Genomic DNA, 55,320 nt, shown 5'->3' on the forward strand with positions numbered 1-55,320 from the left:
ACGTCGAGCAGGTACGAAAGTAGGTCTTAGTGATCCGGTGGTTCTGTATGGAAGGGCCATCGCTCAACGGATAAAAGGTACTCCGGGGATAACAGGCTGATACCGCCCAAGAGTTCATATCGACGGCGGTGTTTGGCACCTCGATGTCGGCTCATCACATCCTGGGGCTGAAGCCGGTCCCAAGGGTATGGCTGTTCGCCATTTAAAGTGGTACGCGAGCTGGGTTTAGAACGTCGTGAGACAGTTCGGTCCCTATCTGCCGTGGACGTTTGAGATTTGAGAGGGGCTGCTCCTAGTACGAGAGGACCGGAGTGGACGAACCTCTGGTGTTCCGGTTGTCACGCCAGTGGCATTGCCGGGTAGCTATGTTCGGAATAGATAACCGCTGAAAGCATCTAAGCGGGAAACTAGCCTCAAGATGAGATCTCACTGGGACCTTGAGTCCCCTGAAGGGCCGTCGAAGACTACGACGTTGATAGGTTGGGTGTGTAAGCGCTGTGAGGCGTTGAGCTAACCAATACTAATTGCCCGTGAGGCTTGACCATATAACACCCAAGCAATTTGAGTCGAAAGGCCAGATTGCGGTGTGTGAAGACGCAATGAACCGAAAGTTCGCACAACACACAAACTATCGCATACCCAATTTGCTGAAGCGTCGAAAGACGGTTCGGTACCCGAATTTCTTGACGACCATAGAGCATTGGAACCACCTGATCCCATCCCGAACTCAGAAGTGAAACGATGCATCGCCGATGGTAGTGTGGGGTTTCCCCATGTGAGAGTAGGTCATCGTCAAGATTAAATTCCGAAACCCCTATCTGCGTACGCAGGTAGGGGTTTTGTTTTGTCCGCAGAAAAAGTCTACTTCGCTGGCAACACAAAATTGCACAGTTATTTTCGAGTCAGGACACTAGAATAGGTCCAACATTTTTGGAGCCAGAGCCTTTATGCCAGATCCGGTTGACGCCCCAGGGCTGTCAGATTTACCACTGGACGGTTTGGTGGCGTGTCATGAGTGCGACTTGCTGATGCGCAAGCCTGAACTCGCCCCTGGTGAGAAGGCCATTTGTCCACGCTGCGGTTATGAGCTGTATGCCCATCGGCACAATGTCGTGCAGCGCAGTCTCGCCTTGGTCATTGCCGCACTGTTGTTGTATATCCCTGCGAACTTTTTACCCATCATGCAGCTCCATCTACTCGGACAGTCATCGAATGACACTGTCTGGAGTGGTGTTGTCGGCCTGTTCGATACCGGTATGCAGGGCGTAGCAGCAGTGGTATTTCTCTGCAGCATGGGGATTCCGCTGCTCAAGCTGCTCTGCCAATTGGTGGTATTGCTGAGTATCCGATTCGATATCGGACGCAGCTACGGTTTGCTGCTCTACCGCATTTATCACCATCTACGGGACTGGGGGATGCTCGAGGTTTACCTCATGGGCGTGTTGGTCGCGATCGTCAAATTGGCCGATATGGCGGCGATTACCGTAGGTCTTGGTCTGGCGTGCTTTATCAGTTTGTTGTTGGTTCAGATCTGGCTGGAAGTGGTGATGTCACCGCACCAGATCTGGCAGGCTTTATCAGGAGAAGATGCCCATGCGGGCGATTGATGCGGGCATTCTGGTTTGTGCCGAATGCCACGAGTTGAACAAGCAGGAAGCCGGTACCGACGAGCAGGTCTGCACCCGTTGTGGTGCTTTGGTTCATGCCCGCCGACCGAATAGCCTGATGCGTACCTGGGCGCTGCTGGTCACGGCTGCGATTATTTATATCCCGGCCAATGTGCTGCCGATCATGACTGTCAGTTCCCTGGGGCAGGGAGATCCGAGCACCATCATGTCCGGCGTGATCCAGCTGGTTCAGCACGGCATGATTCCAATCGCGGCTGTGGTTTTTATTGCCAGTATTCTGGTACCTACGTTCAAACTGGTGGGCATCGGGCTGCTACTGTTTTCGGTGCAGCGCCGCCAGCCACTCTCCGCTCGCCAACGTATCTGGATGTACCGCTTTATCGAGTTCATTGGCCGCTGGTCGATGCTCGATATTTTTGTGATCGCTATCCTGGTGGCGGTTGTGAATTTTGGACGGCTTGCCAGCGTCGAAGCCAATCTTGGCGCCATCGCCTTCGCCAGTGTGGTGATTCTGACGATGCTTGCCGCAGTAACTTTCGATCCCCGACTGATTTGGGATAACACGGAGTCGGACGACGACCATGACTGATTTGCCTACAGCGAAAACTCGACCGGCCTCTAACTGGTCTGCCATTTGGGTGTTGCCCCTGATCGCCTTGCTCATTGGCGGCTGGCTCGCCTGGCGTGCCTATAGCGAGACAGGCATCGAGATCCATGTGCGCTTCGAAAGCGGCGAAGGTATTCAGGCCAACAAGACCGAAGTCGTTTACAAAGGCATGTCGGTCGGTAAGGTGAAAGCCCTCACACTCGATGACGAAGGCGGCTCAAAAGGCGTGATCGCTACCATCGAGATGAATAAGGATGTGGAGCAATACCTCAAGACCAGCACGCGTTTCTGGCTGGTCAAACCGAGCGTAACCCTGGCTGGCATCACGGGCCTGGAGACGCTGGTCTCGGGTAACTATGTGGCCGTCAGCCCGGGAGAGGGCGAACCGACCCGCAAGTTCAAGGCCTTGGCCGAAGAGCCGCCAATGTCGGACGCCAAACCCGGTTTGCACCTGACCATCAAGGCTGATCGTCTGGGTTCGCTGAATCGCGGTAGCCCAGTGTTCTACAAGCAGATCCAGGTCGGTCAGATTAAAAGCTACTTGCTGTCCGCGGACCAGAACACCGTTGAACTCAAAGTTTTCATCGAGCCGACCTACGCCAGTCTGGTACGCAAACACACGCGTTTCTGGAATGCCAGCGGTATCAGTATCGACGCCAACCTCTCTGGTGTGAAAGTGCGTAGCGAGTCCCTCGCCAGCATCGTCGCCGGTGGTATTGCGTTTGCCACGCCGGAAAACCGCAAGGACAGCCCGCCCACCGATCCAAGCCTGCCGTTCCGTCTCTACGAAGACTTCGATGCAGCCGCCGCTGGCATCCGGGTCAAGGTCAAACTCAGCGATTTCGAGGGCCTGCAGGCCGGTCGTACGCCAGTGATGTACAAAGGCATCCAGGTCGGCAATCTGAAAGCGCTCAAGATTGACCCAGACCTGTCCAGTGCGACCGCCGAGCTGACGCTCGACCCACTGGCCGAGGATTACCTGGTCACCGGCACGCAGTTCTGGGTGGTCAAACCGTCGATTTCGCTCGCCGGTATCACCGGTCTGGAAGCGTTGGTCAAAGGTAACTACATCGCCGTTCGCCCTGGCGACAAGGGCGGCGCACCGCAACGCGAGTTCGAAGCCCGGGCCAAGGCACCGCCACTGGATCTGCGTTCGCCGGGCCTGCACCTGGTGCTGTTCACCGAAAATCTTGGTTCACTGGAAGTCGGTAGTCCAATTCTCTACAAGCAGGTCAAGGTGGGATCGGTGCAGAGCTACCAGTTCTCCCGCACCAAAAAGCAGTTGGTGATTGGTGTGCACATAGAGAAGGAATACGAAGGGCTGGTCAACGCCTCGACGCGCTTCTGGAATGCCAGCGGCATTACGCTGACGGGGGGGCTGACCGGCGGCATTCAAGTCAAAAGTGAGTCGTTGCAAAGTCTGATGGCTGGCGGTATTGCTTTCGAAACCCCGGAAGCCAAAGCGCCGTTGCAGAAGCGCATTCCGCGTTTCCGTCTGTTCGCCAGCCATGAAGAGGCAAGCCAGAAAGGCGCCGTGGTGACGATCAGGGTTGATCGCGCCGATGGTCTGCGCACGGGCACCCCGGTTCGGTTTAAAGGCCTGGACGTCGGCAAGATCGAAGACGTCGACCTCAGTGATGACCTGCAATCGGTGCTGCTGACCGCGCGGATCACTGAGGTGCCGGAGCGTATCGCTCGGGTGGGCAGCCAGTTCTGGGTGGTCAAGCCTGAATTGGGTCTGATCAAGACGTCCAACCTTGAGACACTGGTGACAGGGCAGTACGTCGAAGTGCAACCGGCGCCGAAGAACCTCGGTCCGCAAAAGGACTTCATAGCACTGATCAATCCCCCGGAAACCGCCAAGGAAGAGGCCGGTTTGAGCCTGGTATTGAGTGCTGCTCGTCGAGGTTCGCTGAAGACTGGTGTGCCCGTCACCTATCGCGAAATCACGGTGGGCAAGGTGACTGGCTATGAACTGGGCCAGACGGCGGATCGAGTGTTGGTACATATTCTGATCGAGCCGAAGTATGCGCCGTTGGTACGCAGTGGCACGCGGTTCTGGAACACCAGTGGTTTTGGTTTTGACTACGGCTTGTTCAAAGGAGCAACCATACGCACCGAGTCTCTGGAGACGCTGATCCAGGGTGGTATCGCCTTTGCTACACCGGATGGCGAGCGCATGGGTGTCCCGGCGCGGCCCGAGCAAACGTTCCCGCTGTTCGACAAGTTTGAAGATGAATGGCTGACGTGGGCACCGAAGATTTCTATCGGTAAGTAACCTGAGGTTAATGTGGCGTTTACTAGGACGCCTTCGCTGGCACGTCGGGTCGCCGCACCGCTGATCCGACTTGCCAGCGAAGATTGTCTACCAGACGCCGATGTCTCCGGTGGCTTATCATTAGCCCCCTAACGACGCCCACCCAAGGTTCCCCCGGCATGCTGGCTATTTTCCTCGCAACCCTGAACATCACCGCGCCGGTGTTTGCCATGCTGTTACTGGGGGTGCTGCTCAAGCGCATCGACTGGATCAACGACAACTTCATCCATACCGCGTCGGCCCTGGTGTTCAATGTCACCATGCCGGCCTTGCTGTTTCTGGGCATCTTGCATGCCGACCTGCACGCTGCGTTGCAACCGGCGCTGCTGATCTACTTCTCGGTCGCGACCCTGGTGTGCTTTGCGATTGCCTGGGGTTGGGCGATCTGGAAATGCCCGCGGGAAGATCGTGGCATCTACACCCAAGGTGCGTTTCGCGGCAATAACGGGGTAATCGGCCTGGCCCTGGCGGCGAGCATGTACGGTGACTATGGCATTTCCCTCGGGGCGATTCTCGCGGCGCTGGTGATCCTGTTCTACAACACGCTCTCGACCATTGTGCTGGCGGTCTACAGCCCGGTCATCAAATCTGATCCGTGGAGCATCTGCAAAAGCGTGATGGTCAATCCGCTGGTTATCAGCGTGTTTGCGGCCGCGCCATTTGCCTGGTTCCAGATCGGCTTGCCGGGGTGGCTGGAGAGGTCCGGGCAATATTTGGCGCAGACCACCTTGCCATTGGCATTGATCTGCATCGGTGGCACGTTGTCGTTGGCGGCAATGCGCAAAAGCGGGTCGATGGCACTGAGTTCAAGCTTGGTGAAGATGATCGGCCTGCCGGTCCTGGCGACGCTGGGTGCCTGGCTCTGGGGCTTTCGTGGGGCGGAGTTGGGGATTCTGTTTCTGTACTTCGGTAGCCCAACCGCCGCGGCCAGTTTCGTCATGGCCCGGCAGGCCAATGGCAATCATGAACTGGCGGCGGCGATCATTGTGATTACTACGCTGATGGCGGCGGTTACCACCAACATCGGGATCTTTTTGTTGCAGTGGGGTGGGTGGATCTAGCCTCGTGATTTGCGGTGTTCTTCAGATCCATTCGCGGGCAAGCCCCGCTCCTACAGGATTTTCGCCGAACGCAATATATGCGAACGACATAAAACCTGTAGGAGCGAGGCTTGCCCGCGAAGGCGATAGATCTGCCTACTCCGGCTTCTGATAGGTAGCGATCACTTCCTGCGCCGCCCGAAACGCCTCGATCGCCGCTGGCACGCCGGCGTATACCGCGCAATGCAGCAGCGCTTCGCGAATCTCTTCCACGGTGCAGCCATTGTTCAGCGCACCGCGCACATGGCCTTTCAATTCTTGCGGGCACTTCAACGCGGTCAGCGCGGCGAGGGTGATCAGGCTGCGGGTTTTCAGCGGCAAACCTTGTCGATTCCACACGCCGCCCCAAGCGTGCTCATTGACGAAGTCCTGCAGCGGCTGGGTGAATTCGGTGGCGTTGCCCAAGGCGCGGTCGACGAACGCGTCGCCCATCACTTGGCGGCGGATTTCAACCCCAGGCTTTTTATCAGTGCTCATGGCAATTCCCTCTTGTGGTGTTGGCGACGCCAGGCGCGCAGCGAGGTGAACAGCAAAAATGCCACCAGTGCCGGCAGAACGAAAAACAGCATCAGGTGTTCAAGCTTGCCGGCCAGCGGCATGCCTGTGGTGAACGACACCACGTGCAGCCCATAGGCCAGGTACAAGCCCAAAAACAGCAGACCTTCGGCACGGGTCACCCGGTAGCCGGAATAGAACACCGGCAGGCACAGCACCGCGACTCCGAGCATCACCGGCAAATCGAAGTCCAGCGCGTTGGGCGAGACCGACAGCGGTGACGGCGCGATCAACGCGGTCAGCCCAAGTACGCCCAAGAGGTTGAACAGGTTGCTGCCGATCACGTTGCCCACCGCGATGTCCCGCTGACCGCGCAGCGCGGCGATCAACGAAGTGGCCAGTTCCGGCAGGGAGGTGCTGACGGCGACAATGGTCAGGCCGATGATCCGCTCCGACAACCCTAGGTCGGTCGCGACCGCCACTGCGGCACTAAGCAGTAGATGCCCGGCGAATACCAGCATTGCCAGCCCGGCGACAATCATCAGCAGACTGCTGAACCACGGTGCCTGCGGCGCTTCATGAGGCGCCGATGGCGGGCGTGTCGAGTGCCGCGACTGGCGCAGTAGCAAGCCCAGATACAGCGCCAGCGCGGTCAGCAGTATCACGCCATCGGCCCGGGTCAGTTCTTCATTCCACGCCAGTACGAACACCAGCAGACTGGCGCCGATCATCAGTGGAATATCCAGGCGCACCAATTGCCGTGAAACCCGCAACGGAATAATCAGTGCCGAGAGCCCGAGTGTGACGAGGATGTTGAAGATGCTGCTGCCGATCACGCTGCCAACGGCGATGTCGGCGTTTTGCGCCAGGGTGGCTTGCAGGCTGATCGCCATCTGCGGCGCGCTGCTGCCGAGGGCCACGATGGTCAGGCCGATGATCAGTGACCGTACATGCAGACGCGCGGCCAGGCGTACGGCGGCGCGCACCATCAGTTCGGCGCCGGCGATCAGTAAAAACAGACCGCTGAGCAATTCAATCACGCTGATCAGGGGTAAATCGGCCAGTCCGAAAATAGTCAGCGCTCCGTCTATCAGTCGTCGAGGGCTTGCACGCGAACCTTCGCGGTGCCACTGCGCAGCATACCCAACTGTTCGGCCGCTTCACGGGACACGTCGATCAGACGCCCACTGGAATACGGTCCACGGTCGTTGATGCGCACCACGCAGGACCTGTCATTATTCAGGTTGGTAATCTTCACCCGGGTGCCGAATGGCAACTGGCGATGGGCGGCGGTCAGGCCATGCTGGTTGAAGCGCTCACCGCTGGCGGTGCGTTTGCCATGATGCTTGGCGCCGTAATACGAAGCCGTGCCGGTCTTGTCGTAGCCGTGTGGATCGATGGTATCCGTACTGGCGCAACCGGCCAGCAGGGAGAGCAGGGCGCAGGCGCTGAGCAGACGTTTCATAAAAGGTATCCCTGAAACAAATGTGGGAGCGAGCTTATGTGGCGAGGGGGCTTGCCCCCGTTGGACTGCGCAGCAGTCCCAATAACTGAGCACTCGGTTTGTCAGATGCAACCCGAATCCAGATATTGGGGCCGCTTCGCGACCCAGCGGGGGCAAGCCCCCTCGCCACAAAAGCCCGCTCCCACAGGGAATGGAGCCAGGCTTGAGATCTGGCTCCATTCTCATCAGCCTTCGAGCTTGCTTTTGAGCAGTTCGTTGACCTGTTGCGGGTTGGCCTTGCCTTTGGAGGCTTTCATGGCCTGGCCGACGAAGAAGCCGAACATTTTGCCGCGCTTGGCTTCGTCTGCCGCGCGGTACTGTTCGACCTGTTCAGCGTTGGCCGCCAGCATCTCGTCCAGAACCGCCGAGATCGCGCCGGTATCGGTCACTTGCTTGAGGCCGCGCTTGTCGATGATCTCGTCCGCGCTGCCCTCGCCGTTGGCCATGGCTTCAAACACCACTTTGGCAATCTTGCCGGAGATGGTGTTGTCCTTGATGCGCAGCAGCATGCCGCCCAGTTGCTCGGCCGAAACCGGCGACTGGTCAATGTCCAGGCCTTGCTTGTTCAACAGGCTGCCCAGTTCAACCATGACCCAGTTGGCCGCCAGTTTGGCGTCGCCACTGATGCTCACGACTTTCTCGAAGTAATCGGCTTGCTCACGGCTAGTGGCCAGGACGCTGGCGTCATACACCGACAGCCCGAACTGCGCCTGGAAGCGCTCGCGTTTCTGCGGTGGCAGCTCCGGCAGGGTGGCGCGTACGTCATTGAGGAACGAGTCCTCGATGACCACCGGCAGCAGGTCCGGATCGGGGAAGTAACGGTAGTCGTTGGCTTCCTCTTTGCTACGCATCGGACGGGTTTCGTCCTTGTTCGGATCGTACAGGCGAGTCTGCTGGATCACCTTGCCGCCGTCTTCGATCAGCTCGATCTGGCGCTGTACTTCGCTGTTGATCGCCTTCTCGATGAAGCGGAACGAGTTAACGTTCTTGATCTCGCAGCGCGTACCGAACTCGGCCTGGCCTTTCGGACGGATCGATACGTTGCAGTCGCAACGCAGCGAGCCTTCGGCCATGTTGCCGTCGCAGATGCCCAGGTAGCGTACCAGCGCGTGGATCGCCTTGACGTAAGCCACGGCCTCCTTGGCGCTGCGCATGTCCGGTTCGGAAACGATTTCCAGCAACGGCGTGCCGGCACGGTTCAGGTCGATGCCGGTGGCACCGTTGAACTCTTCGTGCAGGCTTTTACCGGCGTCTTCTTCCAGGTGCGCGCGGGTGATACCGACGCGTTTGACGGTGCCGTCTTCTAGAGCGATGTCCAGGTGGCCCTTGCCGACGATCGGCAATTCCATCTGGCTGATCTGGTAGCCCTTGGGCAGGTCCGGGTAGAAGTAGTTTTTACGGGCGAACACGTTGTGCTGACCGATCTCGGCATCGATGGCCAGGCCGAACATCACCGCCATGCGCACCGCTTCCTGGTTCAGCACCGGCAGTACGCCGGGCATGCCGAGGTCAACCAGGCTGGCCTGGGTATTCGGCTCGGAACCGAAGGTGGTGGAACTACCGGAAAAGATTTTCGACCGGGTAGTGAGCTGGGTATGAATCTCCAGCCCGATCACGACTTCCCATTGCATGTGTTTCTCCTCAGAAGCCGGTTGGGGTACGGGTGTGCCAGTCAGTGTTTAGCTGATACTGATGGGCAACGTTCAACAGGCGACCTTCCTGGAAATACGGGGCGAGCAGTTGCACGCCGACCGGCAGGCCATCGACAAAACCTGCCGGCATGGACAGGCCCGGCAGGCCGGCGAGGTTGGCGGTGATGGTGTAGACATCTTCCAGGTACTCAGAGACCGGGTCGTTGTTTTTGGCGCCGAGCTTCCAGGCCGGGTTCGGCGTGGTGGGGCCGAGGATGATGTCGACCTCATTGAAGGCTGCCATGAAGTCGTTCTTGATCAGGCGACGAATCTTCTGGGCCTTCAGGTAGTAGGCGTCGTAGTAACCGGCCGACAGCGCATAGGCGCCGACCATGATCCGGCGCTGCACTTCCGGGCCGAAACCTTCGCCACGGGAACGCTTGTACAGGTCTTCCAGGTTTTTCGGGTCTGCGCAGCGATAGCCGAAACGCACACCGTCGAAACGCGACAGGTTGGAGGACGCTTCTGCCGGAGCGATCACGTAGTACGCAGGAATCGCGTGCTGCATGTTCGGCAGGCTGATTTCCTTGACCACGGCGCCGAGCTTTTTCAGCTCTTCGACGCTGGCCATGACCAGGTCGGCGATGCGTGGGTCGAGACCGGCGCTGAAGTATTCCTTCGGCACGCCGATGCGCAGGCCTTGCAGCGAACCGTTGAGGCCGGCGCTGTAATCAGGCACGGGCTCGTCGATGCTGGTGGAGTCCTGCGGGTCGAAACCGGCCATGCCTTGCAGCAGGATCGCGCAGTCTTCGGCGGTACGAGCGAGCGGGCCTCCCTGATCGAGGCTGGACGCGTAAGCGATCATGCCCCAGCGCGAAACACGACCGTACGTCGGTTTCAGGCCGGTGAGGTTGGTAAAGGCTGCCGGTTGTCGGATCGAACCGCCAGTGTCGGTTGCCGTCGCCGCTGGCAACAGACGAGCGGCTACCGCAGCCGCCGAACCACCGGACGAACCACCTGGAACGCATTCCTTGTTCCACGGGTTCTTCACCGCGCCGTAGTAGCTCGACTCGTTGGCCGACCCCATGGCGAATTCGTCCATGTTGGTCTTGCCCAGGGTCACGGTCCCGGCAGCCGCCAGTTTGGCGACCACGGTGGCGTCGTACGGCGCCTTGAAGTTGTCGAGCATCTTCGAGCCGCAGCTGGTACGGATGCCCTGGGTGCAGAACAGGTCTTTGTGAGCGATCGGCGCGCCAAGCAGGGCGCCGCTCTCACCGTTGGCCCGACGAGCGTCAGCGGCTTTCGCCTGCTGCAGCGCCAGGTCTTCGGTGAGGCTGATGAAACTGTTGAGCTGCGGGTCGAGCTGGGCAATGCGCGCCAGCAGGACTTTGGTCAGCTCTTCGGAAGAAAACTTTTTATCGGCGAGTCCGCGGGCGATCTCGGCCAGAGTCAATTGATGCATTGCAGGCTCTTTCCCTTTAGTCGATGACTTTCGGAACCAGGTACAGGCCGTTTTCGACCGCTGGTGCGATGGACTGATAGGCCTCGCGATGATTGGTCTCGGTCACGACGTCTGCACGCAGACGCTGGCTGGCCTCCAGTGGGTGGGCCAGCGGCTCGATACCGTCGGTATTGACCGCTTGCATTTCGTCGACCAGCCCGAGAATGCTGTTCAGGGCCGAAGTGATGTGTGGAAGATCGGCATCATTGAGGCCAAGGCAGGCCAGATGAGCGATTTTTTCCACGTCGGAGCGTTCAAGCGCCATGGGATTCTCCAGTGGAAAACAAAACGGACCGCGTCCGTGTGTTAGATTGTCGGAACACTACCGCATATCTACGGTCTCAAGGCCGCGATTGTGGTGCTTGGTGCACAGAAAAGCGGCCAATTTAACATATTGGCGCCTTGCCCAAAATCCCTGTCGTTGTTAGAGTTTGCCGCACTTTTTTACCCACGCGTTGCCTAGGGTCCCTTTCCCATGTTCAAGAAACTGCGTGGCATGTTTTCCAGCGATCTTTCCATTGACCTGGGCACTGCCAACACCCTTATTTACGTGCGCGAGCGCGGTATCGTCCTGAATGAGCCATCGGTTGTGGCTATTCGGACACACGGTAACCAGAAAAGTGTCGTTGCTGTCGGCACCGAGGCCAAGCGCATGCTCGGTCGTACGCCGGGCAATATTGCAGCCATTCGTCCGATGAAGGACGGCGTGATCGCCGACTTCAGCGTTTGCGAAAAAATGCTGCAGTACTTTATCAACAAGGTTCACGAAAACAGCTTTTTGCAGCCTAGCCCTCGTGTGCTGATCTGTGTTCCATGCAAATCCACCCAGGTTGAGCGCCGTGCCATCCGTGAGTCGGCCCTCGGTGCCGGCGCCCGTGAAGTGTTCCTGATCGAAGAGCCAATGGCTGCTGCGATCGGTGCCGGCCTGCCGGTTGAAGAAGCCCGTGGTTCGATGGTGGTCGATATCGGTGGCGGTACTACTGAAATCGCGCTGATCTCCCTCAACGGTGTGGTCTATGCCGAATCCGTACGGGTTGGCGGCGACCGTTTCGACGAAGCGATCATCACCTACGTGCGTCGCAACTACGGCAGCCTGATCGGCGAGTCCACCGCCGAGCGCATCAAACAGGAAATCGGTACAGCCTACCCGGGCGGCGAAGTTCGTGAAGTCGACGTTCGTGGCCGTAACCTGGCCGAAGGCGTTCCACGTGCGTTCACCCTGAACTCCAACGAGGTGCTGGAAGCTCTGCAAGAGTCGCTGGCCACCATCGTTCAGGCAGTGAAAAGTGCGCTGGAGCAATCGCCTCCGGAACTGGCTTCCGATATCGCCGAACGTGGTCTGGTACTGACCGGTGGTGGCGCCTTGCTGCGCGACCTCGACAAGTTGTTGGCCCAGGAAACCGGTCTGCCGGTGATCGTTGCCGAAGACCCGCTGACCTGCGTTGCTCGCGGCGGTGGCCGTGCATTGGAAATGATGGATAAACACACCATGGACTTGCTGTCGAGCGAGTGATCTCGCCCGATGCATCTATGCTGGTGAGCCCGCAGGCAGCACTTTGCAGTGCTGCCTGTTGGTGTTTATCTTCTGTCAGTCTGCATCCAGGCCGGTTTGATGCCGTATGAATAAAGAGAACATTTGCCTGGGAGGAGCGGCTTATTAAACCGCTTTTCACCAAAGGCCCCTCACTGGGCGTGCGCTTGTTGGTGCTGGTCGTGCTATCGGTCGCGCTGATGGTGGTCGATGCCCGCTTCACACTGCTCAAGCCAGTGCGTAGCCAAATGTCGCTGGTGCTGATGCAGTCTTACTGGATCACCGACCTGCCGCAGCGGCTATGGCAAGGTGTGGCCAGCCAATTCGGCAGCCGGACCGAGCTGGTCGCCGAGAACGAAAAACTCAAAACCGAAAACCTGCTGCTGCAGGGGCGCATGCAAAAGCTTGCTGCCCTCACCGAGCAGAACGTTCGGCTGCGCGAGTTGCTCAACTCTTCCGCACTGGTCAACGAGAAGGTCGAAGTGGCGGAGTTGATCGGCATGGACCCCAACCCCTTCACCCATCGCATCATCATCAATAAAGGTGAGCGTGACGGTGTGATCCTCGGTCAGCCGGTACTCGATGCCCGCGGCCTGATGGGCCAGGTGGTCGAGTTGATGCCGTACACCTCTCGCGTACTGTTGCTGACCGACACCACCCACAGCATTCCGGTGCAGGTGAACCGTAACGGTCTGCGGGCGATTGCCAGCGGCACCGGCAACCCGGAGCGCCTTGAGCTGCGTCATGTGGCCGATACCGCCGATATTAAAGAAGGCGATCTGCTGGTCAGCTCCGGCCTCGGTCAGCGTTTCCCGGCGGGTTACCCGGTGGCGACGGTCAAGGAAGTCATCCACGATTCCGGTCAACCGTTTGCCATCGTGCGTGCGGTGCCGACTGCCGCGCTGAACCGCAGCCGTTATCTGCTGTTGGTGTTCAGTGATGGTCGCACCGCCGAGGAGCGCGCCAACGAAGCCGCCCAGGCTCAAGAGGCTCTGGATCGGCAGGGTGGCGGGCCGATCATTCCTGCAACCGTGCCGAAACCGGCCGCGTCGGTGATACCGGCTGCCGTTACAACTCCGGCTACTCCGGCGGCTGAGCCTGCTGCCGCGACCCCGGTCAAGCCTGCCGCGTCCCATCCTGCTGCCGCCAAGCCACCCGCGACGGCACCTACGGCCACCAAACCCAAACCCGCGGCCGTGAAGCCTGCTGCCAAACCGCCTGTCGCCGCGCCGGCCACCACTGGGGGAACAGAATAATGGGCGGTGCAACTTCTTCCCGGAACGGCTGGATGGTCTGGCTGACTTTCGCCATCGGCATGTTGCTCAGCGTTTCACCGCTGCCGCAATTCATGGAGATCCTGCGTCCTTTGTGGCTGGCCTTGCTGTTGGCCTTCTGGGCGTTGGCCATGCCGCAGAAAGTCGGCATGGTGACCGCCTGGTGCCTGGGGTTGGCCGAAGACGTGTTGTATGGCACGTTGCTGGGCCAGAACGCGTTGATCCTCACACTCATTACGTTCCTGGTGCTGTCGCTGCAACAGCGCCTGCGCATGTTCCCGATGTGGCAACAGAGCCTGGTGATTCTGGTGATCTTCGGCCTCGCCCAACTGGTTCAGTTGTGGCTGAGCGCCCTGACCGGTAATCGTCAGCCGACCCTGGCGCTGGTATTGCCGGCGCTGGTCAGTGCGTTGCTCTGGCCTTGGATCAGCTTCGGTTTGCGCGGTTTGCGTCGACGCTACAAAATCAATTAATTCGGTCAGGCATGTGCTCGCACCTGGTGCTCTGTCTCGCCAATAAGGAACAGTATTCGTGAGACAGGGCACCAGACAGGGAGATGTCTTGATGAAACAGCTGTACCTCGCCTCAGGCTCGCCGCGTCGGCGTGAACTGCTCACGCAGATCGGCGTGCCGTTCACCGCCATCAGCGCGGACATCGATGAAACCCCTTTCCCTGAAGAATCCCCATTGGCTTATGTCGAGCGCCTGGCGCGCGGCAAGGCCGAGGCCGGGCACAGGACGGTCGTGTCCGACGCAGATTTTTGCGTGCTGGGCGCCGACACCGCCGTGGTGCTGGACGGGAAAATTCTCGGTAAGCCGGTGGACGAAGCCGACGCATGCGCCATGCTTATGCTGTTGTCCGGTTGCGAGCATGAAGTGCTGACGGCGATTGCGGTGCACGATGGTGAACGTTGCGAGTCTCTGGTGGTACGCAGTCTGGTGCGCTTTCGCACCATTGACCGCGACGAAGCAGCGGCCTACTGGGCCAGCGGCGAACCCCGGGACAAGGCGGGCGGCTACGGGATTCAAGGATTGGGCGCGGTGTTCGTTGCCGGGCTCAATGGCAGTTACTCGGCGGTGGTCGGATTGCCGCTGTGCGAAACCGCAGAACTACTCGGCCATTTCGGCATACCCTGTTGGCAAACCCTTAACGCGCGCTGAGCGTCGTACTGACAAGATGCGGCCATTATCGTGAACATGCCTGAACGAGACCCTGCCATGAGTGAAGAGATTCTGATCAACATCACGCCGATGGAATCGCGTGTGGCGGTGGTCGAAAACGGTGTCCTGCAAGAGGTCCATGTCGAGCGCACACAAAAGCGCGGCATCGTCGGCAACATCTATAAAGGCAAGGTGGTGCGGGTATTACCGGGCATGCAGGCGGCTTTCGTCGATATCGGTCTGGACCGCGCCGCCTTCATTCACGCCTCGGAAATTTCCCTGCGCGAAGGCCCGGCGGTAGAGAGCATCAGCGCCCTGGTTCACGAGGGGCAGAGCCTGGTGGTGCAAGTCACCAAGGACCCGATCGGCTCCAAAGGCGCGCGCCTGACCACGCAACTGTCAATTCCGTCGCGCTATCTGGTGTACATGCCGCGCACCGCCCACGTCGGTATTTCCCTGAAGATCGAAGACGAAGCCGAGCGCGAACGCCTCAAGCAAGTGGTCACCGACTGCGTGGAGAAAGAAGGTATCAAGGAAGCTGGCGGTTTCATTCTGCGTACCGCTGCCGAAGGGGCCGGGGCCGATGAAATCCTCATGGACATCCGCTACCTGCGCAGGCTCTGGGACCAGATCAACGCCCAGATCAAAACCATCAACGCGCCAAGCGTGATCTACGAAGACCTCGGCCTGGCGTTGCGGACCTTGCGCGACCTGGTGAGCCCGAAGATCGAAAAGATCCGCATCGACTCCCGGGAAACCTTTCAGAAAACCACGCAGTTCGTCGCCGAACTGATGCCGGAAATCGCCGACCGTCTGGAGCATTATCCGGGCGAACGGCCGATTTTTGACCTGTATGGCGTCGAAGACGAGATCCAGAAAGCTCTGGAGCGCAAGGTGCCGCTCAAATCCGGTGGCTATCTGGTGGTCGACCCGGCGGAAGCCATGAGCACCATCGACGTCAACACTGGAGCCTTCGTCGGTCATCGCAATCTCGAAGAAACCATCTTCAAGACCAACCTCGAAGCCGCCACCGCCATTGCCCGTCAGCTGCGTCTGCGCAACCTGGGCGGGATCATCATCATCGACTTCATCGACATGGAGGATGAAGAGCATCAGCGTCAGGTGTTGCGCACCCTCGAGAAGCAACTGGAACGCGATCACGCCAAGACCAACATCATCGGCATCACCGAGCTGGGCCTGGTGCAGATGACTCGCAAGCGCACCCGCGAAAGTCTCGAGCAAGTGCTGTGCGAACCGTGCAGCAGTTGCCAGGGGCGCGGCAAGCTCAAGACTCCGGAAACTGTGTGCTACGAGATTTTCCGCGAAATCCTGCGTGAGGCCCGCGCCTATCAGGCCGAAGGCTATCGCGTGCTGGCGAACCAGAAAGTGGTCGACCGCTTGCTCGATGAAGAGTCGGGCAACGTCGCCGAGCTCGAAGGGTTTATCGGGCGCACCATTCGATTTCAGGTAGAAACCATGTATTCCCAGGAACAATACGACGTGGTGCTGCTCTGAAGCGTTGTATTTCAATTCCATTAGAACGGCTGGCCTCAGCTTTTTGCAGTATTTTTGCCACGGGAGCCAACTGACATGGACCGTCTGACACGCATTTTGGCCGCACTGACCCGCTGGGGTCTGGGCCTGTGTGCGTTGGTTTTGGTGTTGATGGCGTTGTTCGTCAGCCTCGGCCGGGAGTTGACGCCGCTGGTGGCCGAATACCGTGCCGACGTCGAAACCAAAGCCAGCGCCGTCTTGGGCATGCCCTTGCATATCGGTGTACTGGAAGGTCGCTGGAGTGGCCTCGCCCCGGTTCTGCTGGCCCATGACGTGATGGTCGGTGAGGGCTCCAATGCCCTGCGCCTGGATCAGGTGCGTGCGGTGCCGGATCTGTGGGCCAGCCTGCTGGCGCGCGAAATACGCATCGCACATCTGGAGCTCAACGGCCTGAAGATCAGCCTCAAGGAGAGCGCGGACGGTCATTGGGCGCTGGAGGGGTTGGCGGTGCAGCAGGATCAGCCGCTGGATCCGGAGCAACTGCTCAATCGCATGCAGATAGTCCAGCAACTGTCGGTGCTCGACAGTCAGGTGACCTTGCAACCGCTGGATCAGCCGCCGCTGACCCTGACCTATGTTGGCCTTAGTTTGCGAACCGGCGTGTCGCGTCAGCGGCTCGATGCTCGCTTGACCCTGCCTGATGGCCAGCCGGTTGCGATCAGCCTGCGCACCCGTATCCGCGCCAGTCAGTGGGCGGATGGCGAGGTCGATGCTTATCTGAGCCTGCCGCAAAGCGATTGGTCGAAATGGTTACCCGAGCGCCTGACCCAACAATGGAATTTCTCCGAGATAAAGGCCGGTGGCGAGCTCTGGGTGAACTGGCACGAGGGCGCGCTGCAAAGTGCCGCGATCCGTTTGAACGCGCCTCAACTCAAGGGTGCCTACGCCGAGCGCAAGCCGATCCAGATCAACAATCTGGCGCTTAACGGCTATTTCCAGCGCAGCTCCACAGGCGTCCTGGTCACCTTGGATTCCCTGGCGATGAGCCTGGGAGAAACCCGCTGGGAATCGAAACTGCAATTTCAACAAACCATGGCGACCGACGAGGTGCCAGAGCTCTTGCATCTGCAAGCCGACCGCATCGACCTCACGCCGCTCACCCCGTTGCTGAACGCCTTGGGGCCGCTTCCGGAAGGTGTCGCCACGGCCGTCGAGCGGCTCAAGGTCACCGGGGTCTTGCGCAACGTGCTGATCGACCTGCGTCCCGCGGCTACCGATGACAGCAAATTCAGCTTTGCCGCCAATCTGGAAAAGGTCGGCTTCGACGCTTATCACGGTGCACCGGCAGCGCGAAATGTCAGCGGCAGCATCAGCGGCGACCTCGGGCAGGGCGAGTTGCGCATGGACAGCAAGGATTTCTCCTTGCACCTGGACCCGATTTTCGCCAAGCCATGGCAATACATTCAGGCCAACGCGCGGTTGACCTGGAAACTCGACAAAAAAGGTTTCACCCTGATTGCGCCGTACCTGAAGGTGCTGGGCGAAGAGGGCAAGATTGCCGGCGACTTCCTGATCCGCCTGCATTTCGATCACACCCAGGAAGACTACATGGACCTGCGCGTCGGCCTGGTCGACGGCGACGGTCGCTACACCGCCAAGTACCTGCCGGCCGTGTTGAGCCCGGCGCTGGACGAATGGCTGCGTACGGCGATTCTCAAAGGCGCGGTGGATGAAGGTTTCTTCCAGTACCAGGGGGCGCTGAATCATGGCGCCCCCGAGACGGCTCGCAGCATCAGCCTGTTTTTCAAGGTTCACGATGCCGAGCTGGCGTTTCAGCCGGGTTGGCCGCATGTCAGCAAGGTCAGCGGCGATGTGTTCATCGAAGACAGCGGCGTGCGGATTCTCGCGAGCAAGGGGCAATTGCTCGACACCCAGGTCAACGACGTCTACGTCAATATTCCTCATGTGCCTGCCGGACAGAGCCCCCACCTATTCCTCGATGGCGGGTTCGCCGGTGGGTTGGGCGATGGCCTGAAGATTCTGCAGGAAGCACCGATCGGCACCGCCGACACCTTCGCCGGCTGGGAGGGCGAGGGCGATCTGCAAGGCAAGCTCAACCTGGATATCCCGCTGGTCAAAGGCGAGCGACCGAAAATCCTCGTCGATTTCAAGACCGACAAGGCCCGTTTGAAGCTGCGCGAGCCCACCTTGGAACTGACACAACTGAAGGGCGATTTCCGTTTCGACAATACCAAGGGTTTGAGCGGGCAAAAGATCACGGCGCGAGCATTCGACAAGCCCGTGACCGCGCAGATTTTTGCCGATGGCAGTGCGGGCAAGCTCAACACTCGGGTCACCGCATCGGGTCAGGTCGAGGTCAAGAAACTCACCGAATGGCTGAACGTCACTCAGCCGTTGCCGGTGTCCGGTACGGTCCCTTATCAGCTGCAACTGAACCTTGATGGTGCCGACAGCCAATTGATAGTCAGCTCCAATCTCAAAGGCGTGAAGGTGGATTTGCCGGCGCCGTTCGGCATGGCGGCGGATGTCGGGCGTGACACCGTATTCCGCATGACCCTGCAAGGACCGGAACGGCGTTACTGGGTCAACTACGGTGAATTGGCGAACTTCACGTTTGCGGCACCGACCGGCAATTTCGTCGACGGTCGCGGCGAGTTGTTTCTCGGCGGTGGTGATGCCGTGCTGCCCGGCAACAAAGGCCTGCGTGTGCGCGGCGTATTGTCCGAACTGGATGTTGCTCCCTGGCAGGATCTCGTAAGCAAGTATGCGGGCCAGGACCCAGGCGGCAGTGCCAAGCAATTGCTCAGTGGCGCGGACTTCAAGGTCGGTAAGCTCATTGCTTTTGGCACCACCCTCGACCAGGCGTCGGTGCAGTTGACGCGTAAACCGTCTGCGTGGGCGCTGCAACTCGACAGTCAGCAGGCTAAGGGCACCGTCGGTATCCCTGATGCGAAAGCCGCACCGATTGCGGTCAATCTGCAATACGTACGTTTGCCGGCCCCAGACCCGACGGTGCTGGCCGACGAGAATTCGCCGGATCCGCTGGCCACCGTGGACCCGACGAAAATCCCGGCACTGGATATCACCATCAATCAACTGTTCCAGGGCCAGGATCTGGTGGGCGCCTGGCTATTGAGAGTTCGCCCGACCGGCAAGGGCATTGCCCTCAACTCCCTGGACATGGGCCTCAAGGGCATCTTCCTGCAGGGCAGCGGCGGTTGGGAAGGCACGCCCGGCAATTCCAGCAGTTGGTACAAGGGCCGGGTCAGTGGCAAGAACCTCGCCGACGTACTCAAGGGCTGGGGCTTTGCGCCGAGCGTCACCAGTGAAGAGTTTCACATGGATGTCGACGGTCGCTGGCCTGGCTCACCGGCGTGGCTGGCCACCAAGCGCTTCTCCGGCAGCCTTGATGCGTCGCTCAATAAAGGTCAGTTTGTTGAAGTCGAGGGCAGCGCCCAGGCTCTACGGGTATTTGGCCTGCTCAACTTCAACTCCATTGGCCGCCGCTTGCGCCTGGACTTTTCCGACCTGTTCGGCAAAGGCTTGAGCTATGACCGGGTCAAAGGTCTGCTGGTCGCGAGCAATGGGGTCTACGTGACCCGTGAGCCGATCCTGCTGACCGGCCCGTCGAGCAACCTGGAACTCAACGGCACCCTGGACCTGGTGGCTGATCAGGTTGATGCCAAGCTGTTGGTGACCTTGCCGGTGACCAACAATCTGCCGATTGCCGCGCTGATCGTCGGTGCGCCAGCCGTCGGTGGGGCGCTGTTCCTGATCGATAAGCTGATCGGTGACCGTGTGGCGCGCTTTGCCAGCGTCAGATACACGGTCAAAGGTCCGTGGAAAGAGCCGAAAATCACCTTCGACAAGCCTTTTTGAAAAGCCACTTTCCAAGCCTATGGAGTAGCATGGCTTTAAGGTCGAATGCGCCGACGCTAATCCCTGTAGGAGCGAGGCTTGCCCGCGAACCGACGCACCGCAGTGCATCAGGAAAGACGCCTTCGCGGGCAAGTCGGACCGCCGCACCGCTCGCTCCTACAGTCATGTGTTGTTTTGAGTAAGGAAATGGCCATGTCTGTAGCAGTCATTCAAATGGTCAGCCAGAGCGACGTGCTGGCCAATCTGGCCCAGGCCCGTCGTCTGCTTGAGCAAGCGGCGTCCGGTGGCGCGCAGCTGGCCGTGCTTCCGGAAAACTTCGCTGCCATGGGCCGTCGCGACATTGCCGACATCGGCCGCGCCGAAGCCTTGGGTGAAGGCCCGATCCTGCCGTGGTTGAAACAGACCGCCCGCGACCTCAAGTTATGGATAGTGGCCGGCACGTTGCCGTTGCCGCCGGCGGATCAACCGACGGCCAAAGCACATGCGTGCTCGTTGTTGGTCGATGATCAGGGCGAGACCGTGGCGCGGTACGACAAGCTGCATCTGTTCGACGTGGACGTAGCGGACACTCGCGGGCGCTATCGCGAATCCGATGACTATGCTTATGGCAGTGGTGTGGTGGTTGCCGATACGCCGGTCGGTCGAGTCGGCCTGACGGTGTGTTACGACTTGCGATTTCCGGAGCTGTACAGCGAATTGCGTGCTGCTGGCGCGGAGTTGATTACCGCTCCGTCAGCCTTTACCGCAGTGACCGGCGCGGCCCATTGGGACGTGCTGATTCGCGCGCGGGCCATCGAGACTCAGTGTTATGTGCTCGCGGCCGCCCAGGGTGGAACACATCCGGGGCCGCGAGAGACCTTTGGTCATGCCGCCATCGTCGATCCATGGGGACGGGTGCTGGCACAACAGGATCAGGGCGAGGCCGTGCTGCTGGCCGAACGCGACAGCAGCGAACAGGCGTCTATCAGGGCGCGGATGCCGGTGTCCACTCACCGGCGCTTTTTCTCGCAGGGCGCCCAGCGACCTGCATCAGAACGACGAATTTAAGGCGTAAAGCATATGAGCGAGTTGTTGTCCTCTGTCAGTGAACACCTCCTGGCGCCCGGCGGCGTAACGATCGAGAGCCTGCAAGGTGTGCTCGGTGATCTGGCCGGCCCGGGCATCGATGCCGCCGACCTGTATTTCCAGGGGCAGATTTCCGAGTCCTGGGCGCTGGAAGACGGGATCGTCAAGGAAGGCAGCTTCAACCTCGACCAGGGTGTCGGCGTGCGTGCGCAATCGGGTGAAAAAACCGGTTTTGCCTATAGCAATGCGATCACCCTCGAAGCGCTGGGCGCGGCGGCCCGTGCGGCCCGTTCGATCTCCCGGGCCGGGCAGAATGGCACCGTGCAGGCGTTCACCACTCAGGATGTCGCCCAATTGTACGGGCCGGACAACCCGCTGGAAGTGATGAGCCGCGCCGAGAAAGTCGAGTTGCTCAAGCGCATCGATGTGGCGACCCGCGCCCTCGACCCGCGTATCCAGCAAGTCACCGTGAGCATGGCCGGGGTCTGGGAGCGGATTCTGATCGCCTCCACCGATGGCGGCCTGGCGGCGGATGTGCGGCCGCTAGTGCGTTTCAACGTCAGCGTGATCGTCGAGCAGAACGGTCGCCGCGAGCGCGGCGGTCATGGCGGTGGCGGTCGTACCGATTACCGCTATTTCCTCAGCGAAGACCGCGCCATGGGCTATGCCCGCGAAGCGTTGCGCCAGGCGCTGGTGAACCTGGAAGCGATCCCGGCCCCGGCCGGTACGTTGCCGGTGGTGTTGGGGTCGGGTTGGTCCGGTGTGTTGCTGCACGAAGCGGTCGGTCACGGTCTGGAAGGCGATTTCAACCGCAAGGGCAGTTCGGCCTACAGCGGGCGCATGGGCGAGATGGTTGCATCGAAGCTCTGCACCATCGTCGATGATGGCACCCTCGCCGGGCGCCGTGGTTCGCTGAGCGTCGATGACGAAGGCACGCCGACCGAGTGCACCACACTGATCGAAAACGGTGTGCTCAAAGGTTACATGCAGGACAAGCTCAACGCGCGCCTGATGGGTGTGGCCCGCACCGGCAACGGTCGTCGTGAATCTTACGCGCACCTGCCGATGCCGCGCATGACCAACACTTACATGCTCGGTGGCGAAAGCGACCCGGCGGAAATCATCGCCTCGGTGAAAAAAGGCATCTACTGCGCCAACCTCGGCGGCGGTCAGGTGGACATCACCAGTGGCAAGTTCGTGTTCTCCACCAGCGAGGCGTACTTGATCGAAGACGGCAAGATTACTGCCCCGGTCAAAGGCGCGACGTTGATCGGCAACGGGCCGGAAGCCATGAGCCGGGTGTCGATGGTTGGTAACGATCTGGCGCTGGACAGCGGTGTGGGAACGTGTGGCAAGGATGGGCAGTCGGTGCCGGTGGGTGTCGGCCAGCCAACCTTGAAAATAGATGCGATCACTGTGGGTGGCACAGGATCGTAAGGGTCTCTTGAAAAAGTGAAGCTTCGGGTGAGTTGCGAGGCAACTCACCCGATTCGGGACTTAACGCAAACCGCGTTGAGTCTCATCCAGCTCACGGATGTACTTGAAGATTTTACGGCTCGAAGCCGGTGGCTTGTTGGTCGCCAGTTCGTGCTGGGCCTGACGGATCAGGGAGCGCAATTGTTGACGATCGGCCTCCGGGTAATCGACGACGAATTTCTCCAGGACGGCGTCGTCGCCTGCGATCAAGCGATCGCGCCAGCGTTCCAGGCCGTGGAAACGTTCGTTGTACTGCCGGGTGGAGGCATCGAGTTGATCGAGCAGAGTGAGAATGGCGTCAGTGTCCTGATCGCGCATCAGCTTGCCGATGAACTGAAGGTGCCGTTTACGCGCGATGTTCGCGGTGTGCTTGGGCGCATCGGCCAGAGCCCGGCGCAAAGCGTCGGTCAACGGCAGTTTTGCCAGCAGGTCAGGCTTGAGTGTTGTAAGGCGCTCGCCGAGGCCAACCAGAGCATGCAGCTCGCGTTTGACCTGGGATTTGCTTTTTTCTCCCGTATCGAGGGAGTCGTCGTAAGAATCAACCATGGTGGCCGTCCGCAAAGAAACGCCGCCATGATAACCAGTCGGGGGCCGCTTGTCCGGCCCGGTCGCTCGATGACCGTTACCGAAAGCAGAATTTGAGTGGAGAACAGCATGAGTGCAGTTGAAAGCGTCGGCCCACAAGCGTTGCCGGCACTGCAAGAGCAAGTCGAGCAGATCATTGCTGAAGCCAAGCGCCAGGGCGCCAGTGCCTGTGAAGTGGCGGTGTCGCTGGAGCAGGGCCTGTCGACCACGGTGCGTCAGCGGGAAGTCGAAACCGTTGAGTTCAACCGCGACCAGGGCTTTGGCATCACCTTGTATGTAGGGCAGCGCAAAGGCTCGGCCAGCACCTCGGCCAGCGGTTCGGAAGCGATTCGCGAAACCGTCGCTGCTGCGCTGGCAATCGCCAAACACACGTCGGAAGATGAAGCCGCAGGCCTGGCGGATGCCGCGCTGATGGCCAAGGAACTGCAGGACTTCGACCTGTTCCACCCATGGAGCATCACCCCGGAGCGAGCGATCGAGCAGGCCCTGGCCTGTGAAGCGGCGGCGTTTGCCGCCGACAGCCGGATCAAGAATGCCGACGGTACCACCCTCAGCACTCACCAGGGTTGCCGTGTGTACGGCAACAGCCACGGTTTTGTCGGCGGTTATGCCTCGACCCGTCACAGCCTCAGCTGTGTGATGATCGCCGAGGCCGATGGCCAGATGCAGCGCGATTACTGGTACGACGTGAACCGGCAGGGCAATTTGTTAGCCAGCCCGGAGAGCATCGGCCAGCGTGCCGCGCAACGGGCAGCGAGTCGCTTGGGCGCGCGCCCGGTGCCGACCTGCGAAGTGCCGGTGCTGTTTTCTGCGGAACTGGCCGGCGGTTTGTTTGGAAGTTTCCTCTCGGCGATTTCCGGTGGCAGTCTGTATCGCAAATCGTCGTTCCTCGAAGGCACGCTGGGGCAAAAACTGTTCCCGGAATGGCTGACCATCGATGAACGTCCGCACTTGATGCGCGCCTTGGGCAGCTCTGCCTTCGACGGCGATGGCCTGGCGACCTACGCCAAGCCGTTCGTGGAAAACGGCGAGCTGGTGTCCTACGTGCTTGGCACCTATTCCGGCCGTAAGCTGGGCATGCCGAGCACCGCCAATGCCGGCGGGGTGCACAACCTGTTCGTCACCCATGGCGACGAAGATCAGGCGGCCTTGTTGCGCCGCATGGGTCGTGGCCTGCTGGTCACTGAATTGATGGGGCAGGGCCTGAACATGGTCACTGGCGATTACTCCCGTGGCGCGGCGGGTTTCTGGGTCGAGAACGGTGAAATCCAGTTCGCGGTCCAGGAAGTGACCATTGCCGGCAACATGCGTGACATGTTCAAGCAGATCCTTGCGGTGGGTAATGACCTGGAATTACGCAGCAACATTCGCACCGGTTCGGTGTTGATCGAGCGGATGACGGTGGCGGGCAGCTAAGCTGCGACTGCTGCACAAAAAAACGCGCCACCCAATCGGGTGGCGCGTTTTTTTTGGATCAAGATATCGCAGCTTTTGTCAGCGCCTACGCGTCTGTGGCCGCGACCGAATGCTGCAATCCATTGATCTTTATTCGCCTTCGTCGAAGTAGTTATTGATCAGCGCCACCAGTGCAGCCATTGCTTCCTGCTCTTGTTCACCTTCGGTTTTCAGGTGGATTTTGGTGCCCTTGCCCGCAGCCAGCATCATCATGGCCATGATACTTTTGCCATCGACCATAGTCTCTGGAGTGCGGCCAGCCCTGATCTGGCACGGGAACTGCCCGGCCACCCCGACGAACTTTGCAGATGCGCGGGCATGCAGGCCCAGCTTGTTGATGATTTCGATTTCCAGAGCAGGCATCGCGATGTGAATCCTTTAGCTGAGGTCGCGGTGGCGAACCTGGACGTTCTTCAGGGATTGTTGCAGGACCTGACCCAGACGTTCGGTCAAGTAGACAGAGCGGTGATGTCCGCCGGTGCAGCCAATGGCAATGGTGACATAGGCGCGGTTGCTGGCGGCAAAGCGGGGCAACCACTTGAGCAGGTAGGAGGAAATGTCCTGGAACATCTCTTCGACATCCGGCTGTGCCGCCAGGTACTCGGCCACCGGTTGATCGAGCCCGGACTGTGCCCGCAGCTCCGGTTTCCAGTAAGGGTTGGGCAGGCAACGCACGTCGAACACCAGATCGGCGTCCACCGGCATGCCACGCTTGAACCCGAAAGACTCCACCAGAAACGCAGTACCGGGCTCCGGCTGATTCAGCAGGCGCAGCTTGATGGTATCGCGCAGCTGATACAGGTTCAGACTGGTGGTGTTGACCTTGAGGTCGGCCAGATCGGCGATCGGCCCCAGCAGATTGGTTTCGTCCTCTATCGCCTCCGCCAGCGAGCGATTGGCGCTACTCAGGGGGTGACGACGGCGGGTTTCCGAAAAACGTTTGAGCAGGGTCTCTTCATCGGCGTCCAGATACAGCACATCGCACTGGATATGCCGGCTGCGGACTTCTTCCAGCAATTCGGGAAACCGTGACAGGTGGCTCGGCAAGTTGCGTGCATCGATGGACACGGCCACCAGCGGTTGTGCCAGTTCGGTATGAATCAGCGCGCGTTCGGCCAGTTCTGGCAACAGGCCGGCAGGCAGGTTGTCGATGCAGTAGTAGCCGTTGTCCTCGAGAACATCGAGGGCAGTGCTTTTACCTGAGCCGGAGCGGCCGCTGACGATGATCAGGCGCATGATTAGTGACCGTTTTGCTCGTTCAGGACAACCTGATACAAGGCTTCGTTGCTCGGGGCGCTACGCAGTTTTTCGCGCACTTCCTTGCGGTCAAGCATGCTGGCGATCTGGCGCAGCAACTCCAGGTGCGCATCGGTGGCGGCTTCCGGGACCAGCAGGACAAACAGCAGGTCAACCGGGGCACCGTCGATGGCGTCGAAATCGATGGGTGCGTCCAAGTGCATCAAGGCGCTGATGGGCGACTCACAGCCCTTGAGGCGGCAGTGGGGGATGGCGATACCGTTGCCAAAACCGGTGGAACCGAGTTTTTCACGGGCGACCAGACTCTCGAAGACATCCTGCATGGCCAGACCCGGCACTTCGCGATGGATAAGGTTGGCAATTTGCTCGAGGGCTTTCTTTTTACTGCCGCCCGGCACGTTCACGAGGGAACGGCCGGGGGTCAGGATGCTTTCAAGTCGGATCATGGGTTGGGAGTGTTAACGACCGGTCGCGCCCTGGAGGAGGCTCTGGGTCTTTTCCTTATGCTTTTTGAGTTGTTTATCCAGCTTGTCGGTCAGTGCGTCGATCGCTGCGTACATATCGGTATGTTCCGCGTTAGCGACCACTTCATTGCCGGGAATATGCAGTGTGGCTTCGATTTTCTGCTTGAGCTTCTCGACCGTCATCGTGACTTGCACGTTGGTGATCTTGTCGAAATGCCTCTCTAATCGTTCGAGTTTTTCGCCGATGTAGGTGCGAAGAGGTTCGGTCACTTCCAGTTGGTGTCCACTGATGTTGACTTGCATACAGCTTCTCCTTCGTTGCCAGTGCATAAAGCGGTAGATCAGATGATCTACCACTGGAACGCTGTGGCGTGGCTCTACATCAACCGCTTGCGTTCGCTCGAAGGCGCGATCCCGAGGGATTCGCGGTACTTGGCGACGGTGCGGCGAGCCACCTGAATGCCTTGTGCCTCCAGTAAACCAGCGATCTTGCTGTCACTCAACGGCTTTTTCTGATTTTCCGCGGCAACCAGTTTTTTGATGATCGCGCGGATCGCCGTGGACGAGCATTCACCGCCTTCGGAGGTGCTGACGTGGCTGGAAAAAAAGTATTTCAGTTCATAGATGCCCCGTGGGGTATGCATGAATTTCTGCGTGGTCACCCGTGAAATAGTCGATTCATGCATGCCTACCGCCTCAGCGATGTCGTGCAGTACCAACGGCTTCATGGCCTCGTCGCCGTACTCCAGGAAGCCGCGCTGATGCTCGACGATCTGGGTGGCCACTTTCATAAGGGTTTCGTTGCGGCTTTGCAGGCTCTTGATGAACCAGCGAGCTTCCTGCAGCTGATTACGCATGAAGGTGTTATCAGCGCTGGTATCGGCGCGGCGTACGAAGCCGGCGTATTGGGCGTTGACCCGCAGGCGTGGCACCGACTCCTGGTTCAGCTCCACCAGCCAGCGCTCGTTGTCCTTGCGCACGATCACGTCGGGAACAACGTATTCGGCTTCGGTGGACTCGATTTGCGAGCCCGGGCGCGGGTTGAGGCTCTGGACCAGTTCGATCACCTGGCGCAGTTCATCTTCCTTGAGCTTCATGCGGCGCATCAGCTGGCTGTAGTCGCGGCTGCCGAGCAGGTCGATGTAGTCGGTGACCAGGCGCTTGGCCTCGGCCAGCCAAGGGGTCTTGGCGGGCAGTTGGCGCAGTTGCAGCAGCAGGCATTCACCGAGGTTGCGAGCGCCGATACCGGCGGGCTCGAATTGCTGGATGCGATGCAGGACGGCTTCGATTTCGTCCAGTTCGATGTCCAGTTCCGGATCGAAGGCCTCAAGGATTTCCTCGAGGGTTTCGTCCAGATAGCCCTGATTGTTGATGCAGTCGATCAGGGTCACGGCGATCAGGCGATCGGTGTCGGACATCGGTGCCAGGTTCAGTTGCCAGAGCAAATGGCTTTGCAGGCTTTCACCGGCCGAAGTACGGGTGGTGAAATCCCACTCGTCGTCATCATTGCTCGGCAGGCTGCTGGCACTGGTCTGGTAGACGTCTTCCCAGGCGGTATCGACAGGCAATTCGTTGGGAATGCGTTCGTTCCAGTCGCCTTCCTCAAGGTTATCCACCGTCGGAGCGGTTTCCTGGTAGGAGGGTTCCTGAATGTCGGCGTTGGGTTGCTGTTCGGCTTTGTCGGCCAAGGGGTCGGCGTTATCGAAGTCGTCGCCTTCTTCCTGGCGTTCGAGCATCGGATTGGACTCCAGGGCCTCCTGGATTTCCTGTTGCAGGTCCAGGGTCGACAATTGGAGCAGGCGGATGGCCTGTTGCAGCTGCGGTGTCATCGTCAGCTGCTGGCCCATTCTCAAGACTAGCGATGGTTTCATGGCAGGGGCTTAACACCTTATTCGCCGGCGCACATGCGCCATCCACTACAGGGCGCCGAAGCGCCAAACATAAGCAAATTATATGCCTGAAACTGAAGTGTTTGCCTAGAGCGCTGTAACAATAAAAAACTATTGATTTTTTATTGAAAAAGAGCGCTCAGGCGACTGGCCAGGCAGTTCAGCGCTTACAGGCGGAACTCGTGGCCCAGATACACTTCCTTGACCAGTTCGTTGGCCAGGATGGTGGCAGAGTCACCTTCAGCGATCAGCTGGCCATCATTGACGATGTAGGCGGTTTCGCAGATGTCCAGGGTTTCACGGACGTTGTGGTCAGTGATCAGCACGCCAATGCCTTTGGCCTTGAGGTGATGGATGATCTGCTTGATGTCGCCCACCGAGATCGGGTCCACGCCGGCGAAGGGTTCGTCGAGGAGGATGAATTTCGGGTTGGTGGCCAGTGCCCGGGCAATTTCCACGCGACGGCGTTCGCCACCGGACAGGCTCATGCCAAGGCTGTCACGGATGTGGTGGATGTGAAATTCCTGCAGCAGGCTTTCCAGCTCTTTGCGGCGACCTGCCTTGTCGAGCTCCTTGCGGGTCTCGAGGATGGCCATGATGTTGTCGGTCACCGACAGCTTGCGGAAGATCGACGCTTCTTGTGGAAGATAGCCGATACCGGCCTTCGCACGACCGTGCATCGGCTGGTGGCTGACATCCAGGTCATCGATCAGTACGCGGCCCTGATCGGCCTGCACCAGACCGACGATCATGTAGAAACAGGTGGTCTTGCCGGCGCCGTTGGGACCAAGCAGGCCGACGATCTGACCGCTGTCGATGGACAAGCTGACGTCACGCACGACCTGGCGGCTCTTGTAGCTCTTGGCCAGATGCTGAGCTTTCAGAGTTGCCATTACTGGGCCTTTTGCTCGTCGGTTTTCTTTTTCGGCTGGATCACCATGTCGATGCGCGGACGCGTCTCGGTGACTTTGTTGCCCGTGGCGCGACCGGCGCTCGCAAGCTTCTTGACCGTGTCGTAGACGATTTTCTCGCCCTGGGTGGTGTTATTGTCCTTGTCGACAACTTTTGCCTTGTCGATCAGCACTACGCGGTTTTGGGCTGCGTGGTACTGGATGGTCACGCCCCAGCCCTGAACGGGCTTGGTGTCACCAGCGGTCTGCAGTTGCTCGAAGTAGGCCAGGTTGCCCACCGAAGTCACCACGTCGATGTCGCCTGCAGGCGTGCGGGTGATGGTCACGGTGTTGCCCTTAACGATCATCGAGCCCTGGGTGATGATCACGTCACCTTTATAGGTGGCAATGCCATTCTTGTCGTCCAGCTGGGCGTCGTCGGCCTGAATGCGGATAGGCTGCGCTTGATCGGTCGGCAGAGCCCAGGCGCTCACGCTTCCCAGTGCTGCGCTCAGACTGAGCAAAATAGGGAGAGTTTTAACGAGCCTCATACTGTCCTCTTACGTTCGATAGCAGGTGTATCCTGCTTTCTTTCAAGTACGCTTTCATTCCGTTGCCTGTCGATACACCGCCAGCGCCGTCGATTCTAACGGGTTGATCGGTCTGCGCATATTGCTGCTGCGGGAACACTGTCATACGGGTGGTGGTAATCAGGGTTTTACGGTTTTTTTCGTCGAAACGGGTGATGCGTACCGAGTCAATCAGCTCGACCTGGGTGCCGTCCGGGTTGACTTCGCCGCGCTCGCTCTGGACGTGCCAGGGGAACTCGGTACCGCGAAACATGTTCAGGTCAGGATTGGACAGCAACGTCACTTCGGTCGCTTTCAGGTGTTCGACCTTGTCGGACGTCATTTCGTACTGCAATTTGCCGTCCGGCAGGTACTGCACGCTGTGGGCGTTGGTGGCGTAATAGTCGATCATGGCTTCATCGACTTGCGCCACTGGCTTGTCGAGGAAGCGTTCCGGGCTGATGTTCCAGTAGCCGACCGCAGCGAATAGCGCCGCGATGCAACCGAATATCAGGATGTTGCGAATCTTTTTGCTCAGCATGTTGGGCTCACAGGTACGCGGCGTTGGCCGCATCGAGGCGGCCCTGGGCGCGCAGGATCAATTCGCAGAATTCGCGCGCGGCACCCTCGCCGCCACGGGCCTGGGTGATGCCGTGGGCGTGTTCGCGCACGAAACTGGCGGCGTTGGCCACCGCCATGCCCAGGCCGACGCGGCGAATCACCGGCAGGTCCGGCAGGTCGTCGCCGAGGTAGGCCACGTGTTCATAGCTTAGGTTGAGTTGGGCAAGGAGCTCGTCGAGCACCACCAGTTTGTCTTCGCGACCCTGGTACAGGTGTGGAATGCCGAGGTTCTTCGCCCGCCGTTCGACCACCGGAGTCTTGCGGCCGCTGATGATAGCGGTCTGCACGCCGGCTGCCATCAACATCTTGATGCCCTGACCGTCGAGGGTATTGAAGGTCTTGAATTCGCTGCCGTCTTCGAGGAAATACAGGCGCCCGTCGGTCAGCACGCCGTCGACGTCGAATACCGCCAGTTTGATCTGTTTGCCGCGTTGCAGTAGATCCGTGCTCATTACATGACTCCCGCGCGCAGCAAATCGTGCATGTTCAAGGCGCCGACCGGACGGTCTTCGCTGTCGACCACGACCAGCGCGTTGATCTTGTGGTCTTCCATGATTTTCAGCGCCTCGGCGGCAAGCATCTCGGCACGTGCGGTCTTGCCGTGGGCGGTCATGACCTGGTCGATGGTGACGCTGTGGATGTCGATGCTGCGGTCCAGGGTGCGACGCAGATCGCCGTCGGTGAAGATCCCGGCAAGTTTGCCGTCGGCTTCCAGAACCACGGTCATGCCCAGGCCCTTGCGGGTCATTTCCATCAATGCGTCCTTGAGCAGGGTGCCGCGCTGAACCTGCGGCAGCTCTTGCCCGGCGTGCATGACGTTTTCCACTTTCAGCAGCAGGCGTCGGCCAAGCGCGCCGCCGGGGTGGGAAAAGGCGAAATCTTCAGCGGTAAAACCGCGGGCTTCCAGCAGCGCCACCGCCAGGGCATCGCCCATCACCAGGGCGGCGGTGGTCGAAGAGGTTGGCGCCAGGTTCAACGGGCAGGCTTCGTGCTCGACGTGAACGTTGAGGTTGACCTCGGCAGCCTTGGCCAGCGCTGAATCGGGATTGCCGGTGACGCTGATCAATTTGATGCCCAGGCGCTTGATCAGTGGCAGCAGGGTGACGATTTCATTGGTGGAGCCGGAGTTCGACAGTGCCAGGATGATGTCGTCGCGCGTGATCATGCCCATGTCGCCGTGGCTGGCTTCGGCTGGATGCACGAAGAATGACGTGGTGCCGGTACTGGCCAAGGTGGCGGCAATCTTGTTGCCGATATGCCCCGATTTGCCCATGCCGACCACGACTACGCGGCCTTTGCTCGCCAGAATCATCTCGCAAGCGCGTACGAAATCTGCGTCGATATGGGGCAGCAAGCCTTGTACGGCTTCCAGTTCGAGGCGGATGGTGCGTTGTGCAGATTGAATCAGGTTGCTGGATTGGCTCATGTCAGAAATCGTATAGCCTGATGAAAAGGCGGCGATTATAACGGTAATGATCAAAACCCTCACGCAAGTTCGTCGTGCTTTGTCATTCCTTATTACTGAAACCCTCTAAATAGATGATTTCAGGTGGTCATGTTGCTGAACGTGCCCGGCTTGGGCCTTGGGCGCTTGGCCTTTGCAGTGATATAGTTCGCCGCCAGTTCGGCCTGCCCGGGAAGGTATGTGCTTTCGTCAGAAAGCCAGGCGTCCGAGTGAGAGGCTGCATCGCAAGGAGTTTAGATGAGTGCCGATAACGCCTACGCGGTCGAGCTGAAGGGACTGACCTTCAAGCGCGGTGCGCGCAGCATTTTCAATAACGTCGATATCCGCATCCCACGCGGCAAGGTCACCGGCATCATGGGGCCTTCCGGGTGTGGCAAGACCACGCTGTTGCGGCTGATGGGTGCGCAATTGCGCCCCTCCAGCGGCGAAGTCTGGGTCAACGGCCAGAACCTGCCAACATTGTCGCGCAGCGATTTGTTCGATGCGCGCAAGCAGATGGGTGTGCTGTTTCAGAGCGGCGCACTGTTTACCGATCTCGATGTGTTCGAGAACGTCGCCTTTCCGTTGCGCGTTCATACCGCGCTGCCGGAAGAAATGATTCGCGACATTGTCCTGCTCAAATTGCAGGCCGTGGGCTTGCGTGGTGCCATCGACCTGATGCCCGACGAATTGTCCGGTGGGATGAAGCGTCGAGTCGCGCTGGCCCGGGCGATTGCCCTCGATCCGCAAATTCTCATGTATGACGAGCCCTTTGTCGGCCAGGACCCGATCGCCATGGGGGTGTTGGTGCGTCTGATCCGTCTGCTCAACGATGCGCTGGGTATCACCAGTATCGTGGTCTCCCATGATCTGGCCGAGACCGCGAGCATTGCGGACTACATCTTTGTCGTCGGCGAAGGTCAGGTGTTGGGGCAGGGGACTCCCGAGGAATTGATGAATTCGCAGGAACCACGGATACGCCAGTTCATGACTGGCGAACCCGACGGCCCGGTCGCATACCACTTTCCAGCGACGGATTACCGCGCAGATCTTCTGGGGAAGCGCTGATGCGCAAGATTTCACTGATAGAAAGAGTGCGCCGTTTCGGCCACGCCGGCATCGATGTGCTGGCGGTGTTCGGGCGTTCGGCGTTGTTCCTGTTTCATGCCTTGCTCGGTCGTGGCGGCATCGGCGGCGGTTTTGGCCTGCTGGTCAAGCAGTTGCATTCGGTGGGCGTGATGTCACTGGTGATCATCGTGGTCTCCGGGGTGTTCATCGGCATGGTGCTGGCGCTGCAGGGCTTCAACATTCTGTCCAGCTACGGTTCGGAGCAGGCGGTCGGGCAGATGGTTGCGCTGACGCTGCTGCGTGAGCTGGGGCCAGTGGTCACGGCCTTGCTGTTCGCCGGGCGCGCGGGTTCGGCGCTGACCGCCGAAATCGGCAACATGAAGTCCACCGAACAGCTGTCCAGCCTGGAAATGATCGGGGTCGACCCGCTCAAGTACATTATTGCCCCGCGCCTGTGGGCCGGCTTCATTTCCCTGCCGGTGCTGGCGATGATTTTCAGCGTGGTGGGCATCTGGGGCGGTTCGTGGGTGGCCGTCGACTGGTTGGGTGTCTATGAAGGCTCCTACTGGTCGAACATGCAAAACAGCGTGACGTTTGTCGACGATGTGCTCAACGGCATTATCAAAAGCATCGTTTTTGCCTTCGTCGTGACCTGGATCGCCGTATTCCAAGGCTATGACTGCGAGCCCACTTCCGAGGGGATCAGTCGTGCCACTACCAAGACCGTGGTGTATGCCTCTTTGGCGGTACTCGGCCTGGACTTTATTCTGACCGCCTTGATGTTTGGAGATTTCTGATGCAAAACCGCACCCTGGAAATCGGTGTCGGCCTTTTCTTGCTGGCTGGCATCCTGGCTTTGCTGTTGCTTGCGTTGCGGGTCAGTGGTCTGTCCCCGAGCCCGAGCACCGATACTTATAAACTTTATGCTTATTTCGATAATATCGCCGGTTTGACGGTCAGGGCTAAAGTGACCATGGCCGGTGTAACCATCGGCAAGGTCACGGCGATCGATCTGGATCGCGACAGCTTCACCGGTCGGGTGACCATGCAACTGGAAAAGCGCGTAGATAACCTGCCGACTGACTCCACTGCATCTATCCTGACGGCTGGCCTGTTGGGCGAGAAGTACATCGGTATCAGCGTGGGTGGGGAACAAACCCTGCTCAAGGAGGGTGGGACCATCCATGACACCCAGTCGTCGCTGGTGCTCGAGGACCTGATCGGTAAATTCCTGCTCAATACCGTTAGCAAAGACGCTAAATGAGGAGCTTTTAAATGATCTCTATCTTACGACGTGGCCTGTTGGTATTGCTCGCGGCCCTGCCGTTGATGGCTAACGCCGTGGCGGCGCAGTCGGCGCACGATCTGGTTCAGGACACCACGACCCGGATGCTCGCCGACCTGTCGGCCAATAAAGAGAAGTACAAGCAGGATCCACAAGACTTTTATACGGCGTTGAACACCATCGTCGGACCTGTGGTGGATGCCGAGGGCATTTCCAAAAGCATCATGACGGTCAAATACTCGCGCAAAGCAACGCCCGAACAAATGAAGACGTTTGAAGAAAACTTCAAAAAGGGCCTGTTCCAGTTTTATGGCAACGCCTTGCTCGAATACAACAACCAGGGCATCACCGTCGAGCCTGCCAAGGATGAATCCGGAGACCGTACCAGCGTGGGCATGACGGTCAAAGGCAGCAGCGGCGCGATCTATCCGGTGTCTTACACACTCGAAAAGATCAACGGTGAATGGAAGCTGCGTAACGTCATTATCAATGGAATCAACATTGGCAAGCTGTTCCGCGATCAGTTCGCTGATGCGATGCAGCGCAATGGCAACGACCTGGACAAGACCATCAATAGTTGGGCCGGGGAAGTCGCCAAAGCCAAGGAAAACACCGAAAAAGCTGTCGAGAAGAAAGTCCAATGAGTGAGTCGGCCATTCGCATGAGCGAAACCGGCGAGCTGCTGCTCAGCGGCGTGCTGGATTACCGGACGGGCCCGGACCTGCGCAAGCAGGGTCAGGCGCTGATCAAATCCAGCAAAGCGGCTGCACTGGTAATCGATTGCTCCGCGGTGGAGAAGTCCAGCAGCGTCGGTTTGTCGTTGCTGCTGTGTTTCATGCGCGATGCCCAGGCGGCCGGCAAGGCCCTGAGCATTCGTGCGATGCCCGACGATATGCGCGAAATCGCTCAGGTCAGTGAGTTGACCGAGCTGTTGGCGCACCCCTGAACCGCATCTATAAAGAAGCCCCCCGTCAGAGTCCTGCTTCGCGGGGTTCGCAGGCGCGGGGCTTTTTTGTATGATGTCCGACCCGCGCGCACAGGGCGCCGATTGAGGTTGAGCATGCAGGCCGTAGAAGTGAAGAGCTTCCTTGAAGGAAAGCTGCCAAACACGAAGGTGGAAGTTGAAGGCGAAGGCTGCAACTTCCAGCTGAACGTGATTAGCGATGAACTGGCGGCGTTAAGCCCGGTGAAGCGTCAGCAGCAGGTCTATGCCCATTTGAACCCATGGATTGTCGATGGCAGCATCCATGCGGTCACTATGAAATTTTTCAGCAGCGCGGCCTGGGCCGAGCGCACCTGAGCCCAAGGGCGTCGAGATTCTTATGGATAAATTGATTATTACCGGTGGCGCTCGTCTTGATGGCGAGATCCGCATTTCCGGGGCAAAGAACTCTGCCCTGCCGATCCTGGCTGCCACCTTGCTGTGCGATGGCCCGGTGACTGTGGCCAACTTGCCGCACCTGCACGACATCACCACCATGATCGAGCTGTTCGGTCGCATGGGCATTGAGCCTGTGATCGATGAGAAACTCAGCGTCGAAATCGACCCACGCACCATCAAGACCCTGATCGCGCCGTATGAACTGGTTAAAACCATGCGCGCCTCGATCCTGGTACTGGGCCCGATGGTTGCCCGTTTCGGTGAAGCTGAAGTCGCACTGCCTGGCGGTTGCGCCATCGGTTCGCGTCCGGTCGACCTGCACATCCGCGGCCTCGAAGCCATGGGCGCGGTCATCGACGTCGAAGGCGGCTACATCAAAGCCAAGGCCCCTGAAGGCGGCCTGCGCGGTGCGCACTTCTTCTTCGACACCGTCAGCGTGACCGGTACCGAGAACATCATGATGGCGGCCGCTCTGGCCAAGGGCCGTAGCGTTCTGGCCAACGCCGCTCGCGAACCTGAAGTCGTCGACCTGGCGAACTTCCTGAACGCCATGGGCGCGAAGGTTTCCGGTGCCGGTACCGACACCATCACCATCGATGGCGTTGAGCGTCTGCACACCACCACTTACAAAGTGATGCCTGACCGTATCGAGACTGGCACCTACTTGGTGGCGGCAGCGGTCACCGGCGGGCGTGTGAAGGTCAAGGACACCGATCCGACCATCCTTGAAGCCGTTCTGGAAAAGCTCCGCGAGTCGGGTGCTGAAATCACCTGCGGCGAAGACTGGATCGAGCTGAACATGCACGGCAAGCGGCCGAAAGCCGTCAACGTGCGGACCGCTCCATACCCGGCGTTCCCGACCGACATGCAAGCGCAGTTCATCTCCCTCAACGCCATTGCCGAAGGCACTGGTGCCGTGATCGAGACGATCTTCGAAAACCGCTTCATGCACGTTTACGAACTGCACCGCATGGGCGCGCACATCCAGGTCGAAGGCAACACCGCCATCGTCACTGGCATCGAAAAGCTCAAGGGCGCGCCAGTCATGGCCACCGACCTGCGTGCTTCGGCCAGCCTGGTGATCTCGGCGCTGATCGCCGAAGGCGATACCCTGATCGACCGCATCTACCACATCGACCGTGGTTATGAGTGCATCGAAGAGAAGCTGCAGATGCTCGGCGCCAAGATCCGCCGCGTTCCGGGCTAGTTTCTGCTGCATGGGCGCAGGGACGCGTCCGTTGATTTCGTTCAAATCGGGGCTGTTAGCCTTGATGTATGTCCGGCGCCGTTTGCGACCGGGCATGAGTACCTTGATAAGGACTGACGTTTCCCATGTTGACTATCGCACTGTCCAAGGGCCGCATCCTTGACGACACTTTGCCGCTTCTGGCTGAAGCGGGCATCGTGCCGACCGAGAATCCGGACAAGAGCCGCAAGCTGATCATCCCCACGACCCAGGCCGATGTGCGCTTGCTGATCGTGCGTGCCACCGATGTGCCGACCTATGTCGAGCATGGTGCCGCCGACCTGGGCGTCGCCGGTAAAGACGTGCTGATGGAATACGGTGGCCAGGGGCTGTACGAACCACTGGACCTGCAAATCGCCCAGTGCAAACTGATGACGGCCGGTAAGGTCGGCGCGATCGAGCCCAAGGGCCGGCTGCGCATCGCCACCAAGTTCGTCAACGTTGCCAAGCGCTACTACGCCGAACAGGGTCGTCAGGTCGACATCATCAAGCTCTACGGCTCGATGGAACTGGCGCCGCTGATCGGTCTGGCCGACAAGATCATCGACGTGGTCGACACCGGTAATACGCTGCGGGCCAATGGCCTGGAGCCACAGGATTTCATCGCTGCCATCAGCTCGCGTCTGATCGTCAACAAAGCCTCGATGAAAATGCAGCATGCCCGTATCCAGGCGTTGATCGACACCCTGCGCAAGGCAGTGGAGTCTCGACACCGCGGCTGATTCACCTGCGCGACCTTGAGTCGCGCCGTCTATCCGCCTCATAGCCAGAATTCTCAGGTGCCCAAGCGGATCGAATGTTAGCTTCGGGCGCCTGAGTTTTTGCCAATCCTATGAGGCTCTCGCTATGACCGCACCGACTGCAATTCGCCGACTCAACGCTGCTGATCCGGATTTCGCACATCATCTGGATCATCTGCTGAGCTGGGAAAGTGTGTCTGATGACTCGGTTAATCAGCGAGTGCTGGACATCATCAAGGCCGTGCGTGAGCGGGGCGATGCGGCGGTGGTCGAGTTCACCCAGAAGTTCGACGGCCTGCAAGTGGCGTCCATGGCGGACTTGATCCTGCCGCGCGAACGCCTGGAACTGGCATTGACCCGCATCACCGTGCCTCAGCGCGAAGCCCTGGAAAAAGCCGCGACCCGTGTGCGCAGCTACCACGAAAAGCAGAAACAGGACTCCTGGAGCTACACCGAAGCCGATGGCACGGTGCTGGGCCAGAAGGTCACGCCACTGGATCGCGCCGGCCTGTATGTACCGGGCGGCAAGGCGTCCTACCCGTCCTCGGTGCTGATGAACGCGATTCCGGCCAAGGTGGCAGGCGTGACCGAAGTGGTCATGGTCGTGCCGACCCCGCGCGGTGAAGTGAACGAGCTGGTGCTGGCCGCGGCTTGCATCGCCGGCGTCGACCGGGTGTTCACCATCGGCGGCGCCCAAGCGGTTGCGGCGCTGGCTTATGGCACTGAAAGCGTGCCGAAGGTCGACAAAGTGGTCGGTCCGGGCAATATCTATGTCGCCACCGCCAAGCGCCACGTGTTTGGCCAGGTCGGTATCGACATGATCGCCGGCCCGTCGGAGATTCTGGTGGTGTGTGACGGCCAGACCGATCCGGACTGGATCGCCATGGACCTGTTCTCCCAGGCCGAGCACGACGAAGACGCCCAGGCGATTCTGGTCAGCCCGGACGCTGAGTTCCTCGACAAGGTGGCCGCCAGCATCGCCAAACTGCTGCCAACCATGGAACGCGCCGAGATCATCGAAACCTCGATCAATGGCCGTGGTGCGCTGATCAAGGTTCGCGACATGGAACAGGCCATCGAAGTGGCCAACCGCATTGCCCCGGAGCACCTGGAGCTGTCGGTCGCCGATCCGCAGGCCTGGTTGCCGCAGATCCGCCATGCCGGCGCGATCTTCATGGGCCGCCACACTTCCGAAGCCCTGGGCGACTATTGCGCAGGTCCCAACCACGTATTGCCGACCTCCGGCACTGCGCGCTTCTCCTCGCCGTTGGGTGTTTACGACTTCCAGAAACGTTCGTCGATCATCTTCTGCTCCGAGCAGGGTGCCTCCGAACTGGGCAAGACCGCCTCCGTACTGGCCCGTGGCGAATCGCTGAGCGCTCACGCCCGCAGTGCTGAATACCGCATTCTTGATGACAAGCAGGGGAACTGAACATGAGTAAATTCTGGAGCCCGTTCGTCAAGAATCTGGTGCCTTATGTGCCGGGCGAGCAGCCGAAGCTGGCGAAACTGGTGAAGCTCAACACCAACGAAAACCCATACGGTCCATCGCCAAAAGCCCTGAAGGCAATGCAGACCGAACTGAATGACAACCTGCGTCTGTACCCGGACCCGAACAGCGACGTGCTCAAGCAAGCCGTTGCCAAGTATTACGGCGTGCAGGGCAATCAGGTGTTCCTCGGCAACGGTTCCGATGAAGTCCTGGCGCACATTTTTCACGGTTTGCTGCAACACGATAAGCCGCTGCTGTTCCCGGACATCAGTTACAGCTTCTACCCGGTTTACTGCGGGTTGTACGGGATTGCGTTTGACGCTGTGCCGCTGGACGAGCAGTTCCAGATCAACCCGGCGGACTACGCCAAGCCGAACGGCGGGATCATCTTCCCGAACCCGAACGCACCGACCGGTTGCCTGCTGGCGCTGGACGCCGTGGAGCAAATCCTCAAGGCCAGTCCGGATTCGGTGGTCGTGGTGGATGAGGCTTACATCGACTTCGGTGGCGAAACGGCGATCGCTCTGGTGGACCGTTATCCGAATCTGTTGGTGACGCAGACCCTGTCCAAGTCCCGTTCCCTGGCCGGTCTGCGGGTAGGTCTGGCCGTGGGGCACCCGGACCTGATCGAGGCGCTGGAGCGGATCAAGAACAGCTTCAACTCCTACCCGCTTGATCGCCTGGCGATTGTGGGGGCTGCGGCGGCGTTCGAAGATCGCGAGTATTTCGACAAGACTTGCCGGTTGGTCATCGAGAGTCGCGAGAAGGTGGTCGCGCAACTGGAGGCGAAGGGGTTTGAAGTGTTGCCGTCGGCGGCGAACTTCATTTTCGCCCGTCACCCGAAGCACGATGCGGCAGGGCTGGCGGCGAAGTTGCGCGAACAGGGCGTGATCGTTCGGCACTTCAAGCAAGAGCGGATTGCCCAGTTCCTGCGGATTTCCATCGGCGCGCCGGAGCAGAATCAGGCACTGATCGACAGCCTCGGCGACCTCTAGAACACGCCTCGGTCCTGTGGGAGCGTGGCTTGCCCGCGATGAACGATGACGCGGTGTACCTGATACACCGCGGCGTTCCCATCGCGGGCAAGCCACGCTCCCACAGGGTTTTGGGTGTTGGCGACTACTCTTCTTCTTTTTCCTGGATCGGTGCCGGCGGCGGACGCAGGCCTATTTCTGCCGTGAGCTTGAGCTCTTTGCCGTTGCGCATCACCTGAATCGTGACCTTGTCGGTCGGCTTGATGCGTGCCACCTGGTTCATTGACTTGCGACCATCGCCAGCCGGTTCACCATCGATGCTGAGGATCACGTCGCCCAGTTGCAGGCCGGCCTTCTGCGCCGGGCCGTCACGGAAAATTCCCGCGACCACAATTCCCGGACGTCCCGACAGGCCAAACGATTCCGCCAGTTCCTGACTTAGCGGTTGCACTTCGATGCCGAGCCAGCCGCGAATCACCTGGCCGTGTTCGATGATCGACTTCATCACTTCCATCGCCAGTTTGACCGGGATCGCGAAGCCGATGCCTTGCGAGCCGCCGGACTTGGAGAAGATCGCCGTGTTGATGCCGGTCAGGTTGCCGTTGGCGTCCACCAGCGCGCCGCCGGAGTTGCCGGGGTTGATTGCGGCGTCGGTCTGGATGAAGTCTTCGTAGTTGTTCAGGCCCAACTGATTGCGCCCGGTGGCACTGATGATGCCCATGGTCACGGTCTGGCCGACGCCGAATGGGTTGCCGATGGCCAGGGCCACGTCGCCGATGCGCAGGTTGTCGGAACGGCCGACAGTGATCGACGGCAGGTTTTTCAGGTCGATCTTCAGCACCGCGAGGTCGGTTTCGGGGTCGCTGCCGATGACTCGGGCCAGGGTTTCACGACCATCCTTGAGCGCCACCACGATCTGGTCGGCACCGCTGGTCACGTGGTTGTTGGTCAGCAGGTAACCTTCCGGGCTCATGATCACGCCCGAACCGAGGCTTGATTCCATGCGCTTCTGCTTGGGCGAGTTGTCGCCGAAGAAGCGGCGGAATTGCGGGTCTTCAAACAGCGGATGGCTGGGTTTGTTGACCACTTTGGTGGTGTAAAGGTTGACCACCGACGGCGCAGCCGTGGTCACCGCATCGGCATAGGACACCGGGCCCTGCTGCACACCAAGGGTTTGCGGGGCTTGTTGCAGATTGACGTCGAGGCTTGGCAGCCCGACCCACTGCGGGTAACGCTGAATAATCAGTAGAGCGACAAGCACGCCGGCCAACAGCGGCCAGCCGGAAAAACGCAGCGCCTTGAGCATTAAGCACGTCCTGAGAGGTTGCAGGCGGTATGAGACCGCCCATAATGTCGCGCATTATACGAGGCCGCGCGCGCCTCTGAACGGGATATTTAGGAGTCTTTTATGGCCGTCGCCCTGAGCACCCTGGTCGAAGAAGCCGACCGTTACCTGGCAAGTGCAAAGATCGCCGATTACTGCCCCAACGGCTTGCAGGTCGAAGGCCGGCCGCAAGTGATGCGCATCGTCAGCGGTGTCACCGCCAGCCAGGCACTGCTGGACGCCGCGGTGGAGGCCCAGGCCGATCTGGTGCTGGTGCATCACGGCTATTTCTGGAAAGGCGAGAACCCGTGCATCACCGGCATGAAGCAGCGCCGGTTGAAAACCCTGCTCAAGCACGACATCAGCCTGCTGTCCTATCACTTGCCGCTGGACCTGCACCCGGAAGTCGGCAACAACGTGCAGCTCGCCCGGCAACTGGACATCACCGTCGAAGGCCCGCTGGATCCGGACAATCTGAAAATCGTCGGCCTGGTCGGCTCGTTGAGCGAACCGATGACCCCCCGCGATTTCGCCCGCCGCGTGCAGGAAGTCATGGGGCGCGAGCCGTTGTTGATCGAAGGCAGCGAGATGATTCGTCGGGTCGGCTGGTGCACCGGTGGCGGCCAGGGTTACATTGACCAAGCGGTGTTGGCCGGTGTCGATCTGTACCTCAGCGGCGAGGCCTCCGAGCAGACGTTCCACAGCGCCCGGGAAAACGACATCAGTTTCATCGCTGCCGGCCACCATGCCACCGAGCGTTATGGTGTGCAGGCTTTGGGCGATTACCTGGCGCGACGCTTTGCCCTCGAGCACATCTTCATCGATTGCCCGAACCCGATTTGACTACAGGGCTGGAGCCCAAACGAGGGGGTATATTCATATACCCTTTCGATCTAGCTGCCGTCCTGATTAGAAGAAGGCGCTGTGCTAGGATTCCCCGCTCGAACACGGCCCGCAGGCCGTCCATAAGATCGTTTTCGTGAGTAGCCATGGTCGACAAACTGACGCATCTGAAACAGCTGGAGGCCGAAAGCATCCACATCATCCGCGAGGTCGCCGCCGAGTTCGATAACCCGGTGATGCTGTACTCCGTCGGTAAAGACTCCGCCGTGATGCTGCACCTTGCGCGCAAGGCATTCTTCCCGGGCAAACTTCCGTTTCCGGTGATGCACGTCGACACCCAGTGGAAGTTCAAGGAAATGTACGCGTTCCGCGACCGCATGGTCGAAGAGCTCGGCCTGGACCTGCTGGTACACGTCAACCCCGAGGGCGTTGCGCAGGGTATCAACCCGCTGACCCACGGCAGTGCCAAGCATACCGACATCATGAAGACCGAAGGCCTCAAGCAGGCCCTCGACAAGTACGGCTTCGACGCGGCATTCGGTGGCGCCCGTCGCGACGAAGAGAAGTCCCGCGCCAAAGAGCGCGTGTATTCGTTCCGTGACAGCAAGCACCGCTGGGACCCGAAAAACCAGCGTCCGGAGCTGTGGAACGTCTACAACGGCAAGGTCAACAAGGGCGAATCGATCCGCGTATTCCCGTTGTCGAACTGGACCGAACTGGACATCTGGCAGTACATCTATCTGGAAGGCATCCCGATCGTGCCGCTGTATTTCGCTGCCGAGCGTGATGTCATTGAGATGAATGGCACCTGGATCATGATCGACGACGAGCGCCTGCTCAATCACCTGAGCGACGAAGACAAGGCACGCATCGTCAAGAAGAAGGTCCGTTTCCGTACACTGGGCGACTACCCGTTGACCGGTGCTGTCGAGTCCGAGGCCACCAGCCTGACTGACATCATTCAGGAAATGCTCCTGACGCGAACTTCCGAACGCCAGGGCCGAGTCATCGATCACGATGGCGCAGGTTCCATGGAAGAAAAGAAACGTCAGGGTTATTTCTAAGGGGTTGTCATGTCGCACGCATCTGATTTGATCAGCGAGGACATCCTCGCCTACCTGGGCCAGCATGAACGCAAGGAAATGCTGCGCTTTCTGTCCTGTGGCAACGTCGACGACGGCAAGAGCACCCTGATCGGGCGCCTGCTGCACGACTCCAAAATGATCTACGAAGATCACCTGGAAGCCATTACCCGCGACTCGAAAAAAGTCGGCACTACTGGCGAAGACATTGACCTGGCGTTGCTGGTCGACGGCTTGCAGGCCGAGCGTGAGCAGGGCATCACCATTGATGTCGCCTACCGCTATTTCTCTACCGCCAAGCGCAAATTCATCATCGCCGATACCCCCGGCCATGAGCAGTACACCCGCAACATGGCCACCGGTGCATCCACCTGTGACCTGGCTATCATCCTGGTCGACGCCCGTTACGGCGTGCAGACCCAGACCCGTCGCCACAGCTTTATCGCCTCGTTGCTGGGCATCAAGCACATCGTGGTCGCCATCAACAAGATGGACCTCAACGGCTTCGACGAAAGCGTATTTGAGTCGATCAAGGCCGATTACCTGAAGTTCGCCGAAGGCATCGCGTTCAAGCCGAGCACCATGGCGTTCGTGCCGATGTCGGCGCTCAAGGGCGACAACGTGGTGAACAAGTCCGAGCGCTCGCCGTGGTACACCGGCCAGTCGCTGATGGAAATTCTCGAGACCGTCGAGATCGCCAACGACCGCAACTACACCGACCTGCGTTTCCCGGTGCAGTACGTCAACCGTCCGAACCTGAACTTCCGTGGTTTCGCCGGCACCCTGGCCAGCGGCATTGTGCACAAGGGCGACGAAGTCGTTGTGTTGCCGTCGGGCAAGAGCAGCCGCGTGAAATCCATTGTCACCTTCGAAGGTGAACTGGAGCACGCAGGCCCTGGTCAAGCGGTGACGCTGACCATGGAAGACGAGATCGACATCTCCCGTGGCGACTTGCTGGTGCATGCCGATAACCAGCCGCAAGTGACCGACGCCTTCGACGCCATGCTGGTGTGGATGGCTGAAGAGCCGATGCTGCCGGGCAAGAAATACGACATCAAGCGCGCCACGACTTATGTGCCGGGTTCGATCACCAGCATCGTCAACCGTGTGGACGTGAACACGTTGGCCGAAGGCCCTGCCAGCTCGTTGCAGCTGAACGAGATCGGTCGGGTCAAGATCAGCCTCGACGCGGCCATCGCGCTGGACGGTTACGACAGCAACCGCACCACGGGTTCGTTCATCGTCATCGACCGTTTGACCAACGGCACGGTTGCGGCCGGCATGATCATCGCTCAGCCGCTGGCGCATGGCAGCAGCTCCCACCACGGCAAACTGGCCCATGTAGCCACCGAAGAGCGCGCCCAGCGCTTCGGTCAGCAACCGGCCACCGTGTTGTTCAGCGGCCTGTCGGGCGCTGGCAAAAGCACCCTGGCGTATGCGGTTGAACGCAAGCTGTTCGACATGGGGCGCGCGGTGTTTGTACTTGATGGCCAGAACCTGCGTCATGACCTGAACAAAGGTCTGCCACAGGATCGCGCCGGGCGTACCGAGAATTGGCGTCGTGCGGCGCACGTTGCGCGTCAGTTCAACGAAGCCGGTCTGTTGACCTTGGCTGCATTCGTTGCGCCGAGCGCTGAAGGTCGTGAGCAGGCCAAGGACCTGATCGGCAAGGAGCGTCTGCTGACGGTCTACGTCCAGGCGTCGCCGACGGTCTGCGCCGAGCGTGATCCGCAAGGTCTGTACGCGGCGGGTGGCGACAACATCCCGGGCGAATCCTTCCCGTACGACGTACCGCTGAATGCAGATCTGGTGATCGATACCCAGTCGCTGTCGCTGGAAGAAAGCGTCAAGCAAGTGCTGGATCTGCTGCGCAAGCGTGGCGCGATCTAAGCGTTAGCTGAAAACAAAAAGCCCGCAGATGAATGATCGTCTGCGGGCTTTTTTGTGTTCTTGAGATCGCCATCGCGGACAAGCCCGCTCCCACAGGGATCTCTAGTGAATACAGAATTTGCGTTTCACAGAGAACCACTGTGGGAGCGGGCTTGCCCGCGATGGCGCCGGTACAAACACCTCAAACCTTGGCGGTGTACTCACGGTGCATCTGCCCCAACAGCGCGTCCTTGTCCTGCCACAGCTGATTGATCCAGCCCTGAAACTCCAGGCGATACACCCCGTCCTGATCGTAGTTCTTGCCAATGAACTGCGGTGGAATCTTCAGCTCCTGAAAGTGCACCACCACGTCTTTCACATTACCGCAGAGCAAATCCCAGTAACCCGGACGCCCGGCCGGATAGTGAATGGTCACATTGACGATGCCTTCCAGCTGGTCGCCCATGGCATCCAGCACGAATGCAATGCCGCCCGCTTTCGGCTTGAGCAGGTAGCGGAACGGTGAACTCTGTTGGGCATGCTTGCCCTCGGTAAAGCGCGTGCCTTCGACGAAGTTGAAAATCCCCACCGGGTTATTGCGGAACTTGTCGCAGGTCTTGCGGGTGGTCTCCAGGTCTTCGCCTTTCTTCTCCGGATATTTTTCCAGGTACGCCTTGGAGTAACGCTTCATGAACGGAAAACCCAACGCCCACCACGCCAGGCCAATCACCGGCACCCAGATCAGTTCCTGTTTGAGAAAGAACTTCAGCGGGCGGATGCGACGGTTGAGCACGTACTGCAACACCATGATGTCGACCCAGCTCTGGTGGTTGCTGGTGATCAGATAGGAGTGCCGATAGTCGAGGTCTTGCAAACCGCTGAGGTGCCAGCGTGTGCGGCAAACCAGATTCATCCAGCCTTTGTTGTTACTGATCCACGCTTCGTGGGTATGACTCATCAGCCAGCGCGCGAAACGTTGGGTGGGGGCGAACGGCAACACTTTGAACAGCGCCACACAGAACAGAAACGAGCAGAGCAGAATCGTATTCAGCGCCAACAGCAGCGAGGCGATCACGCCGCGCACGGGTGCAGGTAGAAAATCCAGCATTTAAACATCCATAGGTCGGTTGGCAGCTTGAATCGCGGTCAACGCGATGGTGTACACGATGTCATCGACTTGTGCGCCACGCGGCAAGTCGTTCACCGGTTTGCGCAGGCCCTGCAGCATTGGCCCGAGGCTGACGCAGTCGGCGCTGCGTTGCACGGCTTTGTGGGTGGTATTGCCGGTGTTCAGGTCGGGGAACACGAACACCGTGGCACGACCGGCCACCTGACTGTTCGGCGCCAGTTGCCGGGCCACGGTTTCGTTGGCTGCGGCGTCGTATTGCAACGGGCCGTCGATCAGTAGCGAGTTTTGCTGTTCGTGGGCGAGCAAGGTGGCCTCGCGAACCTTCTCGACTTCTTCGCCGCTGGCCGATTCACCGCTGGAGTAGCTGATCATCGCCACCCGTGGAGTAATGCCGAACGCTGCTGCCGAATCGGCGCTTTGCAAGGCGATCTCGGCCAGTTCGCTGGCGCTCGGGTGCGGGTTCATCACGCAGTCGCCGTAAACCAGCACTTCTTCTGGAAACAGCATGAAGAACACCGACGACACCAGCGTGCAGCCCGGCGCTGTTTTAATCAGCTGCAGGGCCGGGCGGATGGTGTTGGCGGTGGAGTGAATGACCCCGGACACCAGCCCGTCGACTTCATCCAGCGCCAGCATCATGGTGCCGATCACCACGGTGTCTTCCAGTTGCTGCTCGGCCATCGGCGCGTTAAGGCTTTTAGTCTTGCGCAGCGCGACCATCGGCTCGACATAGCGCTCACGAATCAGGTCCGGGTCGAGGATTTCCAGCCCCGGTGGCAACTCGATGCCTTGGGCGCGGGCGACCGCCTCGACGTCTGCCGGTTTGGCCAGCAATACACAACGGGCAATGCCGCGGGCCTGGCAGATCGCGGCCGCTTGCACGGTCAGCGGCTCGCTGCCTTCAGGCAACACGATGCGCTTGTTGGCGGCCTGGGCGCGCTGGATCAGTTGATAGCGGAACACCGCGGGTGACAGGCGCATTTCCCGCGGCGTGCCGCAGCGCTGGTGCAGCCAGTTGGCGTCGAGGTGGCTGGCGACGAAATCGGTGATGATCTCCGCACGTTCGCGGTCGTCGATCGGGATTTCCTTGTTCAAACCGTTCAACTGGTTGGCGGTGTCATAGGAACCGGTACTCACCGACAACACTGGCAAACCGGCCTGCAAGGCGCCACGGCACAGCTCCATGATGCGCGGGTCGGGCAGGGTGTCGCTGGTCAGCAACAGGCCGGCCAGAGGCACACCGTTCATCGCCGCGAGGCTGACCGCGAGGATGATGTCGTCGCGATCGCCGGGGGTCACCACCAGCACACCGGGCTTGAGCAGCTCCACGGTGTTGCGCACAGTGCGGGCACAAATGATGATTTTGGTCATGCGCCGGGTTTCGTAGTCACCGGCATTGAGCACCTGAGCGCCCATCAGCTCCGCCACGTCACGGGTGCGCGGGGCATTCAGTTCCGGTTGAAACGGGATGCAGCCGAGCAGACGGAAGTCGCCACTGCGCAGCAACGGCGAGTGCTCTCTCAGGCGCGAGGCGAAGACGTCCATGCTTTCGTCGGTCTTGACCTTGTTGAGGATCACACCCAGCACTTTCGGATCTTTTGGCCCGCCGAATAATTGCGCCTGCAATTCCACCCGGCCGGACAACTCGGTCAGCACTTCGTTTTCCGGCGCCGAGACCAGAATCACGTCGGCGTCGAGGCTCTTGGCCAAGTGCAGGTTGACCCGCGCGGCGTAACTGGCGCTGCGGGTCGGGACCATGCCTTCGACAATCAGCACGTCCTTGCCGATCGCGGCTTGCTGATAAAGGGTGATGATTTCTTCGAGCAATTCGTCCAGTTGACCGTCGCCGAGCATCCGCTCGACATGGGCCAGGCCCAACGGCTGAGGCGGTTTCAAGCCGTGGGTGCGGGCCACCAGTTCGGTGGAACGTTCAGGACCGGTGTCGCCCGGGTGTGGCTGGGCAATCGGTTTGAAAAAGCCGACTTTGAGGCCGGCCCGCTCAAGGGTACGCACCAGCCCGAGGCTGATGGAGGTCAGACCCACACCAAAATCGGTGGGCGCGATAAAAAAAGTTTGCATGCGTATTCTCTGGAGGTGCATGGCAGTGGCGATCATCTATAACTGACGATCTGCCCGAATCAGTCGCCAAGATTATCGCTAACCGAGCCTTGTGCGCACCAACCGCAATCAAAGGTCTGGCCTATTTTTTCATTGCGCAGCAAAGGGTCCAGCACCCAGGCCCGGGATTGCCAGGGTGGTTGGTGCCGCAGGTGTTGGGTATGGCCGCAGGAAAGCTCGGCCACCCAGTGCCCGTCCTCGTCCTGATGAAAACCTGTAATGGTCGAGGCTTTCATTGCACCCCGTCTGTCTGGGTTGTGTTCGCTTTCGGGCGATTGCTTCGCTAAACTTGGACATTCATCTTTCTTATGCAAAAGGTCTCGCCCCATGCTGATCGCCGCCAATAAGGCTGTCTCCATCGACTATACCCTGACCAACGACGCTGGTGAGGTCATCGACAGCTCCGCCGGCGGCGCGCCGCTGGTCTACCTGCAAGGCGCAGGTAATATCATTCCGGGCCTGGAAAAGGCACTGGAAGGCAAAGCAGTCGGTGACGAACTGACTGTCGCCGTAGAACCTGAAGATGCCTACGGCGAATACGCTGCCGAACTGGTCAGCACCCTGAGCCGCAGCATGTTCGAAGGCGTCGACGAACTGGAAGTGGGCATGCAGTTCCACGCTTCCGCTCCAGACGGCCAGATGCAGATCGTCACTATTCGCGATCTGGACGGCGACGATGTCACCGTCGACGGTAACCACCCGTTGGCCGGTCAGCGCCTGAATTTCCAGGTCAAGATCGTTGCCATCCGTGATGCCAGCCAGGAAGAAATCGCTCATGGTCACGTCCATGGCGAAGGTGGCCATCACCACTGATTTTCTGCGCTAAGCTTTCGAGAACTGGAGAGGCGCCCGAGGGCGCCTTTTTAGTCCGCGGCTGTCCCGGGTGGCACCGCCAAGTGGCTGTTTCGAGAAGAACACGGGAAATTTGGAGTCCGTCATGAGTGCTTTTCACGACCTTACATTGAAAGCTTTGGATGGCCAGGAGTTACCTCTGGCGCCCTTCAAAGGGCACGTCGTGCTGGTGGTCAACGTCGCCTCCAAATGTGGCTTGACCCCACAGTATGCGGCGCTGGAAAACCTTTACCAGCAATACAAGGACAAGGGTTTCAGTGTGCTGGGCTTGCCGTGCAACCAGTTTGCCGGGCAGGAACCGGGCACGGAGAAAGAGATCCAGGAATTCTGCAGTCTCAACTATGGCGTGACCTTTCCGTTGTCCAGCAAGCTGGAAGTCAACGGTCACGAACGCCATCAGTTGTACCGTCTGCTGGCGGGCGAGGGCGCGGAGTTTCCGGGCGACATCACCTGGAACTTCGAAAAATTCCTGTTGGGCAAGGACGGTCGCGTATTGGCGCGGTTCTCGCCGCGCACGGCGCCGGATGATCCGTCTGTCGTTCATGCGATCGAAAAAGCGCTGAGCTGAACCCCCCTCAGTAGGAGCGAGCAAGCTTCGCTCCTACTGTCTTTTGATCCTTAATCACCCAAATCAATAGTGCTGTTCAACGCTTGCGGCTCTCCATATTATCGCCGTCATAAAGTCTATGTCCTGTGGAGCGTCCCATGCCCGTCAAAGCCCTGTTCAAGCCTTTTCACCTCGGCGCTCTCGAACTGCCGACCCGCGTCGTCATGGCGCCGATGACCCGCTCGTTTTCGCCGGGCGGCGTGCCCAATTCCAAAGTGATCGAATACTACCGTCGTCGCGCCGCTGCCGGAGTTGGCTTGATCATCACCGAAGGCACCACCGTCGGTCATAAGGCCTCCAACGGTTACCCGAACGTGCCGCATTTCTACGGTGACGCTGCGTTGGCCGGTTGGAAAAAAGTCGTCGATGCAGTGCATGCCGAAGGCGGCAAGATCGTTCCGCAACTGTGGCATGTGGGCAGCGTGCGCCGCATCGGCACCGAGCCGGATGCCAGCGTGCCGGGTTACGGTCCGTCGGAAAAATTGAAAGACGGACAGGTCGTGGTTCACGGCATGACCCGCCAGGACATCCAAGAGGTGATCGCCGCGTTCGCCCAAGCCGCCAAGGACGCCCAGAGCATTGGCATGGACGGCGTGGAAATCCACGGTGCCCACGGTTATCTGGTAGATCAGTTCTTCTGGGAAGGCAGCAACCAGCGTACCGACGAATACGGTGGCAACCTGGCCAACCGTTCGCGCTTCGCCATCGAACTGATTCAGGCGGTGCGCGCAGCAGTCGGCGAGGGGTTCCCGATCATCTTCCGTTTCTCCCAGTGGAAGCAGCAGGACTACACCGCGCGTCTGGTGCAGACGCCAGAGGCGTTGGGCGAATTCCTCAAGCCGTTGGCCGACGCCGGCGTGGATATTTTCCACTGCTCGACACGCCGTTTCTGGGAGCCGGAGTTCGACGGTTCCGAACTGAACCTGGCCGGCTGGACCCGCAAGCTCACCGGCAAGCCGACCATCACCGTTGGCAGCGTTGGCCTGGATGGCGAGTTCCTGCAGTTCATGGTCAACACCGACAAGATCGCACAGCCGGCCAGCCTGGAAAAACTGCTGGAGCGTTTGAATAACGATGAGTTCGACCTGGTGGCGGTGGGTCGTGCGTTGTTGGTGGACCCGGACTGGGCGCAGAAAGTGCGTGACGGGCGTGAACAGGACATTCTGCCGTTCAGCCGTGAGGCGTTGATGACGCTGGTTTAATGTGGCGAGGGGGCTCGCCCCCGTTGGGCCGCGAAGCGGCCCTGAAACCTGAAAATATTTTTCATCAGGTACACCAGCGTGCGCTGGGATTACGACTGCTTCGCAGCCGAACGTGGCGATGCGGCGTTCCGACAAGCCCCCTCGCCACGAGGATCGTGACAAGCCCCCCGCAACTGCCCCTCGAACTGCTCGATAATCGCCGCCCAGCCCTGACGGCTTGCATGCTGGCGGGCATTGAGCCGTACGCAGCGCAAGGTTTCGCGCTCCTCCAGCAGCCAGCGTGCGGCATCGCAGAACGCCTGCTCATCCCCGGGCATGGCCAATACGCCGTTGTAGCCATGACGAATATGCTGAGCCGCCGCAGCCTGATCGTACGCCACCACCCCCAATCCGGAGGCCAACGCCTCAAGCACCACATTGCCGAAAGTTTCGGTCAGGCTCGGAAACAGAAACACATCCCCTGACGCATAGTGACTGGCCAGTGCTTCGCCGCGTTGTGAGCCGCAAAAAATCGCCCCGGGCAATTCCTTTTCCAGCGTCGCCCGTTGCGGACCATCACCGATCACAATCAATTTCATGTTCCGCTGTGGATAAGTAGTTTTCAGCGTGTCGAAACTGCGCTTGAGCAGGCCAAGATTCTTCTCCTGGGCCAGGCGTCCTACGTGGATGAAGGCAATGTCATCCTCGGCCAGTCCCCATTGCTCGCGCAGCGGTTTCAGCCGTTTGGCCGGATGAAACAACTGGCTGTCGACGCCTCGAGAGAGCAACGCCAGACGCTCGAAACTGCGGCGCTCCAGCTCCAGTCGCTGGCTGGCGCTGGGCACCAGGGTCAGGGTCGAGCGATTGTGAAACCAGCGCAGGTAGTGGGTCAGCAAACGCGTGAGCAACCCGAGCCCGTACTGGCTGGAGTACTGCTGAAAATTGGTATGAAACCCGCTGACCACCGAAATCCCCAAACGCCGTGCCGCGCGTAACGCCGACAACCCCAGCGGTCCTTCGGTGGCGATATACAACACGTCCGGGCGATGGCGCTTCCAGCGCCGCAGCAACTTGTGCATCGACGACTGCCCCCATTGCAGGCCGGGATAACCCGGCAGCGGCCAGCCCCGACACAGCAGCAACTCATCGTTGTTGCCCATCAACGGGTCGCCACCCTGACGTGGCCGCACCAATTCGACCTGATGCCCGCGCGCGCGCAAACCGTCGAACAAGCGGCCAAGGGTATTGGCCACGCCATTGATTTCCGGGGGGAAGGTTTCGGTGATCAGGGTGATATGCAGAGCTGTCGTCATGACCTCAGTGTCGGCTGAGGCCATGTCGTCATTGTGACGGTGGGATGATGGATATGTGACGCGATTAACGGCGTTCTGCCACCAGATTCTCCGCGCCACGCTCACGGACCCAGAACAGCGTCGCGCCAGCCACGGCCGCCGGCATCATCAAAATGTTCACCACCGGAATCAGCAACGCCAGATAAACGATCCCGCCGAAGCTCATGCTCTGCCAGCGCTTTTTCCGCAACCAGGCGAGCATCTCGTTCCAGCCCAGCTTGTGGTTGTCCGCCGGGTAGTCGATGTACTGGATCGCCATCATCCACACCCCGAACAGCAGCCACAGCGGTGCGGCAATGATGTTGACCCCCGGGATGAACGACAGGATGAACAGCCCGATGGCCCTTGGCAGGAAGTAGCCGAGCTTGCGCATTTCCCGCGCCAGGGTGCGGGGGATCATGGCAATCAGTTCACCCCAGCTGAAGGTCGGGAAGTCGTCGGTGCCGCGCACCACCACTTCGACTTTCTCCGCGAGGAAGCCGTTGAATGGTGCGGCGATGACGTTGGCGAGCATCGTGAAGGTGAAGAACACCATCAGCACCACCAGCACGACAAAAATCGGCCAGAGGATGTAGCTGAGAAAACTCAGCGAGTCGGGCAGGGACGGCATCAGCGTATCGACCCACAGGCTGAATTGATGGCCGGCCAGATAGATCAATCCGACGAACAGCACCAGATTGATTGCCAGCGGCAACAACACGAACAAACGCAGGCTGGGGCTCAGCACCAGGTTGAGGCCTTCGCGCAGGTATTGTGGGCCGGACAGAACGGGGGCGGGCATAACGGGCTCCGAGCAAAGGGTAAACGCGCCGACCTTACCGGCTTTGCCTGGCGGGCGAAAGCGCGGCAGCGACGTCGACATTAACTGTAACAAAGGCGTCTATACATTCACTGCAACGGAATAGAGACCGCCTATGAGCTGGATTGTTAAACCGTATTTCCTTAATCTTCGCCCCCTCGATACGCTGCACCCATTCTTTTACAGGACTGTCGAGTTCAAGCCTTCCCCAAGTGCTTTCAACGGTCCTTTTTTATTCCCGCCGGCAATCCGGCGTTCCGCGCCAGGTGTTCCGGGCCGGTCAACAGGAGCAGGTCATGTCTGAAGTCCGTCATTCGCGAGTGATTATTCTCGGTTCCGGCCCTGCCGGTTACAGCGCCGCGGTCTATGCGGCCCGTGCCAACCTCAAGCCACTGCTGATCACCGGCATGCAAGCCGGCGGTCAATTGACCACCACCACCGAAGTCGACAACTGGCCGGGTGATGTCCATGGCCTGACCGGCCCGGCGCTGATGGAACGCATGAAAGAGCACGCTGAGCGCTTTGAAACCGAGATCGTGTTCGATCACATCAATGCCGTGGACTTCGCTGCCAAGCCGTACACCCTGATTGGCGACAGCGCGACGTATACCTGCGACGCACTGATCATCGCGACCGGCGCCAGCGCCCGTTACCTGGGCCTGCCGTCGGAAGAAGCGTTCATGGGCAAAGGCGTTTCGGCCTGCGCAACGTGCGACGGTTTCTTCTACCGCAACAAGCCAGTGGCTGTGGTCGGTGGCGGCAACACCGCTGTCGAAGAGGCGCTGTACCTGGCCAACATCGCCAGCACTGTGACCCTGATTCACCGTCGCGAAACGTTCCGCGCCGAGAAGATCCTGATCGACAAGCTCAATGCGCGGGTTGCCGAAGGCAAGATCATCCTGAAGCTGAACGCGACCCTGGACGAAGTGTTGGGCGACAACATGGGCGTGACCGGTGCTCGCCTGAAGAACAACGATGGCAGCTTCGACGAAATCAAAGTCGACGGCGTGTTCATCGCCATCGGCCACACCCCGAACACGTCGTTGTTCGAAGGTCAGCTGACGTTGAAAGACGGCTACCTCGTTGTACAGGGCGGCCGTGACGGCAACGCCACTGCCACCAGCGTCGAAGGTATCTTTGCTGCCGGTGACGTGGCCGACCACGTTTACCGTCAAGCCATCACCTCGGCCGGCGCCGGCTGCATGGCGGCACTGGACACCGAGCGTTACCTCGACGGCCTGCAGAACGCTTCGTTCTGATTCCGTAGAAAACAAAAAAACCGGCCTTGGCCGGTTTTTTTGTGGGCAGACGATTCTGCCTCAGGACAATTTCGCAAGGCACGCCTCAAGAACATTCAGCCCTTCCTCCAACACTGCGGCCTCTGTCGTCAAAGGCGCCAGCAGCCGAATGATGTGGCGCGACTTACCGCTGGGCATCAGCAACAAGCCCGCCTCTCGCGCCAGGGCCAGCAGCTGCGTCAATTGCGCCGAAGCCGGTGTGCCGTCGGCATTGATCAGTTCGATGCCGCGCATTGCACCCACGCCGGTCAATCGGCCCAGGTACGGTGACAGTCCACGTGCTCGCCAGGATTCGTAGCGGCTGACAATTGCTTCCTCCTGCTGCGTGCCCCAAGCGTGCAGATGTGCATCACTCATTTCATCCAGGGTTGCCAACGCGGCGGCGCAGGCGATGGGATTGCCCGAGTAGGTGCCGCCCAATCCGCCCTTGGGCAAGTTGTCGAGTAGCGACTTGCGCCCGACAACCGCACCCAGCGGCACGCCGCCGGCAATGCTTTTGCCCAGCAGGATCAGGTCCGGCTCAATGCCCAGTCGCGAGAACGCAAACCGCTGGCCGGTGCGGCCGAAGCCAGACTGGATTTCATCGGCGATCAGCAAAATGCCTTTGTCATCACAGAATCGCCGCAGCGTTTGGGCGAATTCCACATCCATCGCCAGAAAACCGCCTTCGCCCTGTACCGGTTCGACGATAAAACAGGCCACGTCATTCACGTCGATCTCGACGCTGAACAGCCGATCCATGGCCTTCAGGGCCTCGGAGCAGGTCACGCCGTTGTCTTTGCTGGGGAAGGGCAGGTGATACACCGGACCCGGCAGCACGCC

General features: G+C 59.7%; 54 protein-coding genes and 2 rRNA genes (2 of these 56 cut by a window edge). 32 read left to right on the top strand and 24 right to left on the bottom strand.

All coding sequences use genetic code 11. The annotated features are described in order from the left end of the window. The 6 genes from J3D54_RS13075 to J3D54_RS13100 form a co-directional block, all read left to right on the top strand. Positions 1-545: ribosomal RNA gene (locus J3D54_RS13075) — 23S ribosomal RNA — on the top strand (it extends 2,347 nt beyond the left edge of the window). Between the two features lie 137 nt (positions 546-682). Next, positions 683-798, top strand: a 5S ribosomal RNA gene (rrf, locus tag J3D54_RS13080). Between the two features lie 149 nt (positions 799-947). Beyond that, on the top strand, positions 948-1,607 hold the full coding sequence (locus J3D54_RS13085; protein WP_253418688.1) for a paraquat-inducible protein A: 660 nt from the start codon (positions 948-950) through the stop codon (positions 1,605-1,607). Further along, positions 1,594-2,217 carry a paraquat-inducible protein A gene (locus J3D54_RS13090; protein ID WP_253418691.1) on the top strand — a complete coding sequence of 208 codons (624 nt, stop codon included), beginning with the start codon at positions 1,594-1,596 and terminating at the stop codon, positions 2,215-2,217. Before J3D54_RS13085 ends, J3D54_RS13090 begins: the two co-directional genes overlap by 14 nt. Then, positions 2,210-4,513: an intermembrane transport protein PqiB gene (locus J3D54_RS13095; protein WP_253418694.1), complete on the top strand. Its 2,304-nt coding sequence runs from the start codon at positions 2,210-2,212 to the stop codon at positions 4,511-4,513. Before J3D54_RS13090 ends, J3D54_RS13095 begins: the two co-directional genes overlap by 8 nt. Before the next feature lie 158 nt (positions 4,514-4,671). Then, positions 4,672-5,613, top strand: coding sequence for an AEC family transporter (locus J3D54_RS13100; protein WP_253418697.1), 942 nt, complete (start codon positions 4,672-4,674; stop codon positions 5,611-5,613). A 135-nt stretch (positions 5,614-5,748) separates the two neighbouring features. Here the strand turns inward: J3D54_RS13100 and J3D54_RS13105 are convergent, their stop codons facing one another. The 6 genes from J3D54_RS13105 to gatC all read right to left on the bottom strand — a co-directional run bounded on the left by J3D54_RS13105 (position 5,749) and on the right by gatC (position 11,048). After that, complete coding sequence (locus J3D54_RS13105; RefSeq protein WP_253418700.1) at positions 5,749-6,129, bottom strand: carboxymuconolactone decarboxylase family protein; 381 nt, start codon at positions 6,127-6,129, stop codon at positions 5,749-5,751. Further along, positions 6,126-7,187 carry a calcium/sodium antiporter gene (locus J3D54_RS13110; RefSeq protein WP_253418703.1) on the bottom strand — a complete coding sequence of 354 codons (1,062 nt, stop codon included), beginning with the start codon at positions 7,185-7,187 and terminating at the stop codon, positions 6,126-6,128. The genes J3D54_RS13105 and J3D54_RS13110 overlap by 4 nt, the downstream gene beginning before the upstream one ends. Positions 7,188-7,237: 50 nt before the next feature. Further along, positions 7,238-7,612, bottom strand: coding sequence for a septal ring lytic transglycosylase RlpA family protein (locus tag J3D54_RS13115; RefSeq protein WP_253418706.1), 375 nt, complete (start codon positions 7,610-7,612; stop codon positions 7,238-7,240). Between the two features lie 224 nt (positions 7,613-7,836). Then, positions 7,837-9,282, bottom strand: coding sequence for an Asp-tRNA(Asn)/Glu-tRNA(Gln) amidotransferase subunit GatB (gatB, locus tag J3D54_RS13120; RefSeq protein WP_253418709.1), 1,446 nt, complete (start codon positions 9,280-9,282; stop codon positions 7,837-7,839). Positions 9,283-9,292: 10 nt separating this feature from the next. Continuing rightward, entirely contained in the window at positions 9,293-10,744 is a 1,452-nt protein-coding gene (gene gatA, locus J3D54_RS13125; RefSeq protein WP_253418712.1) for an Asp-tRNA(Asn)/Glu-tRNA(Gln) amidotransferase subunit GatA, read from the bottom strand. Positions 10,745-10,760: 16 nt separating this feature from the next. Continuing rightward, complete coding sequence (gene gatC, locus J3D54_RS13130) at positions 10,761-11,048, bottom strand: Asp-tRNA(Asn)/Glu-tRNA(Gln) amidotransferase subunit GatC (protein WP_007901429.1); 288 nt, start codon at positions 11,046-11,048, stop codon at positions 10,761-10,763. 210 nt (positions 11,049-11,258) lie between these two features. Between gatC and mreB the strand changes: the two genes are divergently transcribed. The 8 genes from mreB (at position 11,259) to tldD (ending at position 22,645) form a co-directional block, all read left to right on the top strand. After that, positions 11,259-12,296, top strand: a complete 1,038-nt coding sequence (gene mreB, locus J3D54_RS13135) for a rod shape-determining protein MreB (protein WP_002555108.1) — start codon at positions 11,259-11,261, stop codon at positions 12,294-12,296. A 143-nt stretch (positions 12,297-12,439) separates the two neighbouring features. After that, positions 12,440-13,570: a rod shape-determining protein MreC gene (gene mreC / locus J3D54_RS13140; RefSeq protein WP_367399650.1), complete on the top strand. Its 1,131-nt coding sequence runs from the start codon at positions 12,440-12,442 to the stop codon at positions 13,568-13,570. Beyond that, complete coding sequence (gene mreD / locus J3D54_RS13145) at positions 13,570-14,061, top strand: rod shape-determining protein MreD (RefSeq protein WP_086944700.1); 492 nt, start codon at positions 13,570-13,572, stop codon at positions 14,059-14,061. Before mreC ends, mreD begins: the two co-directional genes overlap by 1 nt. A 91-nt stretch (positions 14,062-14,152) precedes the next feature. Continuing rightward, positions 14,153-14,749 (top strand): nucleoside triphosphate pyrophosphatase, encoded by a 597-nt coding sequence (locus tag J3D54_RS13150; protein ID WP_253418718.1) that lies wholly within the window; start codon positions 14,153-14,155, stop codon positions 14,747-14,749. A gap of 57 nt (positions 14,750-14,806) precedes the next feature. Then, positions 14,807-16,264: a ribonuclease G gene (rng, locus tag J3D54_RS13155; protein WP_253418720.1), complete on the top strand. Its 1,458-nt coding sequence runs from the start codon at positions 14,807-14,809 to the stop codon at positions 16,262-16,264. Between the two features lie 75 nt (positions 16,265-16,339). Then, positions 16,340-20,143 (top strand): YhdP family protein, encoded by a 3,804-nt coding sequence (locus J3D54_RS13160; protein ID WP_253418722.1) that lies wholly within the window; start codon positions 16,340-16,342, stop codon positions 20,141-20,143. Positions 20,144-20,335: 192 nt separating this feature from the next. After that, positions 20,336-21,190, top strand: a complete 855-nt coding sequence (locus J3D54_RS13165) for a carbon-nitrogen hydrolase family protein (RefSeq protein ID WP_253418724.1) — start codon at positions 20,336-20,338, stop codon at positions 21,188-21,190. Between the two features lie 12 nt (positions 21,191-21,202). Then, the gene (gene tldD / locus J3D54_RS13170) at positions 21,203-22,645 is read left to right on the top strand and encodes a metalloprotease TldD (RefSeq protein WP_253418726.1); all 1,443 of its coding nucleotides are present in this window, start codon (positions 21,203-21,205) and stop codon (positions 22,643-22,645) included. Between the two features lie 60 nt (positions 22,646-22,705). Here the strand turns inward: tldD and yjgA are convergent, their stop codons facing one another. Further along, entirely contained in the window at positions 22,706-23,230 is a 525-nt protein-coding gene (yjgA, locus tag J3D54_RS13175; RefSeq protein WP_253418728.1) for a ribosome biogenesis factor YjgA, read from the bottom strand. A gap of 108 nt (positions 23,231-23,338) precedes the next feature. Here yjgA and pmbA point away from each other — a divergent pair, with 108 nt between their 5' ends. Beyond that, on the top strand, positions 23,339-24,685 hold the full coding sequence (gene pmbA, locus J3D54_RS13180) for a metalloprotease PmbA (protein WP_253418731.1): 1,347 nt from the start codon (positions 23,339-23,341) through the stop codon (positions 24,683-24,685). Positions 24,686-24,814: 129 nt separating this feature from the next. On the opposite strand, the gene J3D54_RS13185 is transcribed toward pmbA, so the two are convergent. The 10 genes from J3D54_RS13185 to J3D54_RS13230 form a co-directional block, all read right to left on the bottom strand. Beyond that, on the bottom strand, positions 24,815-25,087 hold the full coding sequence (locus J3D54_RS13185) for an HPr family phosphocarrier protein (RefSeq protein WP_253418734.1): 273 nt from the start codon (positions 25,085-25,087) through the stop codon (positions 24,815-24,817). Between the two features lie 15 nt (positions 25,088-25,102). Further along, positions 25,103-25,960: an RNase adapter RapZ gene (gene rapZ / locus J3D54_RS13190; RefSeq protein ID WP_007941240.1), complete on the bottom strand. Its 858-nt coding sequence runs from the start codon at positions 25,958-25,960 to the stop codon at positions 25,103-25,105. A 2-nt stretch (positions 25,961-25,962) separates the two neighbouring features. Beyond that, positions 25,963-26,427 (bottom strand): PTS IIA-like nitrogen regulatory protein PtsN, encoded by a 465-nt coding sequence (ptsN, locus tag J3D54_RS13195; protein ID WP_253418737.1) that lies wholly within the window; start codon positions 26,425-26,427, stop codon positions 25,963-25,965. 12 nt (positions 26,428-26,439) lie between these two features. Then, complete coding sequence (gene raiA, locus J3D54_RS13200; protein WP_007941242.1) at positions 26,440-26,748, bottom strand: ribosome-associated translation inhibitor RaiA; 309 nt, start codon at positions 26,746-26,748, stop codon at positions 26,440-26,442. A 74-nt stretch (positions 26,749-26,822) separates the two neighbouring features. Beyond that, the gene (locus tag J3D54_RS13205) at positions 26,823-28,316 is read right to left on the bottom strand and encodes an RNA polymerase factor sigma-54 (protein WP_253418740.1); all 1,494 of its coding nucleotides are present in this window, start codon (positions 28,314-28,316) and stop codon (positions 26,823-26,825) included. A 185-nt stretch (positions 28,317-28,501) separates the two neighbouring features. Next, complete coding sequence (lptB, locus tag J3D54_RS13210) at positions 28,502-29,227, bottom strand: LPS export ABC transporter ATP-binding protein (RefSeq protein WP_018927206.1); 726 nt, start codon at positions 29,225-29,227, stop codon at positions 28,502-28,504. Beyond that, the gene (gene lptA, locus J3D54_RS13215) at positions 29,227-29,775 is read right to left on the bottom strand and encodes a lipopolysaccharide transport periplasmic protein LptA (protein WP_253418743.1); all 549 of its coding nucleotides are present in this window, start codon (positions 29,773-29,775) and stop codon (positions 29,227-29,229) included. Before lptA ends, lptB begins: the two co-directional genes overlap by 1 nt. Next, complete coding sequence (gene lptC / locus J3D54_RS13220) at positions 29,762-30,334, bottom strand: LPS export ABC transporter periplasmic protein LptC (protein WP_253418746.1); 573 nt, start codon at positions 30,332-30,334, stop codon at positions 29,762-29,764. The genes lptA and lptC overlap by 14 nt, the downstream gene beginning before the upstream one ends. A 7-nt stretch (positions 30,335-30,341) precedes the next feature. After that, the gene (locus J3D54_RS13225) at positions 30,342-30,866 is read right to left on the bottom strand and encodes an HAD family hydrolase (RefSeq protein ID WP_253418749.1); all 525 of its coding nucleotides are present in this window, start codon (positions 30,864-30,866) and stop codon (positions 30,342-30,344) included. Further along, positions 30,866-31,840 (bottom strand): KpsF/GutQ family sugar-phosphate isomerase, encoded by a 975-nt coding sequence (locus J3D54_RS13230; protein ID WP_253418752.1) that lies wholly within the window; start codon positions 31,838-31,840, stop codon positions 30,866-30,868. Before J3D54_RS13230 ends, J3D54_RS13225 begins: the two co-directional genes overlap by 1 nt. A 276-nt stretch (positions 31,841-32,116) precedes the next feature. Between J3D54_RS13230 and J3D54_RS13235 the strand changes: the two genes are divergently transcribed. The 10 genes from J3D54_RS13235 (at position 32,117) to hisC (ending at position 40,065) form a co-directional block, all read left to right on the top strand. Continuing rightward, positions 32,117-32,926: an ATP-binding cassette domain-containing protein gene (locus J3D54_RS13235; RefSeq protein ID WP_253418756.1), complete on the top strand. Its 810-nt coding sequence runs from the start codon at positions 32,117-32,119 to the stop codon at positions 32,924-32,926. Continuing rightward, entirely contained in the window at positions 32,926-33,723 is a 798-nt protein-coding gene (mlaE, locus tag J3D54_RS13240) for a lipid asymmetry maintenance ABC transporter permease subunit MlaE (RefSeq protein WP_007901556.1), read from the top strand. The genes J3D54_RS13235 and mlaE overlap by 1 nt, the downstream gene beginning before the upstream one ends. Beyond that, positions 33,723-34,190: an outer membrane lipid asymmetry maintenance protein MlaD gene (mlaD, locus tag J3D54_RS13245; RefSeq protein WP_253418758.1), complete on the top strand. Its 468-nt coding sequence runs from the start codon at positions 33,723-33,725 to the stop codon at positions 34,188-34,190. Before mlaE ends, mlaD begins: the two co-directional genes overlap by 1 nt. A gap of 11 nt (positions 34,191-34,201) precedes the next feature. After that, on the top strand, positions 34,202-34,855 hold the full coding sequence (locus tag J3D54_RS13250) for a phospholipid-binding protein MlaC (protein ID WP_253418761.1): 654 nt from the start codon (positions 34,202-34,204) through the stop codon (positions 34,853-34,855). Continuing rightward, a complete protein-coding gene (locus J3D54_RS13255; protein ID WP_253418764.1) occupies positions 34,852-35,157 on the top strand; it encodes a lipid asymmetry maintenance protein MlaB in 306 nt (101 codons plus the stop codon). The genes J3D54_RS13250 and J3D54_RS13255 overlap by 4 nt, the downstream gene beginning before the upstream one ends. A 114-nt stretch (positions 35,158-35,271) precedes the next feature. After that, complete coding sequence (locus J3D54_RS13260; protein WP_018927196.1) at positions 35,272-35,511, top strand: BolA family protein; 240 nt, start codon at positions 35,272-35,274, stop codon at positions 35,509-35,511. A gap of 22 nt (positions 35,512-35,533) precedes the next feature. Then, positions 35,534-36,799, top strand: coding sequence for a UDP-N-acetylglucosamine 1-carboxyvinyltransferase (murA, locus tag J3D54_RS13265; protein WP_008070575.1), 1,266 nt, complete (start codon positions 35,534-35,536; stop codon positions 36,797-36,799). A 125-nt stretch (positions 36,800-36,924) separates the two neighbouring features. Then, on the top strand, positions 36,925-37,560 hold the full coding sequence (gene hisG / locus J3D54_RS13270) for an ATP phosphoribosyltransferase (protein ID WP_095144983.1): 636 nt from the start codon (positions 36,925-36,927) through the stop codon (positions 37,558-37,560). 124 nt (positions 37,561-37,684) lie between these two features. Continuing rightward, on the top strand, positions 37,685-39,010 hold the full coding sequence (gene hisD, locus J3D54_RS13275; protein WP_018927194.1) for a histidinol dehydrogenase: 1,326 nt from the start codon (positions 37,685-37,687) through the stop codon (positions 39,008-39,010). A gap of 2 nt (positions 39,011-39,012) precedes the next feature. Then, the gene (gene hisC, locus J3D54_RS13280; RefSeq protein WP_253418767.1) at positions 39,013-40,065 is read left to right on the top strand and encodes a histidinol-phosphate transaminase; all 1,053 of its coding nucleotides are present in this window, start codon (positions 39,013-39,015) and stop codon (positions 40,063-40,065) included. Positions 40,066-40,189: 124 nt separating this feature from the next. Here hisC and algW read toward each other — a convergent pair whose 3' ends face one another. Then, positions 40,190-41,350 (bottom strand): Do family serine endopeptidase AlgW, encoded by a 1,161-nt coding sequence (gene algW / locus J3D54_RS13285; RefSeq protein ID WP_018927192.1) that lies wholly within the window; start codon positions 41,348-41,350, stop codon positions 40,190-40,192. A 102-nt stretch (positions 41,351-41,452) separates the two neighbouring features. Here algW and J3D54_RS13290 point away from each other — a divergent pair, with 102 nt between their 5' ends. The 3 genes from J3D54_RS13290 (at position 41,453) to cysN (ending at position 45,183) form a co-directional block, all read left to right on the top strand. Next, the gene (locus tag J3D54_RS13290) at positions 41,453-42,211 is read left to right on the top strand and encodes a Nif3-like dinuclear metal center hexameric protein (RefSeq protein WP_018927191.1); all 759 of its coding nucleotides are present in this window, start codon (positions 41,453-41,455) and stop codon (positions 42,209-42,211) included. Positions 42,212-42,357: 146 nt separating this feature from the next. Further along, the gene (gene cysD / locus J3D54_RS13295; protein ID WP_007941268.1) at positions 42,358-43,275 is read left to right on the top strand and encodes a sulfate adenylyltransferase subunit CysD; all 918 of its coding nucleotides are present in this window, start codon (positions 42,358-42,360) and stop codon (positions 43,273-43,275) included. 9 nt (positions 43,276-43,284) lie between these two features. Beyond that, positions 43,285-45,183, top strand: a complete 1,899-nt coding sequence (gene cysN, locus J3D54_RS13300; protein ID WP_253418771.1) for a sulfate adenylyltransferase subunit CysN — start codon at positions 43,285-43,287, stop codon at positions 45,181-45,183. Positions 45,184-45,364: 181 nt separating this feature from the next. Here the strand turns inward: cysN and J3D54_RS13305 are convergent, their stop codons facing one another. Genes J3D54_RS13305 through J3D54_RS13315 form a run of 3 tightly spaced genes read right to left on the bottom strand, consistent with a single transcriptional unit; the run spans position 45,365 to position 48,768 of the window. Next, positions 45,365-46,270, bottom strand: coding sequence for an acyltransferase (locus J3D54_RS13305; protein WP_253418773.1), 906 nt, complete (start codon positions 46,268-46,270; stop codon positions 45,365-45,367). Continuing rightward, positions 46,271-48,370 carry a phosphate acetyltransferase gene (pta, locus tag J3D54_RS13310; protein ID WP_253418777.1) on the bottom strand — a complete coding sequence of 700 codons (2,100 nt, stop codon included), beginning with the start codon at positions 48,368-48,370 and terminating at the stop codon, positions 46,271-46,273. Between the two features lie 59 nt (positions 48,371-48,429). Next, positions 48,430-48,768, bottom strand: coding sequence for a DUF3565 domain-containing protein (locus tag J3D54_RS13315; protein WP_253418779.1), 339 nt, complete (start codon positions 48,766-48,768; stop codon positions 48,430-48,432). On the opposite strand from J3D54_RS13315, the gene J3D54_RS13320 reads away from it, so the two are divergent. The 3 genes from J3D54_RS13320 (at position 48,737) to J3D54_RS13330 (ending at position 51,070) form a co-directional block, all read left to right on the top strand. Beyond that, positions 48,737-49,222: a peptidylprolyl isomerase gene (locus tag J3D54_RS13320; protein WP_007942189.1), complete on the top strand. Its 486-nt coding sequence runs from the start codon at positions 48,737-48,739 to the stop codon at positions 49,220-49,222. The two genes, J3D54_RS13315 and J3D54_RS13320, sit on opposite strands and share 32 nt — an antisense overlap. Before the next feature lie 124 nt (positions 49,223-49,346). Then, positions 49,347-49,829, top strand: coding sequence for a glutathione peroxidase (locus J3D54_RS13325; RefSeq protein WP_253418782.1), 483 nt, complete (start codon positions 49,347-49,349; stop codon positions 49,827-49,829). 137 nt (positions 49,830-49,966) lie between these two features. Continuing rightward, positions 49,967-51,070 (top strand): NADH:flavin oxidoreductase, encoded by a 1,104-nt coding sequence (locus tag J3D54_RS13330; RefSeq protein WP_253418785.1) that lies wholly within the window; start codon positions 49,967-49,969, stop codon positions 51,068-51,070. 89 nt (positions 51,071-51,159) lie between these two features. Here the strand turns inward: J3D54_RS13330 and J3D54_RS13335 are convergent, their stop codons facing one another. Both J3D54_RS13335 and cysZ read right to left on the bottom strand, forming a co-directional pair. Next, complete coding sequence (locus J3D54_RS13335; RefSeq protein ID WP_253418787.1) at positions 51,160-52,386, bottom strand: glycosyltransferase family 1 protein; 1,227 nt, start codon at positions 52,384-52,386, stop codon at positions 51,160-51,162. 40 nt (positions 52,387-52,426) lie between these two features. Further along, on the bottom strand, positions 52,427-53,182 hold the full coding sequence (gene cysZ, locus J3D54_RS13340; RefSeq protein ID WP_253418790.1) for a sulfate transporter CysZ: 756 nt from the start codon (positions 53,180-53,182) through the stop codon (positions 52,427-52,429). Positions 53,183-53,496: 314 nt separating this feature from the next. On the opposite strand from cysZ, the gene trxB reads away from it, so the two are divergent. Beyond that, entirely contained in the window at positions 53,497-54,459 is a 963-nt protein-coding gene (trxB, locus tag J3D54_RS13345) for a thioredoxin-disulfide reductase (protein WP_253418793.1), read from the top strand. 60 nt (positions 54,460-54,519) lie between these two features. On the opposite strand, the gene J3D54_RS13350 is transcribed toward trxB, so the two are convergent. Next, positions 54,520-55,320, bottom strand: the 3' portion of a protein-coding gene (locus J3D54_RS13350; protein WP_253418796.1) for an aspartate aminotransferase family protein. It continues 450 nt past the right edge of the window; 801 of the gene's 1,251 nt are visible here — the last part of the coding sequence; the start codon falls outside the window, past its right edge; it ends in the stop codon at positions 54,520-54,522.

The organism is Pseudomonas sp. GGS8 (assembly GCF_024168645.1).
Taxonomy (GTDB): domain Bacteria; phylum Pseudomonadota; class Gammaproteobacteria; order Pseudomonadales; family Pseudomonadaceae; genus Aquipseudomonas.

What these genes read in the sequence shown, in the direction of transcription:
- J3D54_RS13085 (WP_253418688.1), top strand. Translation starts at nt 948, where the DNA reads ATGCCAGATCCGGTTGACGCCCCAGGGCTGTCAGATTTACCACTGGAC.
- J3D54_RS13090 (WP_253418691.1), top strand. Translation starts at nt 1,594, where the DNA reads ATGCGGGCGATTGATGCGGGCATTCTGGTTTGTGCCGAATGCCACGAG.
- J3D54_RS13095 (WP_253418694.1), top strand. Translation starts at nt 2,210, where the DNA reads ATGACTGATTTGCCTACAGCGAAAACTCGACCGGCCTCTAACTGGTCT.
- J3D54_RS13100 (WP_253418697.1), top strand. Translation starts at nt 4,672, where the DNA reads ATGCTGGCTATTTTCCTCGCAACCCTGAACATCACCGCGCCGGTGTTT.
- J3D54_RS13105 (WP_253418700.1), bottom strand. Translation starts at nt 6,129, where the DNA reads ATGAGCACTGATAAAAAGCCTGGGGTTGAAATCCGCCGCCAAGTGATG.
- J3D54_RS13115 (WP_253418706.1), bottom strand. Translation starts at nt 7,612, where the DNA reads ATGAAACGTCTGCTCAGCGCCTGCGCCCTGCTCTCCCTGCTGGCCGGT.
- gatB (WP_253418709.1), bottom strand. Translation starts at nt 9,282, where the DNA reads ATGCAATGGGAAGTCGTGATCGGGCTGGAGATTCATACCCAGCTCACT.
- gatA (WP_253418712.1), bottom strand. Translation starts at nt 10,744, where the DNA reads ATGCATCAATTGACTCTGGCCGAGATCGCCCGCGGACTCGCCGATAAA.
- gatC (WP_007901429.1), bottom strand. Translation starts at nt 11,048, where the DNA reads ATGGCGCTTGAACGCTCCGACGTGGAAAAAATCGCTCATCTGGCCTGC.
- mreB (WP_002555108.1), top strand. Translation starts at nt 11,259, where the DNA reads ATGTTCAAGAAACTGCGTGGCATGTTTTCCAGCGATCTTTCCATTGAC.
- mreD (WP_086944700.1), top strand. Translation starts at nt 13,570, where the DNA reads ATGGGCGGTGCAACTTCTTCCCGGAACGGCTGGATGGTCTGGCTGACT.
- J3D54_RS13150 (WP_253418718.1), top strand. Translation starts at nt 14,153, where the DNA reads ATGAAACAGCTGTACCTCGCCTCAGGCTCGCCGCGTCGGCGTGAACTG.
- rng (WP_253418720.1), top strand. Translation starts at nt 14,807, where the DNA reads ATGAGTGAAGAGATTCTGATCAACATCACGCCGATGGAATCGCGTGTG.
- J3D54_RS13160 (WP_253418722.1), top strand. Translation starts at nt 16,340, where the DNA reads ATGGACCGTCTGACACGCATTTTGGCCGCACTGACCCGCTGGGGTCTG.
- J3D54_RS13165 (WP_253418724.1), top strand. Translation starts at nt 20,336, where the DNA reads ATGTCTGTAGCAGTCATTCAAATGGTCAGCCAGAGCGACGTGCTGGCC.
- tldD (WP_253418726.1), top strand. Translation starts at nt 21,203, where the DNA reads ATGAGCGAGTTGTTGTCCTCTGTCAGTGAACACCTCCTGGCGCCCGGC.
- yjgA (WP_253418728.1), bottom strand. Translation starts at nt 23,230, where the DNA reads ATGGTTGATTCTTACGACGACTCCCTCGATACGGGAGAAAAAAGCAAA.
- pmbA (WP_253418731.1), top strand. Translation starts at nt 23,339, where the DNA reads ATGAGTGCAGTTGAAAGCGTCGGCCCACAAGCGTTGCCGGCACTGCAA.
- J3D54_RS13185 (WP_253418734.1), bottom strand. Translation starts at nt 25,087, where the DNA reads ATGCCTGCTCTGGAAATCGAAATCATCAACAAGCTGGGCCTGCATGCC.
- rapZ (WP_007941240.1), bottom strand. Translation starts at nt 25,960, where the DNA reads ATGCGCCTGATCATCGTCAGCGGCCGCTCCGGCTCAGGTAAAAGCACT.
- ptsN (WP_253418737.1), bottom strand. Translation starts at nt 26,427, where the DNA reads ATGATCCGACTTGAAAGCATCCTGACCCCCGGCCGTTCCCTCGTGAAC.
- raiA (WP_007941242.1), bottom strand. Translation starts at nt 26,748, where the DNA reads ATGCAAGTCAACATCAGTGGACACCAACTGGAAGTGACCGAACCTCTT.
- J3D54_RS13205 (WP_253418740.1), bottom strand. Translation starts at nt 28,316, where the DNA reads ATGAAACCATCGCTAGTCTTGAGAATGGGCCAGCAGCTGACGATGACA.
- lptB (WP_018927206.1), bottom strand. Translation starts at nt 29,227, where the DNA reads ATGGCAACTCTGAAAGCTCAGCATCTGGCCAAGAGCTACAAGAGCCGC.
- lptA (WP_253418743.1), bottom strand. Translation starts at nt 29,775, where the DNA reads ATGAGGCTCGTTAAAACTCTCCCTATTTTGCTCAGTCTGAGCGCAGCA.
- lptC (WP_253418746.1), bottom strand. Translation starts at nt 30,334, where the DNA reads ATGCTGAGCAAAAAGATTCGCAACATCCTGATATTCGGTTGCATCGCG.
- J3D54_RS13225 (WP_253418749.1), bottom strand. Translation starts at nt 30,866, where the DNA reads ATGAGCACGGATCTACTGCAACGCGGCAAACAGATCAAACTGGCGGTA.
- J3D54_RS13230 (WP_253418752.1), bottom strand. Translation starts at nt 31,840, where the DNA reads ATGAGCCAATCCAGCAACCTGATTCAATCTGCACAACGCACCATCCGC.
- J3D54_RS13235 (WP_253418756.1), top strand. Translation starts at nt 32,117, where the DNA reads ATGAGTGCCGATAACGCCTACGCGGTCGAGCTGAAGGGACTGACCTTC.
- mlaE (WP_007901556.1), top strand. Translation starts at nt 32,926, where the DNA reads ATGCGCAAGATTTCACTGATAGAAAGAGTGCGCCGTTTCGGCCACGCC.
- mlaD (WP_253418758.1), top strand. Translation starts at nt 33,723, where the DNA reads ATGCAAAACCGCACCCTGGAAATCGGTGTCGGCCTTTTCTTGCTGGCT.
- J3D54_RS13250 (WP_253418761.1), top strand. Translation starts at nt 34,202, where the DNA reads ATGATCTCTATCTTACGACGTGGCCTGTTGGTATTGCTCGCGGCCCTG.
- J3D54_RS13255 (WP_253418764.1), top strand. Translation starts at nt 34,852, where the DNA reads ATGAGTGAGTCGGCCATTCGCATGAGCGAAACCGGCGAGCTGCTGCTC.
- J3D54_RS13260 (WP_018927196.1), top strand. Translation starts at nt 35,272, where the DNA reads ATGCAGGCCGTAGAAGTGAAGAGCTTCCTTGAAGGAAAGCTGCCAAAC.
- murA (WP_008070575.1), top strand. Translation starts at nt 35,534, where the DNA reads ATGGATAAATTGATTATTACCGGTGGCGCTCGTCTTGATGGCGAGATC.
- hisG (WP_095144983.1), top strand. Translation starts at nt 36,925, where the DNA reads ATGTTGACTATCGCACTGTCCAAGGGCCGCATCCTTGACGACACTTTG.
- hisD (WP_018927194.1), top strand. Translation starts at nt 37,685, where the DNA reads ATGACCGCACCGACTGCAATTCGCCGACTCAACGCTGCTGATCCGGAT.
- hisC (WP_253418767.1), top strand. Translation starts at nt 39,013, where the DNA reads ATGAGTAAATTCTGGAGCCCGTTCGTCAAGAATCTGGTGCCTTATGTG.
- algW (WP_018927192.1), bottom strand. Translation starts at nt 41,350, where the DNA reads ATGCTCAAGGCGCTGCGTTTTTCCGGCTGGCCGCTGTTGGCCGGCGTG.
- J3D54_RS13290 (WP_018927191.1), top strand. Translation starts at nt 41,453, where the DNA reads ATGGCCGTCGCCCTGAGCACCCTGGTCGAAGAAGCCGACCGTTACCTG.
- cysD (WP_007941268.1), top strand. Translation starts at nt 42,358, where the DNA reads ATGGTCGACAAACTGACGCATCTGAAACAGCTGGAGGCCGAAAGCATC.
- cysN (WP_253418771.1), top strand. Translation starts at nt 43,285, where the DNA reads ATGTCGCACGCATCTGATTTGATCAGCGAGGACATCCTCGCCTACCTG.
- J3D54_RS13305 (WP_253418773.1), bottom strand. Translation starts at nt 46,270, where the DNA reads ATGCTGGATTTTCTACCTGCACCCGTGCGCGGCGTGATCGCCTCGCTG.
- pta (WP_253418777.1), bottom strand. Translation starts at nt 48,370, where the DNA reads ATGCAAACTTTTTTTATCGCGCCCACCGATTTTGGTGTGGGTCTGACC.
- J3D54_RS13320 (WP_007942189.1), top strand. Translation starts at nt 48,737, where the DNA reads ATGCTGATCGCCGCCAATAAGGCTGTCTCCATCGACTATACCCTGACC.
- J3D54_RS13315 (WP_253418779.1), bottom strand. Translation starts at nt 48,768, where the DNA reads ATGGAGACAGCCTTATTGGCGGCGATCAGCATGGGGCGAGACCTTTTG.
- J3D54_RS13325 (WP_253418782.1), top strand. Translation starts at nt 49,347, where the DNA reads ATGAGTGCTTTTCACGACCTTACATTGAAAGCTTTGGATGGCCAGGAG.
- J3D54_RS13330 (WP_253418785.1), top strand. Translation starts at nt 49,967, where the DNA reads ATGCCCGTCAAAGCCCTGTTCAAGCCTTTTCACCTCGGCGCTCTCGAA.
- J3D54_RS13335 (WP_253418787.1), bottom strand. Translation starts at nt 52,386, where the DNA reads ATGGCCTCAGCCGACACTGAGGTCATGACGACAGCTCTGCATATCACC.
- cysZ (WP_253418790.1), bottom strand. Translation starts at nt 53,182, where the DNA reads ATGCCCGCCCCCGTTCTGTCCGGCCCACAATACCTGCGCGAAGGCCTC.
- trxB (WP_253418793.1), top strand. Translation starts at nt 53,497, where the DNA reads ATGTCTGAAGTCCGTCATTCGCGAGTGATTATTCTCGGTTCCGGCCCT.